Origin of the sequence: Burkholderia sp. Ax-1720 (assembly GCF_011753035.1) — a bacterium.
Lineage (GTDB): Bacteria > Pseudomonadota > Gammaproteobacteria > Burkholderiales > Burkholderiaceae > Burkholderia > Burkholderia gladioli.
On record NZ_VWWK01000050.1, the window covers coordinates 1 to 40,501 of the forward strand.

General features: G+C 66.6%; 41 protein-coding genes and 1 pseudogene. 29 read left to right on the forward strand and 13 right to left on the reverse strand.

The genetic code is table 11. The features are described from left to right. Positions 1 to 448: 448 nt before the first annotated feature. Entirely contained in the window at positions 449 to 586 is a 138-nt protein-coding gene (locus tag F3J18_RS16630) for a hypothetical protein (protein WP_013691309.1), read from the reverse strand. Positions 587 to 1,318: 732 nt separating this feature from the next. On the opposite strand from F3J18_RS16630, the gene F3J18_RS16635 reads away from it, so the two are divergent. Then, positions 1,319 to 2,581, forward strand: coding sequence for an MFS transporter (locus F3J18_RS16635; RefSeq protein WP_025099962.1), 1,263 nt, complete (start codon positions 1,319 to 1,321; stop codon positions 2,579 to 2,581). 130 nt (positions 2,582 to 2,711) lie between these two features. Here the strand turns inward: F3J18_RS16635 and F3J18_RS16640 are convergent, their stop codons facing one another. Both F3J18_RS16640 and F3J18_RS16645 read right to left on the reverse strand, forming a co-directional pair. Further along, positions 2,712 to 3,431, reverse strand: a complete 720-nt coding sequence (locus tag F3J18_RS16640) for a YceH family protein (RefSeq protein ID WP_166913385.1) — start codon at positions 3,429 to 3,431, stop codon at positions 2,712 to 2,714. A gap of 95 nt (positions 3,432 to 3,526) precedes the next feature. Continuing rightward, positions 3,527 to 4,435 carry a LysR family transcriptional regulator gene (locus tag F3J18_RS16645; RefSeq protein ID WP_025099964.1) on the reverse strand — a complete coding sequence of 303 codons (909 nt, stop codon included), beginning with the start codon at positions 4,433 to 4,435 and terminating at the stop codon, positions 3,527 to 3,529. 143 nt (positions 4,436 to 4,578) lie between these two features. On the opposite strand from F3J18_RS16645, the gene F3J18_RS16650 reads away from it, so the two are divergent. The 4 genes from F3J18_RS16650 to F3J18_RS16665 all read left to right on the forward strand — a co-directional run bounded on the left by F3J18_RS16650 (position 4,579) and on the right by F3J18_RS16665 (position 9,708). Beyond that, positions 4,579 to 5,451: an NAD(P)-dependent oxidoreductase gene (locus tag F3J18_RS16650; protein WP_166913386.1), complete on the forward strand. Its 873-nt coding sequence runs from the start codon at positions 4,579 to 4,581 to the stop codon at positions 5,449 to 5,451. A 69-nt stretch (positions 5,452 to 5,520) separates the two neighbouring features. Further along, positions 5,521 to 7,038, forward strand: coding sequence for an aldehyde dehydrogenase family protein (locus tag F3J18_RS16655; protein WP_166913387.1), 1,518 nt, complete (start codon positions 5,521 to 5,523; stop codon positions 7,036 to 7,038). 47 nt (positions 7,039 to 7,085) lie between these two features. Then, positions 7,086 to 8,420 (forward strand): DUF3100 domain-containing protein, encoded by a 1,335-nt coding sequence (locus tag F3J18_RS16660; protein WP_025099967.1) that lies wholly within the window; start codon positions 7,086 to 7,088, stop codon positions 8,418 to 8,420. Between the two features lie 97 nt (positions 8,421 to 8,517). Further along, positions 8,518 to 9,708: a M20 aminoacylase family protein gene (locus F3J18_RS16665; RefSeq protein ID WP_166913388.1), complete on the forward strand. Its 1,191-nt coding sequence runs from the start codon at positions 8,518 to 8,520 to the stop codon at positions 9,706 to 9,708. Positions 9,709 to 9,786: 78 nt separating this feature from the next. Here F3J18_RS16665 and F3J18_RS16670 read toward each other — a convergent pair whose 3' ends face one another. After that, a complete protein-coding gene (locus tag F3J18_RS16670; RefSeq protein ID WP_166913389.1) occupies positions 9,787 to 10,323 on the reverse strand; it encodes a hypothetical protein in 537 nt (178 codons plus the stop codon). After that, entirely contained in the window at positions 10,320 to 12,836 is a 2,517-nt protein-coding gene (locus tag F3J18_RS16675) for a DUF6531 domain-containing protein (RefSeq protein ID WP_166913390.1), read from the reverse strand. Before F3J18_RS16675 ends, F3J18_RS16670 begins: the two co-directional genes overlap by 4 nt. Positions 12,837 to 13,140: 304 nt before the next feature. Here F3J18_RS16675 and F3J18_RS16680 point away from each other — a divergent pair, with 304 nt between their 5' ends. From F3J18_RS16680 to argE, 5 genes are all read left to right on the forward strand, one after another. Next, on the forward strand, positions 13,141 to 14,481 hold the full coding sequence (locus F3J18_RS16680) for an NAD(P)/FAD-dependent oxidoreductase (protein ID WP_166913391.1): 1,341 nt from the start codon (positions 13,141 to 13,143) through the stop codon (positions 14,479 to 14,481). Beyond that, positions 14,481 to 14,915, forward strand: a complete 435-nt coding sequence (locus F3J18_RS16685; RefSeq protein ID WP_025099971.1) for a RidA family protein — start codon at positions 14,481 to 14,483, stop codon at positions 14,913 to 14,915. The genes F3J18_RS16680 and F3J18_RS16685 overlap by 1 nt, the downstream gene beginning before the upstream one ends. Positions 14,916 to 14,990: 75 nt before the next feature. Next, positions 14,991 to 15,428 carry a RidA family protein gene (locus tag F3J18_RS16690; protein ID WP_166913392.1) on the forward strand — a complete coding sequence of 146 codons (438 nt, stop codon included), beginning with the start codon at positions 14,991 to 14,993 and terminating at the stop codon, positions 15,426 to 15,428. A gap of 20 nt (positions 15,429 to 15,448) precedes the next feature. After that, a complete protein-coding gene (locus F3J18_RS16695; RefSeq protein ID WP_166913393.1) occupies positions 15,449 to 16,126 on the forward strand; it encodes a DUF1028 domain-containing protein in 678 nt (225 codons plus the stop codon). Then, complete coding sequence (argE, locus tag F3J18_RS16700) at positions 16,119 to 17,315, forward strand: acetylornithine deacetylase (RefSeq protein ID WP_230678028.1); 1,197 nt, start codon at positions 16,119 to 16,121, stop codon at positions 17,313 to 17,315. The genes F3J18_RS16695 and argE overlap by 8 nt, the downstream gene beginning before the upstream one ends. Before the next feature lie 55 nt (positions 17,316 to 17,370). Here argE and F3J18_RS16705 read toward each other — a convergent pair whose 3' ends face one another. Both F3J18_RS16705 and F3J18_RS16710 read right to left on the reverse strand, forming a co-directional pair. Continuing rightward, on the reverse strand, positions 17,371 to 18,426 hold the full coding sequence (locus tag F3J18_RS16705) for an Ldh family oxidoreductase (RefSeq protein ID WP_025099974.1): 1,056 nt from the start codon (positions 18,424 to 18,426) through the stop codon (positions 17,371 to 17,373). 52 nt (positions 18,427 to 18,478) lie between these two features. Beyond that, positions 18,479 to 18,634, reverse strand: a pseudogene (locus tag F3J18_RS16710) (anion permease); the annotation flags it as partial. Between F3J18_RS16710 and F3J18_RS16715 the strand changes: the two are divergent. Both F3J18_RS16715 and F3J18_RS16720 read left to right on the forward strand, forming a co-directional pair. After that, a complete protein-coding gene (locus F3J18_RS16715) occupies positions 18,579 to 18,911 on the forward strand; it encodes a hypothetical protein (RefSeq protein WP_152554450.1) in 333 nt (110 codons plus the stop codon). The pseudogene F3J18_RS16710 and the gene F3J18_RS16715 overlap by 56 nt on opposite strands. Before the next feature lie 72 nt (positions 18,912 to 18,983). Beyond that, complete coding sequence (locus F3J18_RS16720; protein WP_081060875.1) at positions 18,984 to 19,268, forward strand: hypothetical protein; 285 nt, start codon at positions 18,984 to 18,986, stop codon at positions 19,266 to 19,268. A gap of 42 nt (positions 19,269 to 19,310) precedes the next feature. Here the strand turns inward: F3J18_RS16720 and F3J18_RS16725 are convergent, their stop codons facing one another. After that, positions 19,311 to 20,234 (reverse strand): LysR family transcriptional regulator, encoded by a 924-nt coding sequence (locus F3J18_RS16725; RefSeq protein ID WP_166913394.1) that lies wholly within the window; start codon positions 20,232 to 20,234, stop codon positions 19,311 to 19,313. Positions 20,235 to 20,408: 174 nt separating this feature from the next. Continuing rightward, on the reverse strand, positions 20,409 to 21,089 hold the full coding sequence (locus F3J18_RS16730; protein ID WP_166913395.1) for a GntR family transcriptional regulator: 681 nt from the start codon (positions 21,087 to 21,089) through the stop codon (positions 20,409 to 20,411). A gap of 110 nt (positions 21,090 to 21,199) precedes the next feature. Between F3J18_RS16730 and F3J18_RS16735 the strand changes: the two genes are divergently transcribed. From F3J18_RS16735 to F3J18_RS16770, 8 genes are all read left to right on the forward strand, one after another. Beyond that, positions 21,200 to 21,934 (forward strand): HAD hydrolase-like protein, encoded by a 735-nt coding sequence (locus F3J18_RS16735; RefSeq protein WP_166913396.1) that lies wholly within the window; start codon positions 21,200 to 21,202, stop codon positions 21,932 to 21,934. Positions 21,935 to 21,946: 12 nt separating this feature from the next. Continuing rightward, complete coding sequence (locus F3J18_RS16740; protein ID WP_166913397.1) at positions 21,947 to 22,840, forward strand: amino acid ABC transporter substrate-binding protein; 894 nt, start codon at positions 21,947 to 21,949, stop codon at positions 22,838 to 22,840. A gap of 69 nt (positions 22,841 to 22,909) precedes the next feature. Then, the gene (locus F3J18_RS16745; protein ID WP_166913398.1) at positions 22,910 to 23,668 is read left to right on the forward strand and encodes an amino acid ABC transporter permease; all 759 of its coding nucleotides are present in this window, start codon (positions 22,910 to 22,912) and stop codon (positions 23,666 to 23,668) included. Continuing rightward, positions 23,665 to 24,351, forward strand: coding sequence for an amino acid ABC transporter permease (locus F3J18_RS16750; RefSeq protein ID WP_166913399.1), 687 nt, complete (start codon positions 23,665 to 23,667; stop codon positions 24,349 to 24,351). Before F3J18_RS16745 ends, F3J18_RS16750 begins: the two co-directional genes overlap by 4 nt. A 17-nt stretch (positions 24,352 to 24,368) precedes the next feature. Further along, positions 24,369 to 25,097, forward strand: a complete 729-nt coding sequence (locus F3J18_RS16755) for an amino acid ABC transporter ATP-binding protein (RefSeq protein ID WP_166913400.1) — start codon at positions 24,369 to 24,371, stop codon at positions 25,095 to 25,097. Positions 25,098 to 25,154: 57 nt separating this feature from the next. Then, positions 25,155 to 26,150, forward strand: coding sequence for a threonine/serine dehydratase (locus F3J18_RS16760; RefSeq protein ID WP_205195452.1), 996 nt, complete (start codon positions 25,155 to 25,157; stop codon positions 26,148 to 26,150). Between the two features lie 112 nt (positions 26,151 to 26,262). Continuing rightward, positions 26,263 to 27,486, forward strand: a complete 1,224-nt coding sequence (locus F3J18_RS16765) for a pyridoxal phosphate-dependent aminotransferase (protein ID WP_166913401.1) — start codon at positions 26,263 to 26,265, stop codon at positions 27,484 to 27,486. 18 nt (positions 27,487 to 27,504) lie between these two features. Further along, positions 27,505 to 27,891, forward strand: coding sequence for a RidA family protein (locus F3J18_RS16770; protein WP_166913402.1), 387 nt, complete (start codon positions 27,505 to 27,507; stop codon positions 27,889 to 27,891). A 130-nt stretch (positions 27,892 to 28,021) separates the two neighbouring features. Here the strand turns inward: F3J18_RS16770 and F3J18_RS16775 are convergent, their stop codons facing one another. Then, positions 28,022 to 28,906 (reverse strand): LysR family transcriptional regulator, encoded by an 885-nt coding sequence (locus tag F3J18_RS16775; RefSeq protein WP_166913403.1) that lies wholly within the window; start codon positions 28,904 to 28,906, stop codon positions 28,022 to 28,024. Between the two features lie 92 nt (positions 28,907 to 28,998). Here F3J18_RS16775 and F3J18_RS16780 point away from each other — a divergent pair, with 92 nt between their 5' ends. Further along, entirely contained in the window at positions 28,999 to 29,607 is a 609-nt protein-coding gene (locus F3J18_RS16780; RefSeq protein ID WP_166913404.1) for a short chain dehydrogenase, read from the forward strand. 65 nt (positions 29,608 to 29,672) lie between these two features. Here F3J18_RS16780 and F3J18_RS16785 read toward each other — a convergent pair whose 3' ends face one another. Further along, positions 29,673 to 31,202 carry a helix-turn-helix transcriptional regulator gene (locus F3J18_RS16785; protein WP_166913405.1) on the reverse strand — a complete coding sequence of 510 codons (1,530 nt, stop codon included), beginning with the start codon at positions 31,200 to 31,202 and terminating at the stop codon, positions 29,673 to 29,675. A 463-nt stretch (positions 31,203 to 31,665) separates the two neighbouring features. On the opposite strand from F3J18_RS16785, the gene F3J18_RS16790 reads away from it, so the two are divergent. From F3J18_RS16790 to F3J18_RS16810, 5 genes are all read left to right on the forward strand, one after another. Continuing rightward, complete coding sequence (locus tag F3J18_RS16790; RefSeq protein WP_025099978.1) at positions 31,666 to 31,914, forward strand: CsbD family protein; 249 nt, start codon at positions 31,666 to 31,668, stop codon at positions 31,912 to 31,914. A gap of 141 nt (positions 31,915 to 32,055) precedes the next feature. Further along, positions 32,056 to 33,048, forward strand: coding sequence for a YrzE family protein (locus F3J18_RS16795; protein WP_166913406.1), 993 nt, complete (start codon positions 32,056 to 32,058; stop codon positions 33,046 to 33,048). An 88-nt stretch (positions 33,049 to 33,136) separates the two neighbouring features. Beyond that, complete coding sequence (locus tag F3J18_RS16800) at positions 33,137 to 33,475, forward strand: phage holin family protein (RefSeq protein WP_345791181.1); 339 nt, start codon at positions 33,137 to 33,139, stop codon at positions 33,473 to 33,475. Beyond that, the gene (locus F3J18_RS16805) at positions 33,472 to 33,813 is read left to right on the forward strand and encodes a hypothetical protein (protein ID WP_166913408.1); all 342 of its coding nucleotides are present in this window, start codon (positions 33,472 to 33,474) and stop codon (positions 33,811 to 33,813) included. Before F3J18_RS16800 ends, F3J18_RS16805 begins: the two co-directional genes overlap by 4 nt. Before the next feature lie 492 nt (positions 33,814 to 34,305). Then, positions 34,306 to 35,727, forward strand: coding sequence for a cytosine permease (locus tag F3J18_RS16810; RefSeq protein WP_088555590.1), 1,422 nt, complete (start codon positions 34,306 to 34,308; stop codon positions 35,725 to 35,727). Positions 35,728 to 35,844: 117 nt separating this feature from the next. On the opposite strand, the gene F3J18_RS16815 is transcribed toward F3J18_RS16810, so the two are convergent. Both F3J18_RS16815 and F3J18_RS16820 read right to left on the reverse strand, forming a co-directional pair. Next, positions 35,845 to 36,948, reverse strand: a complete 1,104-nt coding sequence (locus F3J18_RS16815; RefSeq protein WP_025097849.1) for a class I SAM-dependent methyltransferase — start codon at positions 36,946 to 36,948, stop codon at positions 35,845 to 35,847. A 27-nt stretch (positions 36,949 to 36,975) separates the two neighbouring features. After that, positions 36,976 to 37,287: a hypothetical protein gene (locus tag F3J18_RS16820; protein ID WP_166913409.1), complete on the reverse strand. Its 312-nt coding sequence runs from the start codon at positions 37,285 to 37,287 to the stop codon at positions 36,976 to 36,978. 454 nt (positions 37,288 to 37,741) lie between these two features. Between F3J18_RS16820 and F3J18_RS16825 the strand changes: the two genes are divergently transcribed. The 3 genes from F3J18_RS16825 to F3J18_RS16835 all read left to right on the forward strand — a co-directional run. Continuing rightward, a complete protein-coding gene (locus F3J18_RS16825) occupies positions 37,742 to 38,548 on the forward strand; it encodes a sulfite exporter TauE/SafE family protein (protein ID WP_166913410.1) in 807 nt (268 codons plus the stop codon). 151 nt (positions 38,549 to 38,699) lie between these two features. Then, on the forward strand, positions 38,700 to 39,653 hold the full coding sequence (locus F3J18_RS16830; RefSeq protein WP_166913411.1) for a hypothetical protein: 954 nt from the start codon (positions 38,700 to 38,702) through the stop codon (positions 39,651 to 39,653). Further along, on the forward strand, positions 39,650 to 40,501 hold an 852-nt coding region (locus F3J18_RS16835; RefSeq protein ID WP_205195453.1), incomplete at its 3' end, for a hypothetical protein. The genes F3J18_RS16830 and F3J18_RS16835, both read left to right, overlap by 4 nt.

The following is a 40,501-nucleotide window of genomic DNA, read 5'->3' on the forward strand; positions in this document are numbered from 1 at the left end:
CCGTGCCGCTGGCGTCGGCGGCCGAGGCGGCCGACGTGTGGGCGGCGCCCGCGAGCGCGAGCGTCAGGGCGGTCGCGTGCAGCGGCCGGCGCGCCGCCATGCGGCGCCGGGATGGTCTGTTGGTTGGCATCGGGTCGAAATCGCGGTGGGTCGGTCGGCATGGTGCGATCGCACGCATGACCGGATGCGGATAGTAACGGTAATGAGAATGGTTATCAATCTCGAAATAATGACGGTCGGCGTGCGCGCGACTGCAACGGAATCGGGGGAAGCGAGTGCGCGGGCCCGTGCGACAAGGCTGGGCGGCGGCCGCGAGGAGATTGGGGACGGCGGGGGGAAAAGCGTGGGTGGGGAGGTTCGTGGCGCCCGACAGGGGTTCGGGTGCCGCTCCAGCCTGGTGCCGGCGCGCCCGCCCTGGGGGCGGGGCGCGCCGGCGCCGCCGGGCCGGTCAGGCGAAGATCGCCCGGATGCGCTGGAAGCAGCGCACCAGCAGCGGCTTGCGGTCGTCGAGGTCGAGCATCGCTTCGTAATGCGTGCGCGATTCGTCGACGTGCGGGAGTTGCGACAGCAGAAGGCCGAAATTCATGATGAGGCTCCGTGCGGCGGACGCTCGGTCTCGCCGCTTCAGCGGGCGCGGGCCTCTGCCGCCTGATGGCAATCCCGGGGATGCCGGGTCAGACGGCCGGATGCTCGCCGCGCCCAGTTGGGTAAAGGGTCTTGCGGCATAAGGGGCAACTGGGGCAACTGTCGCTGTTCATGGCGGGCTCCTGGTCGGTTGGCCATCGCGGCGGGCGGCGCCGGCGCCGGCCCGGGAAAGGGCGCGCGCGGGCACGGGCCGCCGGACGGCGGGACCGGATCGCGTACGCAAGGAGGGCGTGGCGCGTTCCGGCGCTTCAGCGATGCACGAGGAGGGGACTGCGGATACTGCCGCGCGCACCGTTTGCCTGGTCGGCGAACGGCAGCGTGAGACGGGGCTGGCGTCGGTCGATCAGGCGGAAATGTCGTGGGAAGGTCGACAACTGCTGGCGTCCAAGACGTCGGCTCCGAAAGTGAGGATTCGCGATTCTAGAGAGCCCGGCGAAGCCGCGTCAAGCCCGGCCGGCCGGGCTTCCTGTGGATTTTTGTGCAGGGCATGCTGGCGAGGTTCGCCGACGGCGCGGGCGGCGCGCCGTGGAGCCGCCCGCGCCGACGCGGTATGCTTCGGGCCGCCGCCGGAAGCACCCGGCCGTCGGCGGGTTTTTGCCGCCCTGAGCATTTGCCCTGCATCGGCCTTTCATCGGGCCCGTTTTGCCGCGACTCCCACCTTCGCCTGACCGAGATGCCACCGAATTCCTCACCTGCCGCCCCCGGCGCCGTCGCCTCCACCGCCTCGCCGGAGCCCGTCTCGCGCTATGCCTGGAAGGCGCTCGCCGGCTCGGCGATCGGCTACGCGATGGACGGCTTCGACCTGCTGATCCTCGGCTTCATGCTGCCGGCGATCTCGGCCGCGCTGAAGCTCGACGCCGGCCAAGCCGGCGCGCTGGTGACCTGGACCCTGGTGGGCGCGGTGGCGGGCGGCCTGATCTTCGGCGCGCTGGCCGACCGTCATGGCCGCGTGCGCGTGCTGACCTGGACCATTGCCCTGTTCGCGGTGTTCACCGGCCTGTGCGCGCTGGCCCAGGGTTTCGCCGACCTGCTGGTCTATCGCACCATCGCCGGCGTCGGGCTGGGCGGCGAATTCGGCATCGGCATGGCGCTGGCCGCCGAGGCCTGGCCGGCCGCCAAGCGGGCGCGCGTATCGTCCTATGTCGCCCTGGGCTGGCAATGCGGGGTGCTGCTGGCCGCGCTGCTCACGCCCACCCTGCTGCAATGGATCGGCTGGCGCGGCATGTTCGCGGTCGGCATGCTGCCGGCGCTGGTGGCCTGGCAGTTGCGCAATCGCCTGCACGAGCCCGAGCCCTTCGTGCGCACGCGGCAGCCGGGGCGGGCGCCGGGCTTCGGCGCGCGTTTGCGCATGCTGTTCGCCGATGCGCGCACGGCACGCACCAGCCTCGGCATCGTGATCCTCTGCGCGGTGCAGAACTTCGGCTACTACGGGATCATGATCTGGCTGCCGACCTTCCTGTCGAAGCGGCTGGGGTTCTCGCTGACGAAGTCGGGCATGTGGACCGCGGTGACGGTGCTCGGCATGATGGCGGGCGTCTGGGCCTTCGGGCAACTGGCCGACCGCATCGGCCGCAAGCCGACCTTCCTGCTCTACCAGGCGGGCGCGGTGGTGATGGTCTGCGTCTATGCGCGGCTGAGCGACCCGGCCGTGATGCTATGGGCCGGCGCGCTGATGGGGATGTTCGTGAACGGCATGGTGGGCGGCTACGGCACGCTGATGTCGGAAGCCTATCCGACCGCCGCGCGCGCCACCGCGCAGAACGTGCTGTGGAACCTGGGCCGCGCGATCGGCGGCTTCGGGCCGCTGGCGGTGGGCGCGCTGGCGGCGCGCTATTCGTTCACGGTGGCGATCGCGGCGCTGGCCGCGCTCTATGTGCTCGATATCGTCGCCACGCTGGTGCTGATTCCGGAGCTGAAGGGGCGGGCGCTCGACTGAGTCGCGCGTCCGTCGTTCGGCGCTGGTGCTTCAGGCATCCAGCGCTTCAGGCATTCGCCGGCTCAAGCATCCGGCGCTTCGGGCGGCCAGCACCTCAGGCGTCAAGCACCTCAAGCGCCAATCGCCCCCCTCAGGCATCCGCCTCGGGCGAGCCGGCGTCGATGCCGAGTTCGCCTGCCATCCGCTCGACCAGCGCGCGCAGCCGCGCGACTTCCTCGGCGAGCCGATCGTGATCCTCGCGCAGGGCATCGAACTCGGCCGTCGACAACCCCTCCACGGCGCCGCCCTCGCTGCCCGCGCGCGGCGCGGCATACGCGCCGACGTCCACTTCCCCGCAAAGCAGGTGCATCCAGCGGCTTTCGCGCGCGCCGGGCGCGCGCGGCAGCTTGACGACCAGCGGCGTGGCGCGCTCGGCGAGTTCCTCCAGGAAACCTTCCACCGACGACACGTCGGCGAAGCCGTGCAGGCGCGCCGAATTCAGGCGCAGCTCGGCCGGCGTCTGCGGGCCGCGCAGCAGCAGCACGGTCAGCAGCGCGACGGCCTGGCTCGGGATGCCGAGCACGCGGTTCAGGTTGTGCTCGAAGCGCGGCACGCGGCTGCTGCTGCCCTCGAACACCAGGCTGACCAGCTTCAGCTCCTCGATCGCGCTGAGCACCTCGGCCTCGCTCGCGTTCATCACGGGCGCGCGCGCGGTCTTCTGGTTGCAGCCGGCCGTCAGCGCGTTCAGCGAGAGCGGGTAGGTATCGGGCACGGTGTGCTGCTTCTCGATCAGCACGCCGACGATGCGGGCTTCGAGGGCGGTGAGCGCACGCAGGGCGCGCGGGGCGGGAGTGTCGTTGGGCGTGTTCATCGTGCGGGAGGGATGGAATCGGAGGAAGGCGGATGAAAGCGTTGCCGCGATGATATACGCTTGCGGGCGTTCCGCTAAGCCCGACGCGCCGGCGCCTAGCGGAACGCCCGCATCTGCCCCGTCATCATCTGCAGCATCTTGTTGGCGGCCACCGAGAGCTTGCGGCCCACGCGCGTGACCATGTGCGCCTCGGCGTTCTCTAGGATCGGATGCGCGATCTCGATCGCGAACAGCTCCCTGGCCTGCAGCTCGGCGGCCACCGCGAAGGCCGGCATCACCGAGATGCCGAGCCCCGACTTCACGAACTCCTTGAGGATCGCGAAGGAGTTGGTGGTGACGATCGGCCCGAGCCGCACGCGCTCGGCATATTCCACGGCCTCCATCATCTGCCGCGTGCCGTAGGACGGGTGGGTGGCCGCCAGCGGGTAGGTGGCGAGCTGCTGCACCGTCAGCACCTTGTGGCCGCGGCGCGGGAAATCCGGGCCGACGATCGCCATCATCGGCTGCCGCTTGGAGGCGCGCGACACCAGCTTGGGCTCGGTGGGCGGGTTGTAGACCAGGCCGATCTCGCCCTCGTCGTTCGAGATCTTGCGGATCACGTCGTTGGTGCTGCCCACGTCGAGATTGACGCGGATCCCCGGGAACTGCCGGCAGAACTGCTGCATCGGCCCGGCCAGCAGGTCCGAGACGAAACCCTCGCCGAGCACCAGGCTGACCTGGCCGGTCTTGAGCCCGCGCAGCTCCTGCAGGCGCGAGATCAGGTCGTCGCGGTGCGCGAGCTGCTCGCGGAAATACTCGATCACGCAGCGGCCCGCCTCGGTGGGCGTCACGCCGCGCGCGTGGCGCTCCACCAGGGTGGCGTCGAGCTCCTTCTCCAGCAGCCCGATCTGGCGGCTCACGGCCGAGGGCGCCACGTCGAGCCAGTCGGCCGCGGCGCGGATCGTGCCGCAGCGCACCGCCTCGTAGAAATAGATGATCCGGCTGTCGGTGAGGGTATCGCTCATGATTCGAGTGTTCTAAAAAAGAGAACAATATCAATATTGGCGTTGATTGATTATACGGATCGCCGGACCGAACATCGTGGCCATGCAAGGCGGGCGCAAGCTGGCGCGCCGCCCTCGAACCAACAGTTATCGGGAGTCGTCGGATGAAAACGGTGGGCGTGATCGGTCTGGGCAACATGGGGCGCGGCATGGCCGGCTCGCTGCGGCGCGGCGACTACACGGTGCTCGGCTACGACGCGGCGCCCGGCGTGGCGCTCGCGCTGGCGGGGCAGGAGGTGTTGTCGGCGCGCGATTCGGTGGCCGAGATCGCCCGCGACGCCGATGTGCTGCTGCTCTCGCTGCCGACCTCGGCGGTGGTCGAGGCGGTGGTGCTGGGCGCCGGCGGCGTGCTCGAAAACGCCAGGCCGGGCACCATCGTGATCGACACCACCACGGCGGACCCCGACAGCACGCGGCGCGTGGCGGCGGCCCTGGCCGAGCGCGGCATCGGCCTGGTCGACGGCCCGGTGAGCGGCGGCCCCAAGGGCGCGGCCACCGCCACCATGACCATGGTGCTGGGCGGCTCGGCCGCCGATATCGAGGCGGTCGAGCCGATCCTCGCGGTGATCAGCGCCAAGCGCGTGCACGTGGGCCCGGTGGGCGCCGGCCATGTCACCAAGCTGCTCAACAACCTGCTGACCGGCGTGCACCTGCTGGCCGCCAGCGAGGCGGTGCGCACTGCGCGCGCGGCCGGCGTCGATCCGGAAAAGCTGGTCGAGGCGCTCAACGGCGGCTCGGGCCGCAACAGCGCCACGCTGACCAACTACCCCACCTGGATCTTCAACGGCAAGTTCGATTCCGGCTTCACCATGAAGCTGATGCGCAAGGACGTGCGGCTCGCGCTGGGCCTGCTCGACCAGTTCGACAGCGTCGCGCCGGTGGCGCGCGAGGCGGCGCGCCTGTGGGCCGCCAGCGAGGAATACGTCGCGGACGGCGAGGACTTCAACCGCATCGTCGACTTCCTCGATCCGGCCTGAGGCCGGGCGGCCCGCGCCGCGATCGAGCCCGACGCCCGACATTCGACGATCCAGACACGGAACCCAGACATGACCCAGCACGCAGACCAGTTGCTCGCCGCCTTCGCGCATTTCTTCCCCGGTGCCGCCACCATCGGCTCGTATATCGACGGCGAACTCGTCGCCGGCCAGGGCGAGCCGATCCAGCTTCACGACGCGGCCACGGGCCAGGCCACGCTCGCCTATCGCGACGCCGGCGCGGCCGTGATCGACCACGCCGCCGAGAGCGCGCGCCGCGCACAGCGCGTATGGTGGGCGCTCACGCATGCCGCGCGCGGCCGCGTGATGCAGGAGGTGGCGCGCGCGATCCGCGCCGAGGCCGAGGCGATCGCGCGGCTGGAGGCGCTCGGCTCGGGCAAGCCGATCCGCGACTGCCGGGGCGAAGTGGCCAAGGTCGCCGAGATGTTCGAGTACTACGCGGGCTGGACCGACAAGTTCTACGGCAGCGTGATCCCGGTGCCGAGCTCGCATCTCAACTACACGCGCCGCGAGCCGGCCGGCGTGGTGCTGCAGATCACGCCCTGGAACGCGCCGGTGTTTACCTGCGGCTGGCAGGTGGCGCCCGCGGTGGCGATGGGCAACGGCGTGCTGCTCAAGCCCTCGGAGCTGACGCCCTTCACCTCGCTGGCGGTGGCGATGCTCGGCGAGCGGGCCGGGCTGCCGCGCGGCCTGGTCAACGTGCTGGCCGGCTTCGGCCATACCACCGGGCAGGCCGCGATCGCGCATCGCGTGGTGAGCAAGGTGGTGTTCGTCGGCTCGCCGGCCACCGGCGCGCGCATCGCCGAGGCCGCCGCGCGCCGCGTGCTGCCCTGCGTGCTGGAGCTGGGCGGCAAGTCGGCCAATATCGTGTTCGCCGATGCCGACCTCAAGCGCGCCGCGCTGACCGCCCAGGCGGCGATCTTCGCCGGCGCGGGCCAGAGCTGCGTGGCCGGCTCGCGCCTGCTGGTGCAGCGTGCCGTCTACGATGAGTTCGTCGCGATGGTGGCCGCTGGCGCGCGGAAGATCCGCGTCGGCGCGCCGCTCGACGATGCGACCGAGGTGGGCCCGATCAACAATCGCAAGCAATACGAGCACGTGATGACGATGATCGAGCGCGGCGTGGCGGCAGGCGCCACGCTCGCCGCCGGCTCGGCCGAGCGCGTCGAGCCGGGCCGCGGCGGCTACTTCGTGGCGCCCACCGTGCTGGCCGGCGTGTCGAACGCGATGGAGGTGGCGCGCACCGAGATCTTCGGGCCGGTGGTGGCCGCCATCCCGTTCGACACCGAGGAGGAGGCGATCGCGATCGCCAACGACACCGAGTTCGGCCTGGCCGGCGCGGCCTGGACCACCGACGTGGCGCGCGCGCATCGCGTGGCCGCGCAGGTGAACGCCGGCACCTTCTGGGTCAACGGCTACAAGACCATCAACGTGGCCTCGCCGTTCGGCGGCTACGGCATGAGCGGCTACGGGCGCTCGAGCGGGGTCGAGGCGCTGTACGAATACACGCAGACCAAGAGCGTCTGGGTCGAGACGGCCGAAGCGCCGCCGACCGCGTTCGGTTATCTGTAACACCGGCCCGCATCCGACGGCAGCCGGGCTTCAAGGGGAGACTCGTCATGGAACACGCACTGGGGATCGAGCGCCGCGAGCTGGGCGGCGCGGCCACCGCCAAGGTCCTGCTCTACGCGGCCGGCATCCTGCTGGTCGCCGAATGGATCGGCTCGTTTACGTTCAAGCTCGGACCGGGCAAGGTCGTGCTGCTGCCGATGATCTGGGCGCTGCTGCTCGGCGCCGCGGTGGGGCTGGCCAGCGCGCGCTGGAACAGCAGCGCGCGCCTCAGCGTGCCCGACCAGTTCTTCGCCGCCGCGATCCTTCAGCCGGCGCTGCTGCTGTTCGTCTCCAAGCTGGGGCTGATGGTGGGCAGCGCGCTGCCCAAGCTGGCCTCGGCGGGCTGGGCGCTGGCCTTCCAGGAGTTCGGCCATTTCGTCGGCACCATCCTGCTCGGCCTGCCGCTCGCGCTGCTGCTCGGCATCAAGCGCGAGGCGATCGGCGCGACCTTCTCGGTGGGCCGCGAGCCTAGCCTGGCGATCATCGGCGAGAAGTACGGCATGGATTCGGCCGAGGGCCGCGGCGTGCTGGCCGAGTACCTGACCGGCACCGTGTTCGGCGCGGTGTTCATCGCCGTGTTCGCGGGCTTCGTGAGCAGCCTCGGCATCTTCGATCCGCTCGCGCTGGCGATGGGCTCGGGCGTCGGCTCGGGCAGCATGATGGCGGCTGCCTCGGGCGCGATCGCCGCGCAGCAGGACCCGGAGACGGCGAAATCCGTGCTCGCCTTCGCCGCGGCCAGCAACCTGATCACCACCACCATCGGCACCTACTTCACGCTGTTCATCTCGCTGCCGCTGGCGGTCTGGGGCTATCGCGTGCTGGAGCCGCTGATCGGCCGCACCACCAAGGCCTCGGCGCAGCCCGAGGCGGCCAGCCCGTCGCTGGGCGAGGTGCGCACCGAGGCGCCCACGCTCGGCTACGGCGGCAAGCTGCTGGCCTGGATCGTGACGGCGGCGATGGCGCTGGTGTGCGACTGGATCGCCCATGGCACCACGCCGCTGGTGGGGCTGCCGGGGATCGCGATCATGGTGGTCGCGACGATCGTCGGCGATGCGCTGGCGCGCGTGACGGGGCGGCGGATTCCGGCGGTCTGCTGGGTGTCGGTGGTGGCGATGTTCCTGACCTCGCCGTGGTGCCCGTGGGCCTCGCAGATCGCCGCGCTCAGCTCGCACAACGATTTCCTCGGCGTGACCACGCCGATGCTGGTGTTCGCCGGGCTGTCGATCGCCAAGGACATCCCCGCTTTCCGCCGGCTCGGCTGGCGCATCGTGCTGGTGTCCTTCGTGGCGAACGCCGGCACCTTCATCGGCGCGACCCTGGTGGCGCAACTGTTCCATATCTGATGTCTCGCGTCGCGGCGGCGGGCGGCACGGGCAGGGCCGGTGCCGCCGTTGCCGTCGCTGCCGCGACGCGAGGACCGACAAGAGCCTTCCCATCCGCATGAAACTGATCGATTCCATCGTCGCGCACGCCGACGAACTGACGGCGATCCGCCGCGATATCCACGCCCATCCCGAGGTCGGCTACGACGTGTTCCGCACCTCGGCGCTCGTCGCCGAGCGGCTCGAGCAATGGGGTTATGCCGTCACGCGCGGCGTCGGCCGCACCGGCGTGGTCGGCACCCTGAAGCGCGGCGGCAGCGCGCGCGCGATCGGCCTGCGCGCCGACATGGACGCGCTGCCGGTGCAGGAGGCCAATACCTTCGCGCATCGTTCGACGGTGCCCGGCGCGATGCACGCCTGCGGCCACGACGGGCACACCGCCATGCTGCTGGGGGCCGCGCGCCATCTGGCGCGGCACGGCGAGTTCGACGGCACCGTGCAGCTGTTCTTCCAGCCGGCCGAGGAAGCGGGCGGCGGCGCGCGCGCGATGATCGAGGACGGGCTGTTCGAGCGTTTCCCGGTGGATGCCGTGTTCGGGCTGCACAACTGGCCCGGCATCGCGGCCGGCGATTTCGCTGTGCGCCCGGGGCCGCTGATGGCTTCCACCAGCCTGTTCCGGATCAACCTGCGCGGCGCCGGCTGCCACGCGGCCATGCCGCACCTGGGGCGCGATCCGGTGTTCGCGGCGGGGCAGGTGCTGAGCGCGCTGCAGGGGATCGTCACGCGCAACCGCAATCCGATCGACGGCGCGGTGCTGTCGGTCACGCAGGTGCACGCGGGCGAGGCGATGAACGTGGTGCCCACCGATGCCTGGCTGGGCGGCACGGTGCGCACCTTCTCCGAGGCCACGCTCGACCTGATCGAGACGCGCATGCGCGCGGTGGTGGCCGCGACCGCCGCAGCCTTCGATTGCGAGAGCGAGGTGGATTTCCAGCGCCAGTATCCGGCGACCGTGAACGACCCCGAGCAGACGGCGCTGGCGGTGGCGGTGATGCGCGAGCTGGTGGGGGAGGCGCATGTGAACGCGGCCGTCGATCCGACCATGGCGGCGGAGGACTTTTCGTTCATGCTGCGCGAGAAGCAGGGGTGTTATGCCTTCCTCGGCAATGGCGTGGGCGATCATCGCGTGCACGGGCACGGCGGCGGGCCTTGCCTGCTGCATAACGCCAGTTACGACTTCAACGATGCTCTGCTGCCGGTGGGGGCGAGTTATTTCGTGCGGTTGGTGGAGCGGGTTTTGGGGCGGTAGGGGCTGATTTTTTGAAGCGATCGTGAGGAGCGAGCGCCGGCGGTGCGATCCCCGGTGGCGCTCGTCGGATAAGTGTTTTCAGTCGTTCGCGGGGGAGCAGTATGGCTCGATGCGAAAATCCTCGACGGGCTCAATGAAGAAGCGGTAGTTGCTTTGGGCAGCCTTCATGATGTCGGGCTGTCCAGAGAGAACGCCGGTGTCCCATGACCGATCGCCGAATATTATCCATTCACCCTGCTCCGGCATGACAACATATTGCTGGCCATTGTCCGCCAGGGAGTCCGCGGGGTTGCCTCCTGGATCACGATTCAAAATTTCGAAGAAATCTTTCTCGGTGTTGTAGCTGTTGTGAACGAATCCCGGGAATTTCTTGAAATTTTCATGAAAATAATTGAATGGATCGGGGTCCAGGATGATTGTCCAGAAACTGGAGTCTCCCTTGATTTTCAGTAGGTGTTGAATCAGCTCGAAAAAATTCGAGGTCCGAAGGTCGGATGATTCGAAGTAAAGCATGGTTTCCCGTCGTTGGGTCCGAAGGGATGTTGTTTCGGACACGGCGCGGCGCCATAGCGGCCTGAAGGTGTTCTCGTCGAGGATGAAGTCGATCATGCTCATGATTTTGGAAGTCGTATTTTAAGGGTGTATTTTCCTGCTCCGCGAGGCGTGAATTCGGCCGTCGGCGGCCCGGTTTTCGAGTATTCCCTGACCGAATACTTCGCGCCGTTTTTTGTGAAAATTTCTACTTTTCCGTTGGTGCTCAGGGTTCTCGTCCAGCCGTCTCTGAGTAAGTTCGCTCCAAATTCCGATTTTGGAACATCGGTAATGATGTTCGTTACGCCGAATCCTTCCGTTTTTTCTACATACATCGACTTTATACGCCCAGGCGGAATTCCCTCCACTTCCGCCGTGGCTGCCGGCTTGCACTTCGCCTTGGCACGTTCGAGCTTCTCGGCCGCCTTCTTCGCGCCCTGACCGATGCCATACCTGATAGCCGGATTCTTGAGGAGCCTCCAGACGAACGCGATGCCGCGCGCCGCGCCGCCAATCCACCTTGCCCGGCTTTCCGGCAACCCTGCCACGAAGTGGCAGTCGTGACAGACCGTCGACATGGGTATCGACCCGTGGCCAGCGAGAGTGCCGGTGCCGAACAGATCGGCTTGCGGCGCGACAGGCGAATCGCCATGGTTGTAGTTATCGATCCACTGGTTGATTTCCTCCTGGCTGATCGGGAGGTCGGGGCCGTCGTCACGACGATAGATGTCATTGCTGCTTGCCACCGTGCCGGTGCGCGAAATCACCCGGCCGTTCGGTGCGAACTCGAATGCGACCTTGAACAGGCGCTGCGTGCCCTTTGGGTCGAATCTCGCATATTGCTTGAACGTGAAGCGGTCGATTCGGCCGCGCAGGTCGTATCGGATCTTGAACTCGCCCGTCGGATTTCTGCCGACCAGGGCGCGGTGCGCGGCGTCGCGCTGCGTGACGCTGGTCGCGTCGAAATGCGAGGCGTTAGCGCCCTGGATTTCGTACGCATTGCCGCCATAGTCACGGATGACGTACCACCGGCGCAGCACGTTCCCTTGGTTCGACTCGACGACCTTGTCGAGGCGGTTCATGTCCGTGTAGCCAAACGCATAGACTGTCGCAACGGCGCCAGGAACTTTCGGTGCGGCGAAACCATTGGCTCCGGTCGCGTCGGTGGTCGGCGTTTCGCTGATGCTCGCGGTGGTTCCGGTGCTGTTGTAGGTGAATGCCTGGATCAGGTTCGGTGAGGCGATCATCGACGGGCGCAGGCTCGTCGCGTCGGCATATCGGATGGACGTGACCGAGGAGCCCGAGCGGTTCGTGACAGTCGCGCTGACGGGACGTCCCGCTTCGTCGTAGCGGTATTCCGAGGTGCCACCGTCGGCGGCTATATCCTTGACGAGACGGCCGGACGCGTCCCATGTACTGCTGGCGTTGCCCGCCGTCGACGTGCTGGTAGTCGGTCGCAGTACGCCGCCGATCGAGGCCATGTTCAGCGTGGTGGTCTGTCCGCTGCCCACGATGGTGGTGGAACCTGGCCGATAGACGAATTGCACGTCGCGGGTCGAGTCGGGATGGTTGACCGAAACCGCGCGGCCCTTGTCGTCATAAGTCCAGGTAGCGATGCGCGCGCCGACCTCGTCGATCTCGCCGGTCAGCGCGTGCTTGAAGCGGGAGTCCTCGTAGACGTAGCGGTAGACGCTGTTGTCGGGCCAGGTGACCGAACTCAGGTTGTTGTTGGCGTCATAGGCATACCGAGTGACGCGTCCCAGCGGATCGGTCAGGCTCGACAAACGGCGCTGGCCGTCGTAGCCGAGCTTGAGCGTGACGTCCCAGTATCCTTCCGCCGATCCGGCGGCGTGCTGGACGACGTGCGTCAATAGCCCGGAGGCGTCGTAGCTCAGGGTGCGGCGGACCCTGGTGAGGGTCTCGTCATACAGCATCCGGCCCTGCGCCGAGTACGATTCGACCGTCTCCGTGTGAAGATCGGTCAGCAGCCAGCCCGAGGCGTTCCGCGCGAGCGCCAGGCCGGTGAAGCCTGATGCGCGCCATTGGCCTGCTGCTCCCTGGAACGTGACCGGTTCCCCATCCTCGCGGTAGGCCACGACTCTGGCCGCCTGCCCGTCGTCCGCCTTGCTTACGTCGAGCCGACGTTGCCAGTTGTGACTCCAGCCGGCCCCCATCGCACCACCGCCGTTGGCGACCCGATTCGACACGTAGGTCCGCGTGAAAACCATCGGCAATTCGTCGCCACTGACGAAGTCGGAGGCGGCGAGCGTGACCGCGCCGCTGCCGGGATACACCGGATCGGCGACGGGGCACGTTGCCTCCGGCTCCGGCGGTGCCGGCTCTTGCACGGCTGCGGCGCACCACGCACTGATCGCCTCGATATCGTTGATGCACGCGTAGTTGGCCATTCCTCCGGGCGTTCTGCTGGCCACGGTGAGCTCGCAGGTCCGCGATCCCGGTATGGCGCCGGAGCTGGCATAGAGTGCCGAGCAGTCGCCGCTCGCATGGATGTCGAGTGAGGCCAGCAATAGAATGAATGTGATCAGGATCTGGACGACACGGCCCGTCGATCCAGGTAAGGCATGATTTTTTTTCATGGATATCCGCCGATTGAGATGCGTGTTTTTGGAGCCCCTCAGGCATCCGCACAATGCATCCCGGAGCGGTACGACCGCGACCAGACTCGTCAGAAAAACCCTGCGCCGAGACTTTTTGGCACGCCTTCTCCCAAGCCTGGCGGGCTTCGGCGCCCCACCAGCTTTTTCCTAGCCAGCGACCACAAAAAACATCATTTCGCTATTCGTTTTCTCTGAACAGAATTCGATTCATGCCTTTGCGCGCGCGGCCATGCCGTGGGCGACAACGAAACAACAGCCTGAACCGCTTTCAGAGGAACTCGAGATGACAGTCGGGAAAACAGTCGTAGACACGCTCGTGGTGGGCGCCGGGCAGGCCGGCGTCGCGATGAGCGAACATCTGGGCCGGCTCGGCGTGCCGCATCTGGTGCTCGAGCGCGACCGGATCGCCGAGCGCTGGCGCACCGGCCGCTGGGATTCGCTGGTGGCGAACGGTCCGGCCTGGCACGACCGCTTCCCCGGGCTCGAATTCGAGGAGCTCGATCCGGACGCGTTCGCGTCGAAGGACCGCGTGGCCGACTATTTCGAGGCCTATGCGAAGAAATTCCAGGCGCCGATCCGCACCGGCGTGGAGGTGACCAAGGTGGCGCGCAACGCGGGTCGCCCCGGCTTCACGGTCGAGACCAGCGACGGCACCATCGAGGCGAGCCGCGTGGTGGTGGCCACCGGCCCGTTCCAGATCCCGGTGATTCCGCCGATCGCGCCGCAAGCCAGCTCGCTCACGCAGATCCACTCGGCCGACTATCACAACCCGGCGCAACTGCCGGCGGGCGGCGTGCTGGTGGTGGGCGCCGGTTCCTCGGGCGTGCAGATCGCCGACGAACTGCAGCGCGCCGGCCGCGACGTCTATCTGTCGGTCGGCCCGCATGATCGTCCGCCGCGCGCCTATCGCAACCGCGACTTCTGCTGGTGGCTGGGCGTGCTCGGCAAGTGGGACGCCGAGGCGGCCGTGCCGGGCCGCGAGCACGTGACGATCGCCGTGAGCGGCGCGCGCGGCGGCCATACCGTCGATTTCCGCCGTCTCGCGCACCAGGGCGTGAACCTGGTCGGCCTGACGAAGTCCTTCGAGGGCAATGTCGTCACCTTCCAGGACGACCTGGTCGCCAACATCGCGCGCGGCGACGAGAACTACCTGTCGCTGCTCGACGAGGCCGACGCCTATATCGAGCGCAACGGCCTCGACCTGCCGGAAGAACCTCAGGCGCGAGCGATTCCCGCCGATCCCGCCTGCCTGAGCGAGCCGCGCCTGGAACTCGATCTCGCCGCGGCCGGCGTCACCTCGATCATCTGGGCCACCGGCTACGCCACCGACTACCGCTGGCTGCAGGTCGACGCTTTCGACGCGAAGGGCAAGCCGCGCCACCAGCGCGGCGTGTCGGTCGAGCCGGGCATCTATTTCCTCGGCCTGCCGTGGCAGTCGCGCCGCGGCTCCAGCTTCATCTGGGGCGTCTGGCACGACGCGAAGCACGTCGCCGATCACATCGCGACGCAGCGCAAGTACCTCGACTACCGCGACAGCACGCAGCGCGAAGCCGCTGAACCGGCCGACGCGGCCGCCAGCCAGGCGCAAGCCCGGAACCAGACCAGCGAAATGGGAGTGAACTGATGCCGACGCATACCCGTATCCGGATGTTCAACACCAAGGACACCTATCCGAACCAGACGCTCGACAACGACCTGTGCCAGGCCGTGCGAGCCGGCAATACCGTCTACGTGCGCGGCCAGATCGGCACCGATTTCGACGGCAAGCTGGTGGGCCTGGGCGATCCGCAGGCGCAGGCCGAGCAGGCGATGAAGAACGTCAAGCAATTGCTGGAGGAAGCCGGCAGCGACCTCTCGCACATCGTCAAGACCACCACCTACCTGATCGACCCGCGCTATCGCGAGCCGGTCTACCAGGAAGTGGGCAAGTGGTTGAAGGGCGTGCATCCGATCTCGACGGGGCTGGTGGTGAGCGCCCTGGGCCAGCCGCAATGGTTGATGGAGATCGACGTGATCGCGGTGATCCCCGACAACTGGACGCCGCCCGCCGCGGCCTGAGCGGGAACGCTTAGCGCGGACCCATAAGAAGCCGCCGCGGCGCGGCTTCTCGAATCAAGATTTCGAGGTGCATCCATGAGCCAACCGACGCATACCCGTATCCGGATGTTCAATACCAAGGATACCTACCCGAACCAGACGCTCGACAACGACCTGTGCCAGGCCGTGCGGGCCGGCAATACCGTCTACGTGCGAGGCCAGGTCGGCACCGACTTCGACGGCAGGCTGGTGGGCCTGGGCGACCCGCGCGCGCAGGCCGAGCAAGCCATGAAGAACGTCAAGCAACTGCTGGAGGAAGCCGGCAGCGACCTCTCGCACATCGTCAAGACCACCACCTTCCTGATCGACCCGCGCTATCGCGAGCCGGTCTACCAGGAAGTGGGCAAGTGGTTGAAGGGCGTGTTTCCGATCTCGACGGGGCTGGTGGTGAGTGCCCTGGGCCAGCCGCAATGGCTGATGGAAATCGACGTGATCGCCGTGATCCCCGACAACTGGACGCCGCAACCGGCCTGAACCAGGCCAAGGAGCCGAACATGACTTTCTCGATCGTCGGACGATGTCAGGAAACCGGGCAGCTCGGCATCGCGATCAGCTCGTCGAGCATCGCGGTGGGCGCGCGTTGCCCCTGGGTGCGCGCGGGCGTGGGCGCGGTGGCCACGCAGAACGTCACGCTGCCGGCGCTGGGCCCGCAGATCCTCGACCTGCTCGAGGCCGGCCAGCTCGATCCGGCCGCCGCGCTCGATCGCGCGCTGTCGGCGAACGGCTGGAGCAAGTATCGCCAGGTGACGGTGATCGACGGCCAGGGCCGCACGGCGCTGTTCAGCGGCAAGGAATCGCTGGGTCTCTATCACGCCGTGGCGGGCGAGCAGTGCGTGGCCGCCGGCAACCTGCTCTCGCACCAGAAGGTGATCGAGGCGATGGTGCCGGCCTTCGAGGAGGCGCCCGGCACGCTCGCCGACCGGCTGCTGGCCGCCATGCAGGCCGCGATGGCCGCGGGCGGCGAGGCCGGCCCGGTGCATTCGGCGGCGCTCAAGGTGGTCGGCGACGTGGTCTGGCCGATCATCGACCTGCGCGTGGATTGGGCCGACCAAGACCCGATCGGCCAGCTCGCCGGCCTCTGGCAGGCCTACCAGCCGCAGATGGCCGACTACCTGACGCGCGCGATCAACCCGACCGCGGCGCCGAGCTATGGCGTGCCCGGCGATGAGTGAGATCGCCTCCATGCCCGCTGCGGCGGGCCGCCTCGGCAGCCGCGAGCTGCTCGGAAAGCTGATCGGCTTCGCCACTGTCAGCCGCGATTCGAACCTGGCGCTGATCGAGTTCATCCGCGACTACCTGACGAGTTTCGGCGTCGAGAGCGAGCTGTTCTACAACGACGAGCGCAGCAAGGCGAACCTGTTCGCCACCATCGGCCCGCGCGATCGCGGCGGCGTGGTGCTGTCGGGCCATACCGACGTGGTGCCGGTGGACGGCCAGGCCTGGAGCGTCGAGCCGTTCCGCATGAGCGAGCACGACGGCAAGCTGTATGGGCGCGGCACGGCCGACATGAAGGGCTTCCTCGCCTCGGTGCTGGCGGCCGTGCCTGCCTTCGTCGAGCGCGCGCACGAACTCTCGATGCCCGTGCATCTGGCCTTCTCGTACGACGAGGAGGTCGGCTGCCTCGGCGTTCGGCCGATGCTGGCCGAGCTCGAGCGGCGCGAGCCGCGCCCGCGCCTGTGCCTGATCGGCGAGCCGACCGAGCTGAAGCCGGTGCTGGGCCACAAGGGCAAGCTGGCGATGCGCTGCCACGTGAAGGGCGCCGCCTGCCATTCCGCCTATGCGCCGTATGGCGTCAACGCGATCGAATACGCGGCCCGGCTGATCGGCCAGCTCGGCGAGATCGGCCGTCGCCTGGCCGAGCCCGAGCATCACGACGCGCGTTTCGATCCGCCGTTCTCGACCGTGCAGACGGGCGTGATCAAGGGCGGCCGCGCGCTGAACATCGTGCCGGCCGAATGCGAGTTCGATTTCGAGGTGCGCGCGCTGCCCGACTACGACGCGCAGGAAGTGGCCGACGATCTGCGCGCCTATGCCGACGCCGAGCTGCTGCCGAGGATGCAGGCGGTGCAGCCCGATACGGATATCCGCTTCCAGCCGCTGAGCGCGTATCCGGGGCTGGCCACCTCGCCGGACAGCGAGGCCGCTCGACTGCTGGCGCTGCTGTCGGGCTCGACCGAGTTCGGCACGGTGGCGTTCGGCACCGAGGGCGGCCTGTTCGAGCGCGCCGGGATCCCGACCGTGGTTTGCGGCCCCGGCAGCATGGACCAGGGGCACAAGCCCGACGAGTTCGTCAGCCTCGAGCAGTTGCAACGCTGCGACGCGATGCTGGCCCGTTTGGTCGAGCACCTGACGACGGCCTGAAACGACGAACGGCCCGCATGCGAATGCGGGCCGTCTGCCTTGGTCGAGCGGATCCTCAGGCTTGGGTGGGCGGCACGCTCACGCCGAGCTCCCCGGCCATTTGCTCCAGCGTGGCCCAGATCGGCGTGGTCAGCTCGACATGGTCGTGATGCCTGCGGCGATTGTCGGCCTCGTATTCGCCGGGGTACTGCACGCGATCGACGCCGGGCTGCGGCGGGCAGGAGCCCAGGTAGTCGATGAAGGCGCCCACTTCGTGCGAGCGCCAGCTCGCCGAGAAATCGACCTGCGGATTGAGCACGATCGCGAACATGTTGTTGGTGACCATGCCGCGGCGCGGGTTCTCGGGCTGGATCGTGCCGCCGCCCGACAGCACGCCGGCCAGCAGCTCGGCGACGATGCCGAGCGCATAACCCTTGTGGGCTCCGAACGGCAGCAGCGCGCCGGGCGGATCGGCGAACAGCACGTTCGGATCGTTGGTGGGATGGCCCTCGCTGTCGATCAGCGAGCCCGGCGGCGCCTCGCGCCCCTCGGTGGCCAGCACGCGCGTCTTGTTCATGGCGATCGCGCTGGTGGCCATGTCGACGATCAGCGGCGGGCGGTTGTCCGGCAGGGGCCCCGCGAAGCAGAGCGGGTTGGTGGTGAGGCGCGCCTCGGCGCCGCCGAACGGCGCCACCATCGGCGCGCGGTTGGTGACGTTGGTGAAGGCCATGAACACCAGCCCGTCGTGCGCGCACATTTCGCCGTAATGGCCCATGCGCCCCAGGTGATGGCTGTTGCGCAGCGTCAGGATGCACACGCCCTTGTCGAAGGCGCGCGCCTTCGCCTGTTCCACCACCACGCGGCCCACGTGCTGGCCCAGGCCGCGATTGCCCTCGAACAGCAGCAGGTTGCCATGGTCGGTCAGCACGCTGGGGCGGCCGGCCGGATCGACCTGGCCGTCCTCCAGCACCTTGCGGTAGCTCGGCAGGATCGACAGGCCGTGGCTCGCGTAGCCGACGCGATCGGCTTCCACCAGGTGGCGGGCGGTGTCCTCGGCGATATCCTCGGGCACCCGCAGCGCGAGCAGCAGGCGCTTGCCGAAGTCGGTGGCGTCGTGGAGCGGAATGCGCATCTCGGTTCCTCGTGGTGGCTGGTGGATGCAGGCCCGGCGCGATCGCGGCTCTGAGCCAGCCGAGCCAGCGCCAGTAGGTGGCGCCGAAGCCGAGCAGCAGCAGGTAGCCGATCACCGTCACCACGATCCCGACCTTCGCGAACTGGTGGGCCGTGAAGGTGTCGGTGCCGAGGCAGACCATGTTCTGCGGCGCGTTGATCGGCAGGACTCCGGATCGAAACGGCATGCGGGTGAGCGGCATGTCGGCGGGTGGCCTGCCCGGCTCGGATTGCGCGCTCATGCTAACTGTTTTGTCCCGGCGGCGACAAGAGACTCGAAGGACGGCACCGTCGATCCGGAAACATGGCGCGGAATTGATCGACCGCATATCCGGCCTATTTGAAGCAACTCGACCTGGCTTGTTCGTGGGCATCGTTATCGCGATGATGGTCCATCACGATGGAGTCGCGAGTCATCACGGCACGACGACTGAATACATTCCTTGATTCGAGGTTGCGTCCTGCCGGTTGAATGCACGTTTGCGCTGAACAAGACGGCTGTATCAAGGTGATCGTGCGATGAAATTATTTGCCCGCGTTGTTGTCGCGGCTCTGCTTACGCTTCCCGTCCAGATATCGATTGCGTCACTTCCCTGGATGGCTCGGTGGTTCGGCAACGGCGGCGAAGGGTGGAACACCCTGGCGCCGTTGTTCCGCGCCTTGGGCTCAGCCGGCGGCGAACAAAACGAGGATATTTTCGTAGCGGGATTATTACTGATCAGTTTTTCGATCTCCCTCGTATTCTCGTTTGCCCTCTGCACGGGGATTGGTCGACTTCGACGCTCGTCGACGCATCGTTCCTGAGGGCGGCGAGTTCCCTGCCGACGAAGCACTGGTTACCGCCCCTCACCCCCGCGGCACGGAACTCAGCTCCGTCAACCGCTCCCGGCAGAAATCCACGAACAACTGCGCCGGCTTGGTCAACTGCCCGCGCTTGAGCCGCGCGCTCACCAGCCCCGAGCGCGCCACCGGTTCGCTGATGTCGATCATCACCACCTTCTTGCCGTCGTAGGTGCATTCCGAATGCGGGCGCGTGACCAGCAGCGAGAAGCCGAAGCCCTGGCCGACCATGCCGCGCACCATCTCGATCGAGGGCGAGCCGAACACGATGTTGGGCGTGAGGCCGAGCGCATGGAACAGGCTCACGAAGTAGGTACGGCTCGGCTGCACATCGAGCAGGATCATCGGCTCGACGCTGAGGTCGCGCAGTGACACCTGAGACTGCCCGGCGAAGCGATGATTCTCGGGCAGCAGCACATAGGGCTTCTGCGCCGGCATCAGCGGTTCGGTCTCGATGGTGCCGTCGAGTTCGTGGTCGTAGAGGAAGGCGACATCGAAGGTGCCGGCGGTGAGCCCCTGCACCAGCTCCTGCTGCTCGCCGTCGCGGATCCGGATGTTGACGCCGGGGTACAGCTCGCGAAAGCCCGCGATCAGTTGCGGCAGGTACAGGGGCGCCACGGTCTCGAAGCAGCCGATGTCGATCTGCCCCGTCACCACGTCGTTGTCGGCCAGCGCATTCTGCTCGAACTCGTGCGCCATGCGCAGCAGTTCCTGGGCCTTGCGATAGAAGCGCGTGCCGCTCGGCGTGAGCGACACGCCCTGCGCATGGTGGCGGATGAAGAGCTTCACGCCGAAGCTCTCCTCCAGGCCCTTGATCGCGTTCGAGATCGAAGGCTGGGCGATGAAGAGCTGGCGCGAGGCCTCGGCCACGCTGCCGGCCTCGACCGTCGTCACGAAATACTTCAGTTGTCTCAGTGTATAGAAGGCCACGGGTACCCCTGCTGCTGCGCCGATCCAGTCGGCACCTTACCGCAGGCTGCGCAATCGCGTGCGGGCCAGTTGCCGATTTTTATGCTATCGAATGAGCATAAATTTTATCTTCTCGCAGATGGGAAGGATTGGAGCGGTACCGATGCAGGCGCCTGCCGTCATGCGCTGTCCGACTCATTGGCCGGCATCGCTGCCCAGCAGATGCACGATTTCCCGGCCGGTTGTCGCGATGTGAGCGGCCAGGACCTGTTGGGCCCCGGCGACGTCTCGGTCCCGGCACAGGGCGACGATCTTCCTATGATCGTCCTGGGAGTGTGATTTGTAGTCAGACCTGGCCCACAGCAGTCGCAGGTAGGGCTCGAATGCTAGCCGCAGCTTCTCCAGCGTTGCCAAGGTGCGCGGCCGCTCTGCCCTTGCGTACAGGCGCGCATGGAAATCCACGTTCAGGGCGAGTTGTTCATCCATCGTTCGAGTCTTGTCGAGCTTTCGGACGATTTTTTCCACCGCCGAGAAATCCTCGTCGTCCAGGCGCGGAATCGCCCGCGCCACGAGCAGGGTCTCGAGCGCTACCCGCAACTCGACGATCTCCTCCACATCCGCTGGCGATAGCGATGCCACCACCGCGCCGCGGCGCGGAACGATCTCGACGATGCCTTCTTCCGCGAGCAGGCGGAACGCCTCCCGGACCGTGACCTGGCTGACGCCGAACTGTTTCGCGATCGCGTCTTGCCGCAGGGATTCGCCCTGCTTCAGCACCGCCCGGAAAATCGCTTCGCGCAGGGCGTCCGCCACCATGCTGGAGATCGGCTGGCGCTTCTCCTGGATGGAATTGGCCAGGGATGTGAGTTGATCCATAGGGGTTTTTACGTAGCGGAAGTGACGACGTCGATATCTTGACACACATTCCGGCGAGGTCTAGTTTACCGTTTGTCGATTAACGATTATCGATAATTTACGGAGCTAACATGGCACTTGACCTGACCCGATTCAAAGCCCTGACGTTCGACGTGTACGGGACCCTGATTGACTGGGAGCCGACCATCATCTCGATGTTCCAGAGTGTGGCCGACCAATACCACGTCGAACTGTCGCGTGAGCAACTGCTGCTGGAGTTCGACCGCGCGCGGGCGCAACTGCAGCGCATCCGACCCGCCTTGCTGTATCCGGACGTGCTGCGCCGGGCCTACGACGAGTTCTGCGGGCGTTATGGCATCCCCGCCAGTGATTCGGAGCGCGAAGTGTTTGCCAATTCCGTGATGTTGTGGCCCGCCTTTCCGGACGCGAAGGAGTCGCTGGCGTACTTGCACTCGCACTTCAAGATTGGGCTGTTGAGCAACATCGACAACCACTCGCTGGCATTCTCGACCCGCAAGCTCAATCTGGAGGCCGATGTCATCGCCACCGCCGAAACGGTGGAGGCCTACAAGCCGGATCACAACCATTTTCAGGCCGCATTCAAGCACTTCGAGGCGCTCGGAATCGAGCGGGGAGAGATCCTGCATGTCGGCCAGAGCTTGCGCGCCGACGTCATTCCCGCCAACGATCTCGGCATCCATTGCGCATGGATCAAACGTCCGGGGCGTAGCCTGGGGTCGCGCCCGGAAGATGCCAAGGGAGCGGTCCCCGATGTCACCTTCGATACGCTCCAGGAGCTGGCTGTCCAGCACCACACGCAGCTGTCGATCTCCACCGGGAACTAGGAGACAGGCGCCATGAACCGTCCTTTCGTACTTCCTGTCCATTGGGCCCGCATGCTCGGCACGATCTGCCTGCTTCTGTCGTGCGGCGTCTTGCCAGCCCGCGCCCAGACCGCAGATTCGGCGATGGCACGCATCAAGGCTCACGATGAGGTGGTGCTCGGTTTTCGGCAGTCGAGCATTCCTTTCTCCTACCTCGATGCGAACCAGAAGCCAGTCGGATATTCGATCGATCTCTGCCTGGCCGTCGTGGCATCGCTCAAGCGTCAACTGGGACGGCCGGACCTGAAGGTCCGCTTCGTGCCGGTCGACCTGAGCACGATCATTCCCTTGCTGCAGAACGGCAGCATCGACATGGAGTGCGGTTCGACGGTGCATACGCTCAAGCGCGCGGCCCAGGTCGATTTCTCGTTCGTGACGGCCGCCGCGGCGGACCAGCTGCTCGTCAAGGCCGATTCGAAAATCCGGGAATTCGAGGATCTTGCCGGCAAGGCGTTGGCGGTGCCTGCCGGGTCGACCAATGCGGCCCTCGCGCAATCACTGGATGCGCAAAAGAAGCTGAATATCCGCCTGGTTCTCGTCAAGGATCAGGCCGAGGGTTTCCTGGCGGTGAGTACGGGGCGTGCCGATGCCTACCTGTCCGACAACGTGATTCTGTACGGCCTGAAGAAGCGTGCAAATGACGCCGGCGCATTCCGCGTTGGCGGCAGGGCCCTCTCGTACCTGCCCTACGGGATCGTGGTGGCCCCCAACAACTCCGCCCTGCTGGCCGTCATCAATGCAACCCTGGCCGAGAACTTCAGGTCGGGCCATGCCGCCGAGCTTTACGTGAAGTGGTTTTCGCAGATCGGCATGAGCCTCGATCAATCCGCACAACGCATATTCCAGGTAGATGCGATTCCGGGTTGAGCGGCGCGGGTTAAGCGCATCGTCGACCGGCGCCGGGGTAGGCCGGTCGAAACATCAAGTGGAGCAGACATGAATTATCAATGGAGCTGGAGCGCCTTCCACGACATTTCGGGCGACGGCATCTCGAGCTATGCCGACCAACTGCTGCGCGGCGCGGGCTGGACCGTCGCGACGGCACTCGTCGCTGCCCTCATCGCACTGTCCGTGGGCGTTACCGTTGGATTGCTGAGGACATCGACGAATCGCCTCGGGCAGTACGCGGGCGCGAGTTACGTCGAGTTGTTCCGGGACATCCCGCTGCTGGTCCAGGTGTTTCTCTGGTATTTCGTGGTGCCCGAGTTGCTGCCTCATGCACTCGGTGCCTGGATAAAAGGCCTGGAATACGGTTCGTTCGTCACGGCGTCGATCGCGATCGGCCTGTATACCGCGGCACGCGTGGCCGAGCAGACTCGCGCCGCCATCGCGGCGCTCCCCGGCGGGCAAGGCATGGCGGGCTTGGCGCTCGGCTTGACGGGGGGTGGCGCGTTTCGCCTGATCATCCTGCCCCAGGCTGCCCGCCTGATGATTCCACCGCTCACGTCCGAGCTGGTGAATCTGGTCAAGAACACGTCCATCGGCATGACGATCGGATTGATGGAGTTGACGGCGCGGGCCAGGGAGATGCAGGAAACCACGTTCCATACTTTCGAGGCATTTTCGGCGGCCACCGCGGGTTATCTTTTGATCAACCTTCTCCTCATCGGGGCGATGCGGTGCATAGCAGCCGGGCAGCGGCATCGCAAGGCACAAGCCGCTCGCGTCACGTCGATCCGGGAGGCCCTGCCATGAGCCTCGTGAATATCGGTGCGATCACCTCCAACCTGTCGTATCTGCTGGTCGACGGATTCGGGCTGACGCTCAAGCTGACGGTCTCGTGCGCGTCGACGGGTTTCATGCTGGGTGCGGTGCTCGCCGTGATTCGGCTGTACGGGCCGCGATGGGCGCGGTGGCTGGTGGCGAGCTATGTGAATCTGGTTCGCTCGATCCCGCTGATCCTCGTCATATTCTGGGTCTACTTCCTCAGTCCCTATGCGGTGGCATGGCTGACCGGGGCCTCGAATCCCGTGCAGGTGAATGCCTATGTCTCGGCCTTCGCGACCTTCAGCCTGTTCGAGGCCTGCTACTACTGCGAAATCATTCGAGCCGGCGTGCTGGCGATTCCGAATAGTCAAGCCGCGGCGGCACGCGCGCTGGGCCTGAACGGCGTCCAGGTCCTCGCCTCGGTGATCCTGCCGCAAGCGATCCGGCACACCACGCCGATCCTGATCCTGCAAGCCATCGTGCTGTTTCAGGACGTCTCGCTCGTCTATGTCCTGTCGTTGACCGACTTCGTCGGCGCCGCCACGCAGATCGCGCAGCAGCAGAACAGCCTGGTCGAGATGTACCTGTTCGTGGCGCTGGTCTACTTCGCCACCAGTTTTCTGTGTACCAAGGGCGTGCACCGGCTTCAACAGCGTCTCGCCATCCACTGAAGAGGAGTTGCCGGACCATGATCCGCATCGACCACGTTTCGAAGCAATACGGAAATTTCAAGGTTCTCGACGATTGCTCCACCCACATCGAGAAAGGAGAGGTGGTGGTCGTCTGCGGTCCTTCGGGATCGGGGAAATCGACCTTGATCAAATGCATTAACGCGCTAGAGGCCTTCGGCAGCGGCCATATCTTTTTCGATGACATCGACATCGGGGCGAAAGGTATTTGCCTGCCGAAACTGCGTGCCCGGCTCGGGATGGTGTTCCAGCATTTCGAGCTGTTTCCGCATCTGTCGATCCTCGAAAACCTGATCCTGGGGCAGCGCAAGGTGCTCGGCCGAGGCCGTGACGAAGCGGCCCGCAGGGGCCTGCAACTGCTATCCCGCGTGGGCCTGAACGGCCATGCGGACAAATATCCTGCCGCGCTGTCCGGCGGACAGCAGCAGCGCGTGGCGATCGCCCGGGCGCTGAGCATGGACCCGGCGGCGATGCTGTTCGACGAACCGACCTCGGCTCTCGATCCGGAAATGGTTCGCGAAGTCCTCGACCTGATGTCGGAGCTGGCCCGCGAGGGCATGACGATGGTCATCGTCACTCACGAGATGGGTTTTGCTCGACGCGTCTCGAACCGAGTGATCTTCATGGATCGAGGACGCATCGTCGAGGACGTCCCCACCCGGCAGTTCTTCGATGCGCCTCGCTCGGCGCGGGCCAGGGAATTTCTTTCCAAGGTCCTGCACGATTGACGCCGAGCGAGCGTTTCCGTGCACGACCACTCAGTTCGACCTCGCTTCATCTCGACCATGACAGCTCAAATCACCGAATTTTCCGACTTGCTCGCTCCCACCCCCGCTGACGTGATCGACGCGGCCGAGCGCTTGCGCGATATCGCCATCCAGACCCCTCTCCTGCAATCGGAACGACTGAACGCACTCGCCGGAGGCACGGTTCTGGTCAAGATGGAGAGTCTCCAGCGTACCGGGGCCTTCAAGTTCCGCGGGGCCTACAACAGCATGTCGCGTCTCGACCGCGGACGCTACCCACGAGGCGTGCTCGCCTACTCGACGGGCAATCATGGCCAGGCTGTCGCCACGGTCGGCAAGCTTCTCGACATCCCGGTCACCGTGGTGATGCCGTCCGACGCGCCACGGATCAAGATGGAGAAGGCACGGGTGCAAGGCGCTACCGTCGTCCTGTACGACCGGAATACGGAAAGCCGCGAGGCGATTTCCGAACGGCTCGGCGCCTCGGGCGGCTACGCGCTCATTCCCCCGGGCGATCATCCTCATGTGATTGCCGGACAGGGCACGGCGGTGTTCGAGGCGCTCCGTGCGCTGCCTGCCGACGCCATCGACGTGATCGTCGTCCCATGCGGCGGCGGGGGGCTCGCCGCAGGCTCGGCCCTGGCCGCGGATGCCGTCGATTCGACCGCGCAGCTATGGGCGGCGGAACCGGAGCGCTGCGACGACACGCGCCGCTCGCTTCGGTCCGGCACGCGTGAGACGAACCCGCCGGGTGCGACCTCCCTCTGCGATGCGCTGCTGGCGCCGACGCCGGCCATGCTGCCTTTCTCGATCAATCGCCAGCGGCTGAGCGGGGTCATCACGGCCGACGACGCCGCCGTGCTGACGGCGATGCGCATCCTGTTCGAGGACTTCCGTGTCGCGGTCGAACCGGGGGGGGCGATTGGCGTTGCGTCCTTGCTGGCGGACCCCGGGATGCTTGGTGGCCGACGGGCGCTGGTGGTGGCCTCGGGGGGCAATGTCGATCCTCAACTGTTCATTCGAGCGATCGCCTAGCGAAGCAACTGGCAGCGGCCTCCCGCGATGTGGCCGCCGTACACGAGAGATCAACGGAATCGGTTCGCCATGCTGGCGGCGGATTCGCATCATTCATCTATGGAGTCATGACATGAACACGATCGAAGAGAGGTTTTCCGGGCTGGCCACGGAGCATGCGCCAGGCCAGGAAGGGCGGCGACACGAACTCGGGCTGGCGTCGCTGTTGCGCGGCGACAGCCTGGCAGGCACGCCGGTGGATTTCTCGCACGGCGACGTGAATGAAAGCGCCTTCGCGCCTACGCCGGGCTCGCTGGATGTATTCATTCGCGGCGTCGAGCGTGGCGGTGCGCAAGCCTACACCGAATACCGGGGTGGCGCCGAGCTGCGCGACAGCGTGGCTGCCCGGCTGAGCGACTTCACGGGCCACCCTGTGTCGGGCGCCGACGAATTGATCATCACGCCCGGCACCCAAGGCGCGCTGTTCCTGGCGATCGCCGCAACGGTTGCCGCCGGCGACAAAGTGGCCATCGTGTGCCCCGATTACTTCGCGAACCGGAAGCTGGTGGCGTTCTTCGGCGGCCAGATCGTTCCCGTGCCGCTGAACTATCTCGATTGCACCGCGGATGCCGGGCTGGACCTGAACCAACTCGAGGCTGCATTCAAGGGCGGCGCCAAGACCTTCCTGTTTTCCAATCCGAACAATCCCGCCGGCGTGGTCTATTCGCGGCGCGAGATCGAGCGGATCGCCGCGCTTGCCAATCGGTACGGCGTCACCGTCATCGTCGATCAGCTTTACTCGCGCTTGCTCTATACCGGCACGACCTACACGCACCTGCGTGCTTCGGGGATCGAGGCCGACCGGGTCGTGACCATCATGGGGCCGTCCAAGACGGAATCGCTCAGCGGCTATCGGCTGGGTGTCGCCTTCGGTGCGAAGCCGCTGGTGGACCGCATGGAGAGCTTACAGGCGATCGTGTCGCTGCGGGCGCCCGGCTATTGCCAGGCAGTTCTGCACGGCTGGTTCGAGGAACCCGAAGGCTGGATGCTGGAGCGCATCGCCAGGCATCAGGCGATCCGTGACGATTTGGTTCGCTCCTTCCGTGCGATCGGCGGCGTGGCGGTGCGGAGTCCCGAGGCGGGCAGCTACCTGTTTCCGCGTCTGCCCGCCTTGTCAGTCTCGCTGCATGATTTCGTTCGCATCCTGCGCCATCAGGCCGGCGTGACGGTCACGCCGGGCACCGAGTTCAGCCCTCATGCCGACGACAGCATCCGGCTCAATTTCTCGCAGAATCATGCCGCCGCGCAGCGAGCCGTCGAGCGGATCGCGCAACTCGTCGAGCGTTATCGTGCCTGAGGGCGAAGGAGAATTTTCATGACAGGCTGCAAGGCATTTTCGAGTGAACGAACGCCGCCGCCGGCCGGCACCTACAGCGTAGCCGTCGAAGCGAACGGCCTGGTCTTCCTCGCGGGGCAAACCCCGCGAGACAGGAACAACCTGCGCCACGGCGACAAGGCTTTCGAAGTCCAGGCGCGCATGACGCTGGACAATCTCGAGGCCGCCGCCCAGGCGGCGGGGGCATCGCTGAAGGACGCGGTCCGGGTCGGTGTATTCCTGAGGGATCTTTCGGATGCGAAGGCCTTCGATGCGATCTACGCGGCTTATGTCGGCGATCCACCTCCAGCCCGGACGCTGATCCAGTCGAACCTCGTCGGCTTCGATATCGAGGTGGACGCCGTATTGCTGGCACGCGGCGCCTAGCTGGGCGGGCGGCGCCCGCTTCGTGGGCGAGGCGGCGTCGGCCGCTCATGCGATGCAGATCGCCTTGGTTCATCCCGCTCGAATCAAGGCGTGGCGATAACTCACGCACGACCGCGAGTCGCCGGCTTCGTCATGGCGCAACGCTCAGGATCGTCTCGATCGCCCACTTGTGAAGCGGGTTCTCCGATACCTTGCGATGCCACGCCAGCACCACGTCGAGTGTCTTCGTTGGGAAATCGAATCGCCTCGACCTGAAATTCGCCGTATGTGCGATGGCCGAAGGAATGAAGGCGACAGCGTCGTTAAGCGAAAGAAAGCTCGGTATTGCGGTGTAGCACGGCAGCGTGGCGATCAGGTTTCTCGATACGCCCTGCTGACTGAAGAAGTCGTCGATCATGTCGTCCAGGGAGTGTGCATGATTGCCGATCCCGACATGGGGGAACGCCGACAAGCCGATCAAGGATTCGGTTTCGAGAGGGATTGACGATTTTTCGCTGACCACGCAGGTGTAACACTCTTTTTTCATCGACGTGCGCATCAGCCTGTCGTCAACCAGGTCGCTGAACCCGATCAGGACATCCGCCTGCCCTGAAGACAGCATTTCGGCATGCGTGCCGCGATCGAAATCCAGGATCCGGAGTTTCATGCCAGGCGCGGATCGGGCCAGCGATTGGGCCACGTGCGGGATGCACGACAGCTGCGCGTATTCATTCGCGATGACGGTAAACGTATTGCTTATCGACTTCGGGTCGAACGGTAGTGCTTGGTAAATGGTGTCGAACTCGCGCAGCACTCGTTCGAATTTCAGGCAAAGATCGTAGGCAAAATCCGTCGGCTTGAGACCATTGCTTTGTCGCAAGAACAATTCGTCCTTGAATGTTTCCCTCAGCCTCTTGAGATATCCGCTCACGGCTTGTTGCGACAGGCCGGCCTCGGCAGCCACTCTTGAGACATTCTTGTCCTTGACGAGCTTGACGAAAGCCCGCATGTGCTTGATGTCGATTCTATCCATCATGAAAATTGGTATCCGTTACAACGAATCTCAGTTTTTCATTGTATCGCGCAAGTTCTAGGATGGCGCTTCCTTCACTCACGCAGGACAGATTCATGAAAACGGTTATCGTGATCGGCGCATCAGGAAAAATCGGGCAGGCGGCGCTCACCGGCCTCACTCGACACAAGGTGGTCACGGCGAGTCGATCAGGCCGAGGATGTCAGCATCGAGTAGATATCACCAGCAAGCGCTCGCTGCGTGAATTGTTTGAAAGCGTCGGTGAGTTCGATGCCGTCGTCAATGCTGTTGGGCACTGCGAATATGCGCCGTTCGAGACCATGACCGACGATCAATGGGCGACCACGATTCAAAGCAAGATGGTCGGTCAAATCAACCTCGTCAATATCGGTCTCGACTACATCAGGGACGGCGGTTCCTTTACCCTGATTTCAGGCATTCACAATAAGAAGCCGGTGCCTCAGTCGATCGCCGACGCCACCACCAGCGGGGCAATCGATACGTTCGTGCAATGCGTTGCACACGAATTGCCCAGGGGGATCCGGATCAACGTCGTCAATCCGACCGTGATCGAGGAGGCCATGGATGTGTACGGCGAAATGTTGCGCGGGTTTCAGCCGGTTCCCGGCAAGTTGGTGGGCAAGGCGTTCGAGCGTTGCGTCGACGGATTCATTACCGGACAGGTCCTGGTGGTCGACGCATGAATCATCAGGCGAGCGGGCCTGTTCATGGGGTTTAAGCAGGACGGTTCGCCGGCCGAGTCAGGTATTCACTCTTTTGGCTTCGCCTTCGATGCGCGCGCCGGCTCCGCCTCGCCATCCCCGAAGAACCCCCGCTCGCGCGCCCAGACGATCGCTTCCGTGCGGCTGTGCACGTCCAGCTTGCCGTAGATCGTCGCCACATGATTGCGCACGGTGTTGGGCGACAATTTCAGCTTGATCGCGATCTCCTTGTCCGCCAGGCCGCGGCACAGCAGGTCGAACACCTCGCGCTCGCGCCCCGTCAGGTCCGACAACTGGGCGCCGGCATCGGGCGAGTTGGTGCGGCGCACGTTGGCGAGCTTCTCGATCAGCATGCGGCTGAACCAGGACGCGTCCTGCATCGCCGTCTCGATGGCCAGCACCATTTCCGTCTCGCTGCGCTTGCGATCGCTGATGTCGAGCAGGGCGAACAGGATGCAGTCCTGATCGTGGATGCTGACCGAATCGGCGGAGATCAGGCAGTCGCGCACCTCGCCGTCGTGGCTGCGAATCTGGATGTCGACGTTCAGCAGCCGGCTGTCGCGCGTGAGCAGGGCGGCGGCATGTCCGAAGGCGTCCACGTCCACCCACAGGCCGATGCTCGAGACCGACTTGCCGCGGATCTCGTCGAGCGGATAACCGGTCAGCGCGATGAAGGCATCGTTCACGTCGAGCATCTCGAAGCGCTCGGCGGTGACGATCGCGGTGGCCACCGGCGCGACGCGGAACGCCTTGGCGAAGCGTTCCTCGCTCTGCCGCAAGGCGTGCTCGGCCTGCTTGCGCGGCTCGAGGTCCATGAAGGTAAACAGCATGCAGGGCTCCTCGCCGATGTCGATCGGCTGCCCGGCCACCACCACCGCCTTGGTGCCGCCGCCCGGCAGCTTGAGCACGGCTTCCATCTGCGGGATGGTCGCGCCTTCGCCGAGGCGCTCGATCGCCAGCTCGCGGCGCTCGGCGTTCTCCAGCACGTCGACCTCGTAGACGGTGCGATCGAGCACGTCGTCGCGCTGGTAGCCCGTCATGTCGAGAAACCCCTGGTTCACCTTGACGTAGCGGATGTCGCTGAGCCGGCAGATCACGGCGGGCGCCGGATTCGCGTTGAAGGTCCGCTCGAAGCGCTGCTCCGCGCTGGCCAGTTCGGTGGCGTCGTGCAGCACCAGCGCGAGGCAATCGGGTTCGCCCGCCGAGTTGGTCAGCACCAGGCTGCGGATCCGGTGCACCCAGCTCTGTTCCTCGTCGTCGGCGCGGAACACTTCCACGGTCACGTCGCTGAATTCCTCGCCGGAGATCACGCGGTCCATCGGGTAATGGCCTTCCTGCACCGGATGATTGTTCCGGTAGCGCAGCCGGAAGCGCTCGCGGTATTCGGTGACGTTCGCGCCGAGTTCGTCGAGCGTATGCACCCCGTGCATCTCGAGCGCGGCGTCGTTGGCCCAGACGATGCGCTGGTCCGGCTCGACCAGGATCACGCCCTCGGTGAGCCCGGCGATGATCTGGTGCAACTGGCGCCGATCGGTATGCGATTTGAGCGCCTGTTCTTCGTTGACGGCTTCGTTCATGGTTGGTGTTCCGGATGACATGCCGGCTCGTTCCGGCGTGGCTCGGGCGGCTTGCCCGGGCGTTGGCGTGTCTGCGGAATCTTCGCCGGTGGGCTGGCGCGGTGCAAGGGACGGATGCACCGGGCGGGATAGTGCATCCATACCCCATCGAGCCTCCGCGACGACGGTTCATGGCCGCCGGGCCGGCCGGAGCAAGGAAACGGGCCGGCTGGCCGATCCTCCCATCCCCTCGCGCGAGGCAGGCGACCTGGGCCAAACATACTAGTCCACCTGGTCAATTTCTACGGAGACGACCCAATCTGCGCCTCGCTACAGTTGCCGACATCGGATTCGCGAGCCGGGCTCGATGCTTCCCGGCGTGACCGAGCGGGGCAGCCCGCCCCGGGCCCAGCGGCCTCGCAAGCCGCGCAGGGTATCCATGCTGACGACCGGCGGGTCGTCCGTCTTGACCAGGAGAGACACCATGTTCGAAAAAACCGAAGGCCGTGCCCAGAACCTCGCCGGCAAGGTCCAGGAAGCGGTCGGCGACGTGATCGGCGATCGCGGCACGCAATTCGAGGGCCGGGCGCGCCAGGTCGCGGGCCGGATGCAGGAGTCCTACGGCGGTGCGCTCGACCAGTTGCGCGACGTGACCGCCAGCCAGCCGCTCGCCGCGCTGGCGGCGGTGGCCGCCGTGAGCTTCGTGGTCGGCGCGCTCTGGTCCCGGCGCTGAGCCGCCGCGTTGCGGCCTCCGGATCGCCTCCGGTGGCCGCGCGACGGTCCGGGCCGGGCCGTCGTCGAAGTCCGTTGGCGTAGCTCCCGGCCACGATGCCGGGAAGGAACATCGATAACAAGCAAGGAACAAGGAACCGACATGAGCCGATATCTCTCGCCGGCCGACCCCGTGGTCGCCGTGCATCCGACGCGCATTTCCTGGGGCGCCGTGTTCGCCGGGGTGTTGCTGGCCTCGATGACCTATCTGTTTCTGGGCATGCTGGGCACGGCGCTGGGCGCCGGCAGCTTCGACCCGCTCGGCCGGCGCGATCCGTTCGCCGGCTTCGGTACCGGCGCCGGCATCTGGCTGGGCCTGTCCACCCTGGTCTCGCTGGCCGTGGGCGCCTTCTTCGCCGGCCGCTCGGCGCCGCGGCGCGGCACCCTGCACGGCGTGCTGAGCGGATCGGTGTCGATCCTGGTCACGCTCTACCTGCTCGCCGGCCTGGCCGGCAGCGCGATCGGCGCGGCCTCGGGCATGGCGAAGGCGGGCCTGTCGCTGGCCGGGCAGGGCGTGGCGGCCGCCGCGCCGGGCTTGGCCTCGGGCGTGGCCGGTGCCTTGCACAAGGACGGCGATGCCTTCGATTTCTCGAACTGGCAAGGCCGCCTGGATACCCTGCTGCGCCAGACCGGCAAGCCGGAACTCGCCCCGTCCAACCTGAAGCAAGGTGCCCGCGACGCGGTCAACGACGGCAAGGCGGCGGCCAGCGATGCCGCGGCCAATCCGCAGCAGGCTTCGGACGATCTGGGCGACTGGTTCGCCAGCCTCAGGCAGCGTGCCAATCCGGCCTTGAACGCCGCCGACAAGAGCGCGCTCGTCAACCTGATCATGGCGCGCACGGGGAAAAGCCGGGCCGAAGCCGAGCAGATCGCCGATAACTATGCGCAGGCCTACGACCAGGCGGTCGCGAAGTACCAGGCCTTGAAGCAGCAGGCCGAGCAGCGGGCGCGCGAGGCCGGCGAACTCGCGGCCAGGAAGCTCAGCCAGGCCGCCTGGGCCGCGGCGGCGCTGCTGTTGCTGGGCATGATCGTCTCGGGGCTGGCCGGTTTCGCCGGATGGCGCAGCAACCCGGATCGGGCCGCGGCCCGCGTCTGAACCTGTCCCGCCCGCCGGCCGCCGCTGCCGACGGGCGATCTCCTGGGGGAGGGAGCCGATGTTTTCCAGCTTGAGGAAATGGCAGAACGTGGCGCGATTCTCCGCGTCGCGCCTGGGCGACTACGCGAACCTCGCGGCCGTCGAACTCGAGATCGCCCGGCAGCGCTTCCTGCGCGACCTGATGCTCTATTCGCTGCTGGGGCTCAGCGCGATGTTCGGGCTGGCCTTCGTCTGCGTGGCCGTGATCGTGAGCGCGGCGAGCACGCCCTATCTGATCGAAACCACCTGGGCGGTGGCCGGCTTCTGGGTGCTGGTGGGCCTGGGCGCGTTCGTGGCGGTGCGCCGGCGCGATGCGGCCGGCACCTTCCAGGCGCTGCAGGACACCTGGCAGCGCGATATCGAAGCGATCCGGGAGAGCCTGCGATGAGTTCCCGATCCGATTCCGGAAGCCGCCCGCTGGCCCGGCGCGAAGCCCTGCTCGCCGGCATGGCGCGATCCCGCGCGCGCCTGCTGCAAGCCAACGATACGATCGCGGCCGCGCGGCGCCTGCCGCCGGGCAGTCGCGCCGCGAGCCCCGTCGTCAGGCGCTCCGGCATCGACGGCGCGGCCGTGGCGACCGTTGCCGTCCTGCTCGCCGGCGCGCTGGTGCTGCGTCCGGGGCGCCTGCTGCGGCTCGCCATGCGCGCCGGGCTGAGCGGCGCGATCGAGCGCATCATGCGTGATGCGCTGGCCGGGCGACGGGGGCGCGAATCGAGCCGCGACTGACGACATCCGCTTCCTGACGAAATGTAAGACTGTTGCGTCGTCGATTCGATATCGATGATTCGAGCCGTGTTTTCCTGCGGAAATCCACGAAAACCGGCTCGAAATCGCCAAAACCGCATCCGGGCGCCGCGCCGCGCCCGTCTCCATCCCCTCCCGCCTCGCCCCCGATCCGGTGCATGCGCGCACCGCTTTCGTGCCGGAACTGTTTCACTTCTGGACATAGCAAAAAGCTTTGCAAGACACACTAAAACGATATTTCTCAATTTTTTTCGGCTTCGCTAAATTTGCTTCACATCAAAGCGGACCGGCCCGGAAGGGCTTGCCGCGGCACCGGCGCCAAGCTCGCCGCGCATTCGAAATTGATTCGGATATCGAAACAGGAACGGATTCGGGGCAGGGTGGCGGCAGCGATGCCGGCTGATGATCGCAGGGGTCCGGGCGAGCCCTGGACCGGACCAGCGCGGTTGCCCGCGCACGCAAGGAGACACCATCGTGAGCACCCCGGAGCGCAATGCGTCCCCGTTGATTGAGAAACACACGATCGGCTACGTGCCGCCCGAGGACCGCCACGGCAAGGTGCGCGACCTGTTCACGCTCTGGTTCGGCGGCAATATCGCGCCGCTGCCGATCGTGACCGGCGCGCTCGGCGTGCAGATCTTCCACCTGAACCTGTTGTGGGGCATCGTCGCGATCATCGTCGGCCAGGCGGTGGGCGGCGTGCTGATGGCGCTGCACTCGGCGCAGGGCCCGCAGATGGGCATCCCGCAGATGATCCAGAGCCGCGCGCAGTTCGGCTCCTGGGGCGCGCTGCTGGTCACCGTGATCGCCGGCGTGATGTACGTCGGCTTCTTCGCCTCGAACATCGTGCTGGCCGGCAAGTCGCTGCACGGCATCTCCTCGGCGGTGCCGCTGCCCGTGGGCATCGTGATCGGCGCGCTGGGCTCGGGCCTGATCGGCATCATCGGCTACCGCTTCATCCACATCCTCAACCGGATCGGCACCTGGGTGCTGGGCATCGGCATCGTGGTGGGCTTCTGGTACATCTTCACGCACGTCGGCACCGCCGATTTCCTGACGCGCGGCGGCTTCAACTTCGCCGGCTGGCTGGCCACCGTGTCGCTCTCGGCGCTCTGGCAGATCGCCTTCGCCCCCTACGTCTCCGACTATTCGCGCTACCTGCCGGCCGACGTGAAGGTGTCCTCGACCTTCTGGGCCACCTACCTGGGCTGCACCATCGGCTCGTCGCTGGCCTTCGTGTTCGGCGCGGTCGCGGTGCTGGCCGTGGCGCCGGGCGTCGATACGATGGACGCCGTCAAGCAGGCCACCGGCCCGTTCGGTTCGCTGATGCTGGTGCTGTTCCTGCTCAGCGTGATCAGCCACAACGCGCTGAACCTGTACGGCGCGGTGCTGTCCTCGATCACCTCCATCCAGACCTTCGCCTGGCGCTGGATTCCCACCGCCCGCGCGCGCGCCGTGTTCTCGATCGTGATCCTGGCCGCCTGCTGCTACTTCGCGATCGGCGTGTCGACCAACTTCGTGTCGAGCCTGGTGGACCTGGTGCTCGCGCTGCTGGTGGTGCTGGTGCCCTGGACGGCGATCAACCTGATCGACTTCTACGTGATCCACAAGGGCGACTACGACATCCAGTCGATCTTCCGCGTGGACGGCGGCATCTACGGCCGCTTCAACCCGCAGGCGCTGATCGCCTACGCGGTGGGCATCCTGGTGCAGATCCCGTTCATGAACACGCCGATGTACGCGGGCCCGGTGCCGGGTTACCTGGACGGCGCGGACCTGTCCTGGGTGATCGGGCTGGTGCTGACCTCGCCGCTGTACTACTGGCTGGCCACGCGCGACACGGCGTATCGCCGCCGCCAGGCCGATGCGCGGGCAACCGCCGGCGCGGCGCGCTGAGCGAGGATGCGTTGAAAGAGGAAGGGCCCGTGCACGATGCACGGGCCCGCAATGAAAAAGCCGCGTGGACCGAAAGGCCCACGCGGCTTTGTCGTTGTAGGGGCGATGCGGGCCGGCTCAGGCCTGCGCGCCGCTGGCCGAACGCTTGTCGAACAGGTAGTGCGCGACGCCCCATTCGCGGCCGTGCCGATAACCGAACAGCCCGGCCACCGCCATGTAGAACATGCGCCAGCGCTGGAACACGATCGGCGCGTCGTCCTCGCCGAAGGTCTCGCGCAGGATCGGCAGCAGTTGTTCGTGGGCCGCGTCGAGCGAGGCCAGCCAGTGGTTGGCGGTGCGCTGGTAGTGCGTGCCGTCGAGCCACCATTGCTTCTCGACGCGCAGGTGATCCTGGAAGCGCAGCAGCAGGTCGGCCGAGGGCATGGTGCCGCCGCCGAAGAAGTGTCGCGACATCCAGTCGTTGCCGTCCTGCGCCGTGAAGTGATACGCGATCAGGCGGTGCGCGAACAGGTGTACGAACAGCTTGCCGTCGTCGCTCATCCAGTGCGAGATCTTCGCGAGCAGCGCGCGATAGTTCTTCATGTGCTCGAAGTTCTCGATCGACAGCACGCGGTCGAAGCCGGCGTCGCCGGCGGCGAATTCATAGGTGGCCACGTCCCCGATGACGATCTTCAGGTTGGTGATGCCGCGCGCGGCGGCGCGCTGCTCGATGAATTCGCGTTGCCGCGCCGAGCTGGTGAGCCCGACCACCTGCGACTGGCGATAGCGCTCGGCCAGCCACAGCGATTGCGCGCCCCAACCGCAGCCGATATCGAGGATGCGCTGGCCGTCCACCAGCTCGGCGCGCTCGCCGTACAACTCGAGCATCGCGTCCTCGGCATGCGCGAGCGTGTCCTCGCCCTGCGGGAAGTAGCAGCAGGACTGCTTCATGCGCGGGCCCAGATAGGCCTCGAAGAAGCTGGCCGGCATGTCGTGCAGCTCGCGGCTGGTGGTCTGCGCGTCGGCGATCAACGGGGCGCGGTTCAGCTCCTCGACGAAGGCGTTCAGCGCGTCGATGCGCGCCACGTCGTCGTCGACGTGCTCGGCGCGCAGCTTCTGCCACAGCAGCGCGCTGATGCCGCCGCGGATCACCGAGTCGGAGATTCGCCCGCGCTCGCAATAGCGGATGAACCAGCCATCGGTATCGGTGACGGACTTCGAGTCGAAGGTGGTCGCAGTCATGATCGTGGGCTCCGTTCGTAGGAATCGTTATGGTCGGCCGCCGGCGGCGGTCGCGGGATGGAGGAGGCAGGCGCGTCTCTCGGGCACGCCGGATATCTGGCCCCGAATCGGCATCGCCGGGGCGGCGAAGAGGCGGTTACGTGCGTTTGCAGCATGACGCGACAGCGGCGCCGCGAGCGGTTCGCGGCGATCGTCAGGAGCACTCAGGTTGCGGTGCGAAAAAAAATCGACCGCGGCAAACGCGGGGAAGGGCAAGGAGGGACAGGTCGGAGACAGGCCGCACGCCATCGGCGTGCTCGTCGCGCGGTTTGCATCGTGGGAAATGAAAACGCTACGCATCGCCTCTCCTGGCGGATGAATGCTTCCATTTTCATTAAGTCGGGCCGCAGGTCAATACGGGGGAATGCCCAGCCAGAAACGACAGGATTCGCGCGCGGCGTTGAGCGCGATGAAACGCCGACGGGCGCCGGCAGGCCCCGGCCGGCGCGACTGCCAGCACTGCCATCGACTGCCACGATGCGGCCCGGCTGGCGGTTTTCGCCCGGCGGCCGCGCCGGCGCGGCCCGGCGCGATCAACAAAATCAAGGGCTTGCGACAGGCCCGGGCGGCGCGGCACATCTGGCACGCGACTTGTGTAGGGGAGCGCAGTTCATGTGCCCGCGTCAGCGCGGGCGATCGATTCCCCGAGGTCCGTCTTGCCCGATCGTTCCATCCTTTCTCGTCTCCCCGGCTTGTCGCCAGGCCGATCCCGCTTTCCAACCGCTGCATCCGATCCCCTGGCGGGAGGGCGCGGATGACCATCGCCCTGATCCTCGGCGCGCTGGTGGGCGCGGTGCTCGGCCTGACCGGCGCGGGCGGCGGCATCCTCGCGGTGCCGGCCCTGGTGGCCGGGCTCGGCTGGACCATCCAGCAGGCTACGCCGGTGGCCCTGATCGCGGTGGCGGGCAGCGCCGCGATCGGCGCGCTGGAAGCGTTCCGGCGCCGGCTGGTGCGCTACCGCGCGGCGCTCCTGATGGCCGCCGCCGGCGTGCCGGCCACCTCGCTGGGCGTGCGCGCGGCCCAGGCGCTGCCGCAGCGGCTGCTGCTGGCGTTGTTCGCGGTGGTGATGCTGGTGGTGGCGGCGCGGCTCTGGCGGCAGGTGCGCGCCGGCCGCGCCGAGGTGGTCGATCATTCGCCGCTGTGCGTCGGCCATATGAATCCCGACACCGGGCGCCTGGCCTGGACGCCGGCCACCGCCGCCGCGCTGGCGAGCACCGGCGCCGTCACCGGGCTGATGACGGGCCTGCTCGGCGTGGGCGGCGGCTTCATCATCGTGCCGATGCTGCGCAAGCTGACCGACGTGCCGATGCACGGCGTGGTCGCCACCTCGCTGATGGTGATCGCGCTGGTGGGCACCGGCGGCATCGCCTCGACGATCGCGCATGGCACGCCGGTGCCGGTGGAGGTGGCGCTCTGGTTCAGCGCGACCACGGCGGCCGGGATGGTGGCGGGGCGCCTGGCTTCGCGGCGGCTCGCGGCGCGCCATGTGCAGACGGGTTTCGCCGTGGTGCTGACGCTGGTGGCGGCCGGCTTGCTGGCCAAGGCGGCGTTCGGCGCCTGAGGGCGGGCGGCGGGCGCGTGCCGGCTTGGGCCAAGCGCGCGCCGCCGCTGTATGATGCCGTCCCACGGGGGAACCATGGGACGGCCGAGATTGAAGGCGCGGCCCGGGGTTCGAGGCAGGAACCATCACAATTCAAACGACCAACGGGCCAATGAAATTCTGGCTGATCAACGGGAAGGCCGAATCGATCCGATTCGGCGACGACAGCTTGGGAATCGAATCGCGTCGCCGCGTGCGCATTGCCGTCGGCGACGCCTTGTTTCTCGGCAACGGCATGGGCCATATCGAGCCGATGCTCTATGTGGTCGAGGCCGTGGAGATGAAGGAGCGCGACGCGGCGCCGGAGCTGCCGGAAGACTTCGCGCTGGGCTATCAGTTGCCGATCGAGGATGAGGGCAAGGTCTATCGCTATCGCTTCGAACTCGGGCGCAAGCTGGGGCTCGATCATCCGCTCGAACTCGACGATTTCCTCTACAGCCTCAGCTTCGTCAAGCGCCTGGAGGCACCGGAACGGCATTTCCGTTTTCCGTTCCGCGAGATTCCCCAGGTCGACGCCGACGTGCTGCTCAACAATCGCATCTTCGTCTCGCGCACGGCCTTCTATTCGCTCTATTACGCCTTGCCGGCGCGCACGCGCATCGAGTTCGACCATCGCGAGGCATTGAACCCGTCCCGGCAGGCCAGCTACCGGGCGCGGCTCGAACGGCTGATCGGCTTCGTCGAGGCGCGCATCCTGCCGGTCGGCGAGATGCTGGTGGAGGCCGCCGCGCAGTGGCGGGAACTGGGCGCCGCCGAGCGCATCGGCACCTTCGACGCCGTGCATTTCGCCGACGAGGACACGCGCGGCAGCGCATCGGCGGGCCGCCAGCTGCGCGCCTTCGAGGCGTTGTTCGCCGAGCTCGAGCCGCTGCCCGATGACGCCGCGAACCCGAACCGGATCGTGCTCGAGTCGCTGGACGATCTGCAGCGGCTGCCGCCGAGCTATCTCGACATCGATCTCGGCCCGGTCGACGGCGGTTTTCTCGCGCAACTGATGGCCTTCGTCTCCAGCGACGGCAATCGCACCAGCGAACTGAGCTTCGAACGGACCTTCGCCGCACGATGAAACGAATCGATCTGCTGAAACGCCTGCGCGCCGTCAAACACACGCTCGCGGATGCCGCTGTCTGGAGCACCCACGCGGCGGTGGACACGGACCAGGATTCCTATGTCTTCGAATTCCTGTGTTTCCTGAACCTGTGCGCCGAGCTCGAGGTCGGTCACGAACTCGAGGTGGTAACGCGCAAGAAGAAGGCGGTGTGGCCCAAGGGGCCGGCGCTCAAGTGCAATTTTTCCTACGCGAGGATCACGCCGAAGGCCGGCGGCGCGCACGAATACGATCTCAACCCCGGCATCAAGATCAGCGACCGCTACGGCAAGCTGCGCGCGCCCGATATCTCGATCACGGAAAGGACCGGCGATGCGACGCCGGCCTTCGGGCAGGTCACCGCGATCTGGGACGCGAAGTTCTCCGAGCGTGCCGGCTCGCCGATCGGCGACACCAATGTCAGCGACTTCCTCTACACGGCGCAGCAGCTCGGTTTTCCGCGCGTGCCGCCGGGGCCGTTCCACGGCGTGGGCGGCGGCGTTTATGCGCGCTCGGGGCTGATCACCAACGCGCAGCCGTCGAGCGAACCGGACCAGGTCTATGTGGATCACGGCATGCACGAGGTCAGCGGGTTTCCGCTGGCGATCGCGATGCGGCCGGCGTATCCGGCGGCGGTGACTGCCGGGGCGGCGGTGGCGCCGCCGGCCCCCGTTGCGAATCCTGCCGCTGCTGCCCTCATGGCTCTCGGTGGTGGCGCGGTGGCTGCCGCTGCCGTTGCACCGGCTGCGGCGATGGCGGCGCCGTCGTCCGCCGGTGCGGTGGCGCCCGCGGCGGTAGCTGCTGCGCCGTCGTCTGCCGGTGCGGCG

What these genes read in the sequence shown, in the direction of transcription:
- F3J18_RS16630 (WP_013691309.1), bottom strand. Translation starts at nt 586, where the DNA reads ATGAATTTCGGCCTTCTGCTGTCGCAACTCCCGCACGTCGACGAATCG.
- F3J18_RS16635 (WP_025099962.1), top strand. Translation starts at nt 1,319, where the DNA reads ATGCCACCGAATTCCTCACCTGCCGCCCCCGGCGCCGTCGCCTCCACC.
- F3J18_RS16640 (WP_166913385.1), bottom strand. Translation starts at nt 3,431, where the DNA reads ATGAACACGCCCAACGACACTCCCGCCCCGCGCGCCCTGCGTGCGCTC.
- F3J18_RS16645 (WP_025099964.1), bottom strand. Translation starts at nt 4,435, where the DNA reads ATGAGCGATACCCTCACCGACAGCCGGATCATCTATTTCTACGAGGCG.
- F3J18_RS16650 (WP_166913386.1), top strand. Translation starts at nt 4,579, where the DNA reads ATGAAAACGGTGGGCGTGATCGGTCTGGGCAACATGGGGCGCGGCATG.
- F3J18_RS16655 (WP_166913387.1), top strand. Translation starts at nt 5,521, where the DNA reads ATGACCCAGCACGCAGACCAGTTGCTCGCCGCCTTCGCGCATTTCTTC.
- F3J18_RS16660 (WP_025099967.1), top strand. Translation starts at nt 7,086, where the DNA reads ATGGAACACGCACTGGGGATCGAGCGCCGCGAGCTGGGCGGCGCGGCC.
- F3J18_RS16665 (WP_166913388.1), top strand. Translation starts at nt 8,518, where the DNA reads ATGAAACTGATCGATTCCATCGTCGCGCACGCCGACGAACTGACGGCG.
- F3J18_RS16670 (WP_166913389.1), bottom strand. Translation starts at nt 10,323, where the DNA reads ATGAGCATGATCGACTTCATCCTCGACGAGAACACCTTCAGGCCGCTA.
- F3J18_RS16675 (WP_166913390.1), bottom strand. Translation starts at nt 12,836, where the DNA reads ATGAAAAAAAATCATGCCTTACCTGGATCGACGGGCCGTGTCGTCCAG.
- F3J18_RS16680 (WP_166913391.1), top strand. Translation starts at nt 13,141, where the DNA reads ATGACAGTCGGGAAAACAGTCGTAGACACGCTCGTGGTGGGCGCCGGG.
- F3J18_RS16685 (WP_025099971.1), top strand. Translation starts at nt 14,481, where the DNA reads ATGCCGACGCATACCCGTATCCGGATGTTCAACACCAAGGACACCTAT.
- F3J18_RS16690 (WP_166913392.1), top strand. Translation starts at nt 14,991, where the DNA reads ATGAGCCAACCGACGCATACCCGTATCCGGATGTTCAATACCAAGGAT.
- F3J18_RS16695 (WP_166913393.1), top strand. Translation starts at nt 15,449, where the DNA reads ATGACTTTCTCGATCGTCGGACGATGTCAGGAAACCGGGCAGCTCGGC.
- argE (WP_230678028.1), top strand. Translation starts at nt 16,119, where the DNA reads ATGAGTGAGATCGCCTCCATGCCCGCTGCGGCGGGCCGCCTCGGCAGC.
- F3J18_RS16705 (WP_025099974.1), bottom strand. Translation starts at nt 18,426, where the DNA reads ATGCGCATTCCGCTCCACGACGCCACCGACTTCGGCAAGCGCCTGCTG.
- F3J18_RS16720 (WP_081060875.1), top strand. Translation starts at nt 18,984, where the DNA reads ATGAAATTATTTGCCCGCGTTGTTGTCGCGGCTCTGCTTACGCTTCCC.
- F3J18_RS16730 (WP_166913395.1), bottom strand. Translation starts at nt 21,089, where the DNA reads ATGGATCAACTCACATCCCTGGCCAATTCCATCCAGGAGAAGCGCCAG.
- F3J18_RS16735 (WP_166913396.1), top strand. Translation starts at nt 21,200, where the DNA reads ATGGCACTTGACCTGACCCGATTCAAAGCCCTGACGTTCGACGTGTAC.
- F3J18_RS16740 (WP_166913397.1), top strand. Translation starts at nt 21,947, where the DNA reads ATGAACCGTCCTTTCGTACTTCCTGTCCATTGGGCCCGCATGCTCGGC.
- F3J18_RS16745 (WP_166913398.1), top strand. Translation starts at nt 22,910, where the DNA reads ATGAATTATCAATGGAGCTGGAGCGCCTTCCACGACATTTCGGGCGAC.
- F3J18_RS16750 (WP_166913399.1), top strand. Translation starts at nt 23,665, where the DNA reads ATGAGCCTCGTGAATATCGGTGCGATCACCTCCAACCTGTCGTATCTG.
- F3J18_RS16755 (WP_166913400.1), top strand. Translation starts at nt 24,369, where the DNA reads ATGATCCGCATCGACCACGTTTCGAAGCAATACGGAAATTTCAAGGTT.
- F3J18_RS16760 (WP_205195452.1), top strand. Translation starts at nt 25,155, where the DNA reads ATGACAGCTCAAATCACCGAATTTTCCGACTTGCTCGCTCCCACCCCC.
- F3J18_RS16765 (WP_166913401.1), top strand. Translation starts at nt 26,263, where the DNA reads ATGAACACGATCGAAGAGAGGTTTTCCGGGCTGGCCACGGAGCATGCG.
- F3J18_RS16770 (WP_166913402.1), top strand. Translation starts at nt 27,505, where the DNA reads ATGACAGGCTGCAAGGCATTTTCGAGTGAACGAACGCCGCCGCCGGCC.
- F3J18_RS16775 (WP_166913403.1), bottom strand. Translation starts at nt 28,906, where the DNA reads ATGATGGATAGAATCGACATCAAGCACATGCGGGCTTTCGTCAAGCTC.
- F3J18_RS16780 (WP_166913404.1), top strand. Translation starts at nt 28,999, where the DNA reads ATGAAAACGGTTATCGTGATCGGCGCATCAGGAAAAATCGGGCAGGCG.
- F3J18_RS16785 (WP_166913405.1), bottom strand. Translation starts at nt 31,202, where the DNA reads ATGAACGAAGCCGTCAACGAAGAACAGGCGCTCAAATCGCATACCGAT.
- F3J18_RS16790 (WP_025099978.1), top strand. Translation starts at nt 31,666, where the DNA reads ATGTTCGAAAAAACCGAAGGCCGTGCCCAGAACCTCGCCGGCAAGGTC.
- F3J18_RS16795 (WP_166913406.1), top strand. Translation starts at nt 32,056, where the DNA reads ATGAGCCGATATCTCTCGCCGGCCGACCCCGTGGTCGCCGTGCATCCG.
- F3J18_RS16805 (WP_166913408.1), top strand. Translation starts at nt 33,472, where the DNA reads ATGAGTTCCCGATCCGATTCCGGAAGCCGCCCGCTGGCCCGGCGCGAA.
- F3J18_RS16815 (WP_025097849.1), bottom strand. Translation starts at nt 36,948, where the DNA reads ATGACTGCGACCACCTTCGACTCGAAGTCCGTCACCGATACCGATGGC.
- F3J18_RS16820 (WP_166913409.1), bottom strand. Translation starts at nt 37,287, where the DNA reads ATGCGTAGCGTTTTCATTTCCCACGATGCAAACCGCGCGACGAGCACG.
- F3J18_RS16825 (WP_166913410.1), top strand. Translation starts at nt 37,742, where the DNA reads ATGACCATCGCCCTGATCCTCGGCGCGCTGGTGGGCGCGGTGCTCGGC.
- F3J18_RS16830 (WP_166913411.1), top strand. Translation starts at nt 38,700, where the DNA reads ATGAAATTCTGGCTGATCAACGGGAAGGCCGAATCGATCCGATTCGGC.